Origin of the sequence: Butyricicoccus sp. Marseille-Q5471, assembly GCF_951230135.1 — a bacterium.
Classification (GTDB): domain Bacteria; phylum Bacillota; class Clostridia; order Oscillospirales; family Butyricicoccaceae; genus Agathobaculum.
Genome location: NZ_CATNVC010000002.1, coordinates 55,755 through 113,425, shown reverse-complemented (window position 1 = coordinate 113,425; position 57,671 = coordinate 55,755). Strand labels below are relative to the sequence as shown.

The following is a 57,671-nucleotide window of genomic DNA, read 5'->3' as shown; positions in this document are numbered from 1 at the left end:
AACAGTCATGGCGCTAAAAAGACAGAGTATGCCGATTGTGATGCTGAATAATGCATTAGACATAGAGGATCTGCTTTGCGTTACAACCGATCAATATGGTGGTGCGGTACTTGCGATGCGGCATCTTACGCAACGCGGCCATCGTAAAATCGGGTTAATTGCGGGCGCTTTTTCGCCGCATGTTTATATGGCGCGCTACAACGGGTATGTGGATGTGCTTCGTGAAATTGGCGAAGAGGTTGATATGCGCTTCGTGCAAACAATCGAACCTACAGTGGACGATGCTGTGCATCGCGTTTCCCAGATGCTTTCGCTGGAAGACCATCCGACGGCACTATTCTGCACCAACGACACGATTGCAATCGGTGCAATAAAAGCCGTATTGCGTGCGGGACTGCGGATTCCTGAAGATGTCGCGATTATCGGCTTTGATGATAGCGAAATCAGTCAGCTCATTGAACCGGAGCTTACCACCATTCATGTGGACAAAGAAAAAATGGGGCGCATTGCAGCAGAGGAATTGATTGCACAGATTGAGGGCAAAAAAACGTCGAAGCACATCATTCAAACTTCGGTATCATTGGTCAAAAGGCAAACGACCTGATGATAAAACGGCAGACAAATAGAATCTGCTAAAAGAATAAACAAGGGGGACATGCCTTGGAGATTAGCTTTATTAATGTAGGATATGGGGACGCAATTCTCGTACAAAAAGGCACATATACGATGCTTTTGGATGGCGGAAGTGCATGTGACGCTGAATTTGAAGGTTTTCCATATCGTATCCGTGCGGTGGATTATTTGCGTGATACGAAAGTGCAGGCAATTGATTTGCTCATCATATCACATATTCATGAAGATCACGTGTGTGGACTGGAACAGATTGTATATCAGATTCCGGTGCGGGAAATTGCAATTCCTTATGAGCCGTCTTTGTTTTGTCAGGAGCGAAGCTTCATTCCGCATGAAAATGCGCCGCGCAGTGCGCATCTGTTTGCACGGGCGCTTTCTGCGGTGACACGCATCATGCATTATGCGGAGCAAAACGGGATTCCGGTACATATGATAACGCCGCGCGTGCCGCCCGTCTTGTCTGCCGGGCTGGAGCTGCAGGTGCTCGCGCCTTCTGACACAAGACGTAAAAGCTTTGAGCAGCATTTAAAGCAGGCATTTACCGCAAAAGCCCCCACGGAAGAACTGGTGTTGCTGGACAGAATTTCAAACACCTACAGCTTGCTGTTAAAGTTGTGTGGCGATGGAGCGGAAATCTTACTTACAGCGGATAACTGTCCGAGCGAGTGGAGCGAAATTGATGATGTTGTATTCAAAAATGTAAACGTTCTCAAGCTGCCCCACCACGGACAAATCGACAGTATTGAAGAGAAAATTGCACAGATAATGCCGCTCGAATACGTAATAACTACTGCATCATCTGACCGGCGCTACCATAGCGCTTGCGCTTCGGTTTATCAGACACTGCAGAGATTGCATCCCGGCGTTCGATTTCTGTTTACAGATGAACGGGAATACCCACCGTTCTTTTGCAACCCTAATGGTGCACAGGCCATCAAAATTGTGGTTAATTCTGATAACATCATATCGGAATTTATCAAAATAGAAGCGTTAGAGAAAATGGAGGAATGAAAATGAAGAATTTGGTAAAACGAATCCTGAGTGCGGTCTTAGTATCCGGTATGCTTTTGTCCGTCACGGCTTGCGGACAGCCGGCACAGGGGGGAGCAAGTGCAGACGCTGGTAAATCTGAAGAAGCCTTTCCGACCAAGCAGATAACGATTATCATGCCTTGGAGCCTGGGCGGCGGGCCGGATACCATTGCGCGTCAGGTTGCGTCCTACGGCGAAAAATACTTGGGCGTTCCGGTTATCGTAGAGAATAAGAACGGCGGTGCGGGAACCATTGCGATGGCAGCTGCGCTGCAGGCGGCGGACGACGGATACAGCATGGTTGTTGCGAACGGCCCGCTTTTCTCCTTAACCCCCAGCTTCCAGAATGTTAACTATACGCTCGATGATATTACACCGCTGATCGGTATGCGCGAAGTAGAATTTGTTGTATTGACAAATGCTGAAAAGAGCGGCATCAAGACAATGGATGATTTGAAAGCATATGCGGCATCGGGAAAAACGATTAAGTATGCGACCACCGGTGGCCCGGGCAACGACAGCTATACAATGATTTCCGTGCTCTTTAAAAAGCTGGGTCTTGCGGCAGAGGCAGTTCCGTATGACGGCGGACAGGATGCCATCAACGCACTGGTTGGCGGACATGTGGACGTTGCCATCGGCTCGCCTCCGGTATACCGCGACTATGTGAAAAACGGCCAGCTGGCTTGCCTTGGTACTTTTATTCCGGAAGGAATCGATGTGGATGGCATTGGACATATCCCCTCGTTTAAGGAACAGGGCATCGACGCAGAGTTCATCGGTATGGACTATTTTGCAGTTCGCTCCTCTGTGGACGATGCAAAGAAAAAGGTGCTGACAGAGTTCATTCAGAAGGTATACGCTGACGCCGACTTCCAGAAGTTCATGGCTGAAATGGGCATGAAGGCATGGGAAGGTACTGAGGACGAAATCATCACCAAAATTGAAGAGCAGAAGGAATCCATGAAGGATTATATCGCACTGCTGAAATAAAATGTGTAGTCGAGTACGGCGTTTCATGTGAAGTGAAACGCCGTGTCGGCTGCCTAAGAGGGTGTGACTATGAAAATCAAATATAATTCGGAAATTATTTCCGGAATCGTATTTCTGGTGGCGGCAGCCATATTGTGGGTGCTTGTTCCAAGTCAGATTGATACGCTGGAAACCTCCGCAGTCAATGCTCAGACGATACCGCGTATTGCAATCGGCGGGATGTTCTTGTTTTCTTTGGGACTACTGCTGCAAGGTGTTTTTGCAAATGAAAAAAAGGTTGTTATACTCAATCGCAGCACATTCGCATCCGAGAGCTTTCGCAAGGAAATGCGCTCGGTACTCTATGCATTGATTCTTCTGGCCTATATCGTGCTGCTGACATTTGTAGGTTTCTTGATTTCCACTGCATTGCTTGTCGTTGCAATTTTACTGTTCTATGGCGTGCGAAAATGGTATTACTACGCGATTCCACTTGCAATGGTTGGCGTGGTTTACTTTGTCTTTAAAACCCTGTTGCATGTGTCGCTGCCGTAAGGAAAGGGGGAGATTTCGTGGAGATGTTTTTAAGCGGACTGCAGGTTCTGTTACAGTGGCAGAATTTTCTCATTATTCCGCTCGGATTGGCGCTTGGCATTGTTGTTGGTGCAATCCCCGGTCTTACTTCAGATTTAGGTATTATCCTGTGTATTCCGTTGACCTATGGCATGGAGCCTACCATGGCGATTCTCATGCTGCTGGCTATTTATTGCGGCGGCACATATGGCGGTTCGATTACGGCAATTCTCATCAATACACCGGGTACATCGGCAAATGCGGCTACGTTGTTTGACGGTTATCCGATGACAAAAAAAGGCATGGCATATAAGGCGTTGTCTATGGCACTGTTTGCGTCTACCATAGGCGGCCTTATCAGTGCGTTTGCACTTCTGTTTCTAGCACCGCAGATTGCGAAGGTAACGCTGCTGTTCGGGCCGGCTGAGTATCTGGCGCTTGCCGTATTTGGGCTGTCTGTTATCGCCGGTGTATCGAACAAAAGTATTTTCAAGGGTCTGATCGGTGCCTGTATCGGTGTGTTTATTTCTACAATCGGTATGGATGGCATCAGCGGTACGACTCGCTTCACATTCGGCAACCTTCAACTGATGAGCGGCATCAATTTGATTATTGCGCTCATTGGTCTGTTTGCGATTTCTGAAATCATGATGAAATCACAATATAATCCGCGCACAGACAAAAAGGTATTCGATGCTTCCAGCATTACGAAGTGCAAAATCACTAAAGAGGAGTACAAGCGGTGCCGAAAGCCAATTGGGATTGGTTCTCTGATCGGCTGTATTATTGGGGCAACGCCGGGAACCGGCGGCGGCCTGGCAGCGTTTATCGCATATAATCAGGTGAAAACATCCTCGAAGCATCCGGAAACCTTCGGAACAGGCGAAATCGAAGGGATTGCTGCATCGGAATCAGCCAACAATGGTGCGTGCGGCGCAACCATGATTCCGATGCTGACGCTTGGTGTGCCGGGTGACGGTGCAACTGCCATCCTGATGGGCGCTTTCATGATTCATGGCATGGTGCCGGGGCCGATGTTGTTTCGCGATCAGGGAAATGTTCTGTATGCAATCATGATTGGTCTAATCGTAATCAATGTATTCATGTACCTGATCGGCAGTGTTTTTACGCGCTTTTATGCACATATCACACGAATCCCTTACGAAATTTTGGGATGTATTGTATTGACCTTCTGCACTGCAGGTGCGTATTCGACGAGCAACAGTCTGTATGATGTTTACATCATCGTAATCGTGGGCATTGTGGCGTATTTCCTGCGCCGAATGGACTTTCAGCTGGTACCGATTTTGCTTGGCATCGTGTTGGGACCTTTGGCGGAAACGAATTTCCGCCGCGCACTGGTGCTGTCTGACGGCAGCTTGAGCATTTTTGTAACCCGTCCAATCAGCTTGGCATTTCTGCTGATTGCCGCCGGAACGGTGTTGCTCTTTGCCTGGAAAACAGCTCGTGCGAAAAAGATCTCACCCCGTCCGCGCTGACCACAGCAGGTAGCTCCGATAGCCAATCCCGGAAGCGCCGTGTCCTCCGCAGCGCAGAATGTGACGTTCGTCTCCGCAACGCAGGACGCCGTCATCACCTATACAACGAACGAATCGCTGGTTGCGATTACCGCCGCAGCGGGAGAAGGGGCTGCAATCTCGCCTTCTGGAACAACCAACGTAGTGAAGGGCGCTAACCAGACCTGCTATCTCTCCGTGTTGAGTGGCTATGTACTTAAAGATGTCACCGCGGACGGTGTAAATGTCGGGGCGGCAGCAAGCTATACCTTCCCGCACGTGACCGGCATCCATACCATCTCCGCAAGCTTTAAGGCAGAATCCGGGGCAACGCCGCCTGAAATTATAACAACCGCTCTGCGTACCGGAACGGTCAATGTGCCTTGCGAGGAAACGCTGAAAGCAACCGGGGACACGCCCGTAAACTGGTCTCTGGAAAGTACGCTTCCGGCGGGGCTTTCCCGGAATCGCTCCATGGACGTTCTTTCCGGCACACCCACAGAGAAAAATCATAACGTTTGCGGCATAGGCATCCAATGAGGCGGGCAGCAATTAAAACAGCTTTCTCTGACCCTAAACCCGGCAGGCGGCCCTGTGGCAGGGATTGGGATTCCGGTGAATTCGATGGCAAAGACCTGAAAACCGCTGTTATCGGTGTCGCCTTAACGAAGAACATGACCGTGTATGCGGAGTGGAGCAAAGAATCGGTTAGCGAGGTGCTGAATACTCACGATCATATTGCTTTTGGGCCTGCTAGGACATCGTGGAGGCCGCAAGCACCCACGAATATTTAAAGGATAGCAGCGGCACGGAAACCGGGAGTTCGTTGAACTAGTCTCCCTCGCTGACAATGGTGTCTACTGTGTAATTAAAGGAAATAGAGCCGGGGTGAATTCGCAAGAATTCACCCCGGCTTCTTTACGTCAAATTACACTTGCGAAAGCTGGTTGGAAAGCCTGGCAGCGTGCTTGCGTCGCCGTGTCCCGTCATGGGGAACCATCTACACGGTTTTCACATCCTCAAAATGGAATGGCTGCACACAGTTGAACAGCTTTGCTAAGGTCGTATATAATACACAGGAAGAAATGGAGAAGGGGCATGACATAAAGCGAGAAAGGTGAGAATTCACAGAAGAGCTCAAACGTCAATATGGGAATGATGTGTTAAAGCAAGCGGCGCTGATATTCGGACGAAAGTAATTGCGATACGGCAAAACGCGCACAAATACTCTATATCAACAATGTGTAAGGGCTTCAAAACCAGTAGAAGCAGTTGCTGTTATGAGGTCTCGTCCAAACTCGATGAAACGGCATTGGAACTAAGGTTTACACTGCTTTTCATGCCAATCGTGATGTCTGTGGCAGTCGTAAAATTAGGAAAGAACTTGCGAATATAATGAATTTGCAGCGAAAAATGAACTCGCCCGATGCTTTCACGGTCAAGAAAAGTATGCGGTCGTGGACAGTGATTTGACTGGTATGCGGGTCGCTTAAAAGTGGAATTCGAAGGCTATATTGGTTTAATCACCTGCGCATACGTGGTGCCTTGGACTATAGGTCGCCAGCGGAGTATAGACTACATACCTTATAAAAACTGTACGGAAAAGTGTTGACACTCCGTCCATCAGACAATGCAACAAGACGGTGGCAGATGCATTGTTCCATATTATCAAAAGCAGGCAATCCGTGGGGTGATGCCCGCCATTTCTCGTGAGAATTTGCTGTTGTATCTTGGTGCTTACAGATTAGCGTGAAAGGTGAAATATAATTAATGATGTGTTATTGCAATATGAGAGGGGCGCTGAGTGCTGCTCGGGTTGACAATGTTGAGTTTGTTTAGAGTATCAAAAGAGCCGCAGTCCTTTGGACTGCGGCTCCAGAACGTGATATTGTTTGCTAATCCAGTCGTTTTACCATGTTTTCCGGTATTTTAGCGGTGCCTTGTCCGTAATAGCTGAAAACATCGACCATTTGTTGAATCTGTGCATCGCTCATTTGCTTAAGTTGCCCGTTTGCAGAAGCGGCGCGCGCTGCCAGATAGCACTTCGCGGCCTCCTCAAGATACACAGCAGCATACAGCGCCTGATTCAAATCCTTGCCGCAGGTCATAACACCGTGCTGGGACAGAATGACCGCGTGACCGCTACCAATATATTTGACCGTATCAATACCCATGTCAATAGAACCGGCTGCTGAATACGGGGTAATTGGCACATTGCCGCCTGCAGCATTGGCCAGCGCTGTGATACAGACGCGAAATTCAGTAAGATCCGGCAGCAGCGAAATCGCAGTTGCATAAGGCTGATGGGTATGTATGACTGCATTAACATCGGGGCGCTCGCGCAGGATGTGCAGAATTGCAGGCGTGTCGGAGGACGGTTTGCGAGTGCCTTCGATTACGCTGCCGTCCAGATTCATGACGATCATATCATCCTCGACCATCTTTTCGTACATCATCCCGGACGGCGTCACGAGGATTTCACCGGTCGGCATGCGGACGCTCAGGTTGCCGCACGTCAGTGAAATCAGTTCATAGCGATCCAGAAGAATGCCAGCCTCGATTATCTCTTTTTTCGTGGTAGAAAACATAAGGTTTCCCTCCTAAAACAGTGAAATCAGTTCATGTGGGGTATGTACAACGAAATCCGGCTTGTAGCAGAGCAGCGTTTCAAGCGGCTGATACCCCCAGGCAACTGCTGCTGCGGCGACGCCTGTGTTGTGCGCGGTTTGCATATCCACATCGGTGTCACCTACGTATACGGCTTCGCTTCGACTGATGGAAAGCGTGTGCAACACGGCATCCAACGAGCGGGGGTCGGGTTTGGAGATGCTTTCCGGTGTCTGTCCTATACACACGTCAATCAAGTCGCTGAAAAACAGGTTGACCAGCGAGCAGGCGATTTGGTTAGGTTTGTTGGTAAGCACGGCGTTTTTAACGCCCATTTGCTTGAGCTCCGTAAGTGTTTCACGGATTCCGTCATACGGTTTGGTTAGATATGTGAAATCGGCAAGATAGCTTGCGCAGTCAAAATCCCGGATGCGCGGCGCGAGATGATTCATGTCCTCGGATGGGCAGCCGCCCAACTCCAGCAGCCGCTGATAAAACTGCGTGATGGACAGGCGGCACAGGTCTTGGCACTCCTCTACGGTGATTTCCCGCAGACCGAAGTGCGCAAGTGAGCGGTTGCAATAATAATGAATGGTGGGCAGTGTATAAAAGAGTGTGCCGTCCAAATCCCAGATGCAGGCACGAAAGCTCACATCAAACCTCCAGAAAATCGACGAAACGAACGTCGTCCAAATCCTTGTCCTCGATGCCGAGTACTTTTCCGGTCAAATCCTCAACCGCCGATACCAAATGCATGGCATCAATGCCGTACTTTTTCATCAGGTACATCTTCGAGGCGCCGTGCGGGTAGCTGTTCAGACCGATTTTAATCAGGCGCTTGCCGAGACCATTTTCCGCAATCACATCGGCAACTGCCGAACCGAGTCCGCCGATATTCAGATGGTTTTCGATAGTGACAACACCATATTTGCTCTTGGCAATCGCCTCAACGATGGTGGGGTCGGTGAAGGGCTTTAGCGTAGAGACGTGCATGTGCTGCACGGACACGCCTTTTTCCTTCAGAACAGCCGAAGCGCGCATCGCCTCCTCGGTGCAGATGGAGGAAGAGAGCAGCACAATATCATTGCCCTCGGACAGAACGCGAGCGCGGTTAAACTGCATCGGTTCGTTTGCCGGGAACAGGCGCGGCACCTCTTTGCGGAGCATGCGAATGTAAACAGGGCCGTTGCAGGCATAGGCCAGATCGAGCACGCCCTCGATTTCGGTTGCGTCGCCAATGTCGAAAATGGTCATGTTTGGCACAGTACGCAAAACGCCAACATCGTTGATAGACTGGTGGGTAACGCCGCCAGGCGTCGTGATACCGGGCACAAAGCCGACGAAAACAACCGGCAGATTGGGATAGGCAACGCTCATTTCGAGCTGATCCAGAATGCGGCGGTACAGAAACACGGCAAAGGTGTGCAGGAAGGGACGATACCCCTCGCGCGCCATGCCGGCGGCCCAGGAGCACATGTTCTGCTCAGCAATGCCCATGGTCAGATAGCGGTCGGGGTAGACGGCGCGAAATTTTTTGACCTCGCACGAAGAGCCGAGGTCGGCCGACATGACGACAACTTCCGGATGCTCCTTGGCAAAGCGAATCATGTTTTTTTCGTGTGTATTGACTTCGATTTTCATTCGGAACACCTCTTTCTCACATTGCGTCGTAAACGGCCTGAAATTCTGCGCGCTCCGCGTCGGGAATGCGGACAAAGTGCAGGAACGGCCAATGTTTTTCCAGCGGAGGCACGCCGGTCGTACCGCGGGTGCGGGCAATGACGACGAGCGGGCGACCTTCGTGATGCGTGTCAAACGCGGTTGCAAAAGCGTCAATATCGTGACCGTCAACGGAAACACAGGCCGCGCCAAAGGATTCAAAACGAGTAATCAGCGGCTCGATGGCCATCTGATCCTCAATTTTGCCTTCTACCTGTTGGCCGTTTGCATCAATAATGACAATGAAATTATCAAGGCCATAATAGCCGGCTGTCTGGATACATTCCCAGGTCTGGCCTTCCTGCAGCTCGCCGTCTCCCAATAGCGCAAAGACCCTACCGGTATCTCCACGGCGTTTGCGGGCATGAGCGGTGCCGGCTGCGATGGAGACGGTTTGTCCCAACGAGCCTGCGGTGTTTTCGAAACCGGGCGAGTGCTCGGCGCCAATCATCTCCATGTTCCAACCGTCGACGTTGAATTTATCCATGCAATCGGGGCTGATGCGTCCGGTTGCAGCCAGAGCGCAGTATATGACTGATGCATAATGGCAGCAGGAGACAAAAAAACGATCCTTATCGGCAGCGGGTGCACCGTTGTAGGCAGAACCCCGCTGGTAATCCATGTTATCGGGACCGGGAACACCGGGAAAAGGAATCGGCTCCCAGCAGCCAATCGAGGGTCCAAGATTCATCACGCGCGTGTACAGTGCGGCGATAATGTCCGCGGACGAGCAGGCCTGTGCCAAATAGCAGCCGCCTGTTTTGAGTGCAACACCGAGAATCTGCTTTCGGATGCTGGTGGCTACTTCCTGAATTTCTGCGGTGGAATAGTTTTTTTCCGCCATTGAGATTGCTCCTTTCCTGTAAGACCGGATGGTCGTGCAGACAGAATGATCGTAAGATTACTTGGCATGAATATTATTTCACATTAATGAACAAACGTCAACAAACAAATATCGTCAAAGATAGCCAAAAATTCGTTGAACGCCTTATGCAAACAGTAAAATAATACAATTAGAGCGAAGAATAGCCTTGACGAATTGGTAAAATACGCAATATAATGAGACGAACCAAAAGAACAGGTGTGAGAAATAATTAACAAATTCTCAATTACGAATCAAATTGAAGAGGAGGCGGATACCAGTGAAAGCTGTTGTGAAAACGGCGGTCGGCATGGATCAAATGGAATATCAAGAAATCCCCTTGCCCGAGGCAACGGGTGATTTGGTACAGATAAAAATTGCCTATTCCGGTATTTGCGGAACGGATCTGCATGCGTTTAAAGGATCCTACCCCAGTACCAAGCCGCCGGTCGTGCTGGGACACGAGTTTTCCGGCGTTGTCACCGCGGTAGGGCCGGAGGTCAAGCGCGTTAAGGTAGGGGATCGCGTGACGAGCGAAACCACCTTTCAAACCTGCGGGGTCTGTCCGATGTGCAAATCAAAGGATTATAACCTGTGCGGCAGCCGACGGGGACTGGGCACGCAAATCAACGGTTCAATGGCAGAGTATTTAGTAAGCCGCGAGGAAAGCGTACATATCCTGCCGGACAACGTCAGCCTGCTGTCAGCTGCGCTGACAGAGCCGCTGGCCTGCGGCGTGCATGCTGTTATCGAAAAAGGCAACATACAGCCGGGTGATTTTTGCGTGGTATTTGGCGCGGGCGCGATTGGTCAAATGGTGTCACAGGTTGCAAAAAGCCAAGGAGCTACCGTTGTTATGGCCGGCCTGACACAGGATGCCGAACGCTTTGAAATTGCCAAGTCCTGCGGCGTTGACCGCTGCGTCGACCAACTGAGCGAGGATCTCAAATCGATTGTAATGGGGTTGACCGATCAGGTCGGCGCGGACAAATGCTTTGAGTGCTCGGGTGCGGTGCCAGCGGCGAACAAGGCGCTGGAAATTGTCCGCCGCAAGGGCACGGTTGTGCAGATGGGCGTGTTCCCGGAATCACATGAGTGCATCTGGACGGATTTAATATTGCATAAAGAAATCGTTTATGTCGGTTCGCGCAGTCAAAAACCGAGCTCATGGGTCAAATCGCTTGAACTGCTTGCAGCAGGTACGGTGGTGCCAGAGAAAATCGTGACCTCATTTGACTCACTGGAAAATTGGCGCAATGGCTTTGACAAAATGATGCGCGGCGAGGGAGCCAAGGGTGTTATCACATGCGATGATACGCTGAAATAGAGCGCAAAAAAAGAGACCCCTGAGGGTCTCTTGCGGAGAATGAAACTATACGGGAACAGGCAGGCCGGATAGTCGAAGCATCTCGCGGGCAAGCGGTTCGTCCACCACTAACGTGTTGAGGTAGCGTCCTCGCACTGCGGCAAGCGTGCAGGCGGCCTTGTCGGCGCCCACGTTGATGCCGATGGACCAAGCCGGATGCCGCATCGCTTCGAGCGGTGCGGAGATGACAAAACGGTTGTCTAACGTTACCTCATGACCCTCGGCGTCGAACATCCGGCCGAGCAGACTGGATACTGCGCCGCGGCGCATCAACTCGGCGCGGTCTTCAGCCGTATAGCAGCCTGACTGATAGAGAGAGCCGTTCGGATCATCGAGCGAGCCGATGCCGCTGACAATAATATCAACGGAAAGCGCTTTTTTCAGCGTCATCTCAATTTGTGGTTCTGAGATAAGATAGTTGTGCACCAGCTCGCTGTCAACATACACTGGCGCATAAATGTTTGAATAGGTGCCGCCTAGTTTTTTGGAGATGCGCAGTGCAAGCTCCAAACCATCCACCCGGGGGTTTCCGGTACCGAGGCAACCGACCATCTGCACCACGTTTACATTATAGTATTCGGTAACCGGCATGGCATTGCACAGCGCTTCGAGCGCGCGCCCCCAGGAAATGCCAATTGACTGGTTGTTTTCCAAAACGGTGCATAGAAAATGAGCAGCTTCTTCGGCACATCGGCTAAGCGATTTGCCGTATTCATATTCACCCGCCAATACAAGCGCGTCGCGCAGTCCAAATGCGTTACGCAGGGCGCAGGAAAGCTGGGCATGCTTGTGAATCGGACTGTGTACGATGATTTCTACCACGCCGAGATCCTTGGCCTCGTCAAGCAGTCGAGAGATGGTGGGACGGGAAATCCCCATGATTTGGCTGATTTCCTGCTGGCTGAGCCCTTGCTGATAGTACAACTCGGACACGCGTACAAGTAAATCGGTTCGATTATCCATGCGATGTACTCCTTTTCAAATGCGGTGAACATATGTTCATTACATGAACACAGTATAGCGTGATTTTATGGGTCTGTCAACGAAAGTAAGCGAGTCTGAATCAAAAAAAACCAAAAGACAAAACGGAGGAAACATATGTTTAGTCAAAAGTTTACCATCAAAAACCCAACCGGTCTGCACGCGCGCCCTGCGGGACAGTTGGTGGCACTATGCAAAACGATACCGGATGCCCTTCGGCTCATTACTGATAAGGGTGTGGTAAATCCCAAAAATATTCTTGGGATTTTGACCGCAGGCTTGAAAAATGGTGCAGAGATTGTTGTGGAAGCGGAGGGAGGCAGCGAACAGCAGTCTGTTGAGAAAATCATTAAGTTCCTTGATGGATTGACCGAGTAAGGAGGCGATAAATATGGAACAGGAAACCTTCCGCGAGTTGATTTTACGAAATGTAGAGGCGAAGGATGCTGAGGATGCGATTCGGCAGGTCGGCCAACGTTTCTTAGAGGCGGGTTTCGTTCGGGATACTTATATCGATGCGGTGGTAGCGCGCGAAAAGATTTATCCGACGGGACTGCAGCTGGAGGAGATTGCGGTTGCCATGCCGCATACCGATCCACAGCACGTGGTGAAACCGGGCGTGTGTATCGCGCAGCTGAAATCTCCGGTGACTTTTGCACACATGGGTGAGCCGGAGGTTCAGGTGCAGGCAGAAATGCTGTTTATGATGGCGATTCAAAATCCGGATGAGCAGGTGGAACTGCTGCAAAAGGTACTCAGCGTATTTCAACAGCCGGCTGTGGTGGCGGCCTTCCGAGCGGCGGGCAGCGAAGAGGAATTATTTGAAACCGCGCAAAAGTACATAGGATGAATTTGGATTGGAATGAGGAGGAAATGACGATGAAAACGTGTAACATTTTGTGTGTCTGCGGTTCTGGCACGGTCAGTTCGGCAATGGTAGCCGGCAAGCTGAAGGAGAAACTCAAAGAGAAGGGCTGGGACGCGCATATGGTTGAAGCCAGTCCGAACAGCATTGGAACGGAAATTACAGGCAAGAAGTTTGATTTGATTGCGTGTGTCAGTCCGGTTTATGAGGAATTCGGCGTGCCCAAGGTCAAGGCTGTCGGCATGCTGACCGGGTTGTCGGAGGACAAAGTGGTCGCGGATTGCCTTGCGATTTTAGAGAAAGCATAAGAAGAATTGCCGTCAGCAATGGTTCGAGAGCATGGTTTGATACCAAAACAAAAATATGAAATGGTAAGGGGGAAATTTTTATGGCCAGTTTTTTTCAAGGATTAAGTAATGTGTTTTCAACATTCGGTGCGGCGGTTTTCGTGCCGGTCATCCTGTTTGTGATTGCAAAGTGCATGGGCGTATCTGGAAAGAAGGCATTTCAGACAGCACTGCTTTGCGCGGTCGGTCTGACAGGCTTTAACCTCGTCATCAACAGCTATTCCGGCATTATCGCACCGGTCGTCAACCAGATGGTTGAAAACGCCGGGGTCAACCTACCGGTGCTTGATACCGGCTGGCAGTCTACCTCGGTCATCGCCTATTCCACACAGGTAGGTCTGGTGTTTATCGGCGTAGCAATCGTGCTGCAGCTGCTGCTGTTTTTCCTAAAGTGGACCAATGTTTTTATGGCATCCGACTTATGGAATAACTACTCGTTTATGGTGTGGGGCTCCATGCTGTATGCATTGACCGGCAATATGCTGCTTGCGATGGCGCTGATGGTGATGCAGCTTCTGTACATCCTGCTGTTTTCAGAGGCTTGCGCAAAGCGCTGGTCGACCTATTATGATTACGAAAACTGCTGTATGACCGCACCACACCATCTGGAGAGTCTGCCGTTTGCAGTGCTAATGAACTGGCTACTGGGCAAAATAGGCTTTAACAAAATCAAGCTCAATGCACAGAATCTGCAGAAGAAGCTGGGCATTCTCGGCGAGCCTATGTTTATCGGCCTGATTGTGGGTGCGTTAATCGGCGTAATCGGCAATTTCAATTCCTTGTTCGGCGCAGGCGCGCTGACGGCTTGGGGCACGGTTTCCTCGGCAGCTGTTTCCACAGCGGCAATCATGGCGGTATTCCCCAAAGTGGCCGGCATTTTTGCAAGTGCCTTTACCACGCTTACCGACGCTTACAAATCCAAGGCGGCAAAATCAGGCGAAGGCCGCGAATGGTATCTTTCGGTCAATGATGCCTGCGGCTATGGTGAGCCGAATACGCTGGTTAGCGGTATCATTCTGATTCCGATTATGCTAGGTCTTGCGTTCATTCTTCCGGGCAACACCATTCTGCCCATGGCTGATTTGTGTGCGCTGCCGTACATGGTTGAAGTATTTGTTTGTATTTCCAACGGCAATATTGCCAAGAGCGTGCTTTCCGGCGCGATTTGGTTCTCACTAGGCATGATTGTCGCCTCGCAGCTTGCTCCGACCTTTACGCAGGTCGCGGTAGATGCGGGCTTCCAGCTCTCGCAGGCGGGCGTTTACGTTATCAGCTTCGGCATTATGTGCCACCCGCTCATCGCAGGCTTGTTCTATGCATTCTGGTCGCAGAATCCGGTGATTATTGGTGCAGTCGTTGTGCTTTACTTTGTACTGTACTTCCTGTTCAGGAAGAATCGCGGTCGCTTCATCGACTATTTGGAGCGCAGCGCAAGCGAATACGTCGCAGGCTAATCCGCTGAAGAATCGGCTGACGACAAAACATCCTTTGATGAGCCGCTGCTGCGCTATGCGGCAGCGGCTCATCCTGCTGAAAAGAGGAAATGCAGATGATGAACAATATGACAAAGACGCCGCAGCGAATCGTAGTCGTGGGCGATGCGTTCGTTCTGCCAGAAACGATGGAGCAGGCGCTGCGCGAGAGTGCAATCTGCTGCGGCGAAATCCTCAAGTGTTTTTGGGGTTCACCGGATAAACAGGAATTTACGGTGCGGCAGCTCAGGGTAGAGCGCGGCGGGCCGGAGGCTGTGCCGTATGCGGACGGCTTGGACGAAGCCATTGCGGCGGCGGATGTTCTGGTGACGCACTTCTGTCCCGTGCCGCGTTCGCTGATTGATAAGGCGCCGCGGCTCAAACTGATTTTGACCTGTCGCGGTGGTGTGGAACACATTGACCTTGCGGCTGCGAGTGCGCGTAATATTCCGGTTATCAACGTCATCCGGAATGCCGAGCCAGTGGCTGATTTTGCGTTGGGGCTGATGTTGTCCCTGACGCGTGATATTGCGCTGTCCTGTGCGTACCTGAAGGAGCGCGGCGAGTGGTCGAAGAGTTTTTATAACTCCCCGTTTTTGATGACGCTCAACAGCCATTTGGTCGGTCTGGCGGGGCTTGGGAATGTGGGCATCGCACTGGCGCGGCGGCTCAAGGCGCTTGGCGTGCCGATGATTGCGTTTGATGCCTATACCTCGCTGGAACGGCTGGAAAAATCGGGTCTGGGTGATATTGAACTGGTGGATTCGCTCGAAACTTTGTTTGAGCGTTCGGATATTGTATCGCTTCACCTTCGACTGACGCCGGAGACTGAGCACACCATTGGCGCAAACTATTTTTCTCGTATGAAAAAGACGGCATATTTCATTAATACGGCGCGCGGTGGCTTGGTTGATCAGCCGGCTTTGACGGCGGCGCTGCGGCGCGGAGATTTGGCGGGCGCGGCACTGGATGTATTCGATGCGGAGCCGCTTGCACCGGATGATCCGCTGCTTAGGATGGACAACGTGCTGGTCACACCGCATATTGCGGGGACGACGGTGGATGCCATCCCGCAGTCGCCCTTTATGCTTTTGCGCGAAGCGGATCGATTTTTGAAACAGGGTGTGTGCAACCGCGTGGTGAATGCTGCAGACATTACTTTGGAAGCGGAATAAAAGGAGGAGCCCCTATGCTGCTGCAACAGGAACGGGAGCAGGTTGTCGAATATGGCAGAAAAATGCTGGAACGCGGCCTGACAGTAGGCACGTTCGGTAATTTAAGCGTTTATAATGAAAAAGAGAATCTGTTCGCCATCAGCCCAAGCGGTACAGATTATTTTAAAACCGCCCCGTCGGATGTGGTTGTTATGACGCCGGACGGTGAAAAGGCGGACGGGGATTGCAAACCCTCGAGCGAGGTGGATATGCATCGCATTTTCTATCAGAAAAGGCCGGGCATTCGCTCGGTTGTACATACGCACTCGCGGTTTGCCACCACACTCGCCTGTTTGGGTTGGCCGATTCCACCGCTACACTATCTGATTGCCTATTCAGGTCGAGAGGTGCCCTGCACACCCTATGTCCAGTTCGGAACCTACGAGTTGGCGCAGTGCGTGTATGACACTATGGGTGAGAACTACGCCTGCCTGCTGGGCAACCACGGCCTGCTTGCCTGTGGGGGTAACATCAGCTATACTATGGATGTAGCGGAGCAAATTGAATTTTGCGCCGAGTTGTACTACCGCACCCGCGTTGCGGGAACGCCAAAGCTGCTCGCAGAGCATGAAATTGAAGTTGTGCTGGAGTCCTTTCAGCATTATCGGCAAAAGTAAGGAGAGTATGATGGAAAAATGCGTTTACTGCGGCAGAGATCTGCCGGAGAAGCCGGTTCAGGCCAAAGTCCATACACGTTCGTTCGAAGTCTGCAGCGAGCAATGCCGCACCCGAACCGAGCAATATGTGAAAAACGACAAGCGGTTTAAAACCGCGATGTACCTGTTGATTTTTGTGGGTGGAACAGGCTTTGTTATCAGCGCATTTTTCGGAGGGACCGATTCGCTGCATATGCTTGGCGCATATATTGGGCAGCTTGTGGCAGGACTGGCGTTTCTGCTGATGCCGTACCCGGTGTCCTCGTTTGAATCATTTCATTCAATGAGCATCAGCGGTGTGACCAGATTGACGCGCATAATTGGCACAGTATTGTCGGTATCTGCGGTTGTACTGTTGGCGCTGACCCTATGCGGTCAGTAAAAAAGCTGAAGGATCGCCTTGCAACGAGATGCTTGTTGTAAGGCGATTCTTTTGATTCATAGCGCATGATGGAAAACAAGTAAGAATCGCGCTTGTACCGTATGACACACCGTCCACGAGAAAAATACAGCACTAGAGGGTTAATGCTTTTATAACAACGAAGAAGTGTGACCGCGCAAGACTTAAACGGTGCGTTGTAGTGCGGAATACAATGTGGAATTGCAAATTTATTCGTGCTATACTGAAAACATTACCAATGCGAAACAGCGGATTGAGATTGCTGTGCGGCAATCGTGTGTATGGGGGCGGGGAGAAATGATTTCTGTGTTTTTGGTTGAGGATGAGCGGATTCCTCGAGAAAGCATCAAGAAGAACGTACAATGGAAAGAAAATGGGATTGAGTTTTTAGGCGACGCATCGGATGGTGAGATTGCGCTGCCGCAGATATTAGCGAAAAAGCCGGATATTCTACTGACCGATATCAAAATGCCATTTATGGATGGGTTGGAGCTGGCGCAGATTGTGCGAAATAAGCTGCCGGATACTAAAATTATTATCCTGAGTGGATATAATGAGTTTGATTATGCCCGCCAAGCGATTTCGCTGGGCATCAGTGACTATTTGCTTAAGCCAATTTCGTCCACAGATATTATATGCGCTGTAGATAAGGTGCGCGGGTCCATCGAAGATGCACGCGAGGAACGGCAGGAACGGAGCGGTCAGGCGCAGGTGCAGAGGGAAGTTTTCTTCAGCAGCCTATACAGCGGCTTTTTGTCCGGAACACGGCAGATTCTGAGCCGTGCTGAGCAGCTTTCCATTACGCTGGCCGCATCAGCTTACTGTGTGACCATGGCCGGACTGACTCCGTCAGCCGAGCCTGGGAATGAAGCCACACGGCGTATTCTGTATGACACGCCGGATGCGTTGGCATCGGGCTTTGACGGAACGAAAATCGTATATCTGCTGCAGGCGGAGGATGACGCTGCTCTGGAGCAAAAGCAAGAGCGGCTGAAGAAACGGGTGCAAGACGCAGCTGCACGGCAATCCCTGCAGCTGCAATGGACGCAGGGGGCGATCGTGCATCGCCTCAGTGATATTGCGGAATCCTATCAAACGGCAAATCTACGGTGTGGACGACAACACAGCGAATGCAAGACCGCGGGGCTGTCTGAGTCGGCGCCGTTTGAAAATGACGCTCTGCTTGATTTTCTCCGAACGGGTAAGGCATCCTCAGTAGAAGCGTTTTGGGAAAATTATCGTCCGGCAATCGAAGGTGCATTTGCTTCGTTTATTTATCGGTGCTATCTTTATACGGAGCTGTTTTTTGTAATCAGGCAGTTCGCGGGTGAGATACATATGGAGGTTCCGGCAGTGTTGACGGAAAACGATATCTTGGAAAAGCGAATCGCGGCAGATTCTTCTGCAGACGATTTTATTTCGTTTGGATGCAATCTGTGCAGGCAGGCGATGGCGGCACGCAGCCACACGGGTATGAGCCGCTACACCCCGGCCGTAGAGCAGGCGCGTCAGTACATTGAGCAACATTTTATGGATGCAGCGCTTTCGCTCACCACGGTGGCAGACGCAGTGCATCTCAGCCCAAACCACTTTAGCACTGTGTTTAAGGAGAAGACCGGCGTCGGTTTCAGTGAGTATTTAACCGATATTCGAATTCGTCAGGCCAAGCGGCTGCTCTGCACCACGAATCTCCGCGCTTCGGAGGTCGGGGAACATGTCGGCTATCTCAACATGAATTATTTCAGTATGTTGTTCAAGAAGGTAACTGGCATGTCGCCAGGACAATATCGGCGGGAGTGTGAAAAATGAACCTGATACACCGCTTGTCCGACCGAATACGTCAGCGCAGTATTCGATATAAAATGCTGTTTGGGTTTCTTGTTATGGTAATCGGTATGGCAGCTATCAACCTGACAACTGTCTTTTCAACGCAGAGCTTTCTGAGGGAATACCATGTGATAGCATCGCGTATTGCCACGGCAAACAGTCTTGTGCCGATTGCACGGGAACTGATCGGCACGGAAGCATATTATGTGGTCGCAGGGCGCGAAACTTTGCAGACAACCATGTTGTTTGACTATGTGACGGAAGTGAGCGACAGCTTGAGTCAACTGGAGCAGGGATCTACTATAGAAAAAAACCGGAAACAGCTGCGCATTGCAGCGCGGACGCTGGGCACTCTTGAAAAATACTGTAGCCAGCTGCGCCGGCAATCAATGATGGGGGTGTCGTTAGTTGAGCAGAATGCAACGCTTGAGCAGATTCGCGATGTATCAAGTTTGATTGGCGAGCAGATGAACGAGTATATCTATTTGGAATTAACCTATATGGATGAATTGGATCAGCAGATACAGCAGCGCGCCCGGCAGATTCTGATTGGTGACGCGGGAACAGCGGTGCTGATTTTGCTGACCATGGCATTGATACAGATTATGATCGACCAAAGTATCAGCGGGCCGATTGAGCAGTTGGTCGAGAATACCAAGCGTTTGTCAGAGGGCGACTTTGGCGTTCGCGTGGAAAGTGCAGATAAAAACGAAATTACGGTGCTCAATGAGAGCTTTAACCGCATGGTCGAAAAACTGCAGCGATTGATGACAAAGCTTCAGGAGGATACGCGGACGCGGGAACAACTGGAGCTGCGGCTGATGCAGGAACAGATTAATCCACACTTTCTATACAATACACTCGAAATTATTGTGTGGCTTGTAGAATCAAGCGATAAGGAGAAGGTAGTGGGCGTTGTACAGTCGCTGTCACGCTTTTACCGCGTGGCGCTCAGCCAAGGGCGTGCGGTTGTTACCATACGGGAAGAGCTGGATTGCATTCAAAGCTATCTGTATATTCAGCAGGTGCGGTATATGGATATCATGACTTATCGAGTGTGTGTGGATGAAGCGGTGCTGGATAATGAAATTCAAAAGTTGACACTGCAGCCCTTGGTTGAAAACGCGTTGTACCACGGAATAGAGCGCCAAAGAGGCGGCGGAACAATCTGGGTGGAAATACGGCGAAACGGAGAGACCATCGAGGTGGTGGTGTCCGATGACGGTTGCGGGATGGATGAGACAGCACTACTGCGTCTAAGGCGGGCGATTGCAGATAAAAATCCGATTGGCGGTGGCTTTGGTTTATCTAATGTACAAAAACGGGTACAGCTTGCCTATGGCCCGGAATACGGTATCGAAATTGAATCGGCGCAGGGGAGAGGGACTCGTGTTATACTGCGTATTCCTGCCAAACCGGAAGAAAACAGGGTTTTGCCGTAAAATATCAAAAGTTCCGCCAATTCGGCGGAACTTTTGATGTAAAAACCTGAAAAAATACAGTGCATTGTCAATTTCGCAAGATAGGGTTTCTTACTATAATAAAAACACTGGATGCGGTAATGGTTCATGACCGCAAAAAAGAGGAGGAGAATCATGATGAGAAAGAACAGAGTTTTGGCGGCGCTTCTAACGGGTGCGATGGCATTTTCCCTTACGGCCTGCGGTGGCGGTGGTGCGGACACAAACGCAGACACTGGAGCCGAGGGCGCGCAGAAGCAGGCTTCGGACATTACGGTAGGTTTTGCACAGGTTGGCTCTGAAAGTGAGTGGCGTACCGCTAACACGGAGAATATCAAAGCGGCTGCCGAAGCGGCGGGAGTAACGCTTCAGTTTTCCGATGCACAGCAGAAACAGGAAAATCAGATTAAGGCGATTCGCTCGTTTATTGCGTCGGACGTGGATGTCATTGCGTTCTGCCCGATTGTACAGACTGGCTGGGATACCGTGCTGCAAGAGGCAAAGGACGCGGAAATTCCGGTTGTACTGGTCGATCGCGGCGTCACGGCTGATCCCTCGCTGTATGTCACCCATATTTTTGCCGACGCACTGAAAGAAGGTCAAAATGCCTTCAATTGGATCGATGAATACATGAAAAAACAGAATAAGACGCCGCGTGGCGGCAGCGAGCAGTTCCAGATTGCCATTTTGGAGGGTACGGTCGGTTCCTCTGTTGCAGCGGACCGACTCAAGGGTTTCAATGATGCGATTGCATCTGCTGAGGATGGAAGCAAATACACGGTTCTGTGCTCGCAGACCGGCGAATATACCCGCGCAAAGGGCAAAGAAGTCATGGAATCTTTCCTCAAATCCGACGGGGATAAGATTGATATCCTATTCGCTGCAAATGATGATATGGCACTCGGCGCGATTCAGGCAATCGAGGCGGCCGGTCTGAAACCGGGCGAGGATATCGTCATTGTTTCTATTGACGCTGCCAAGGGTGCGTTCAATGCGATGATTGAAGGTAAGATGAACTGTGCGGTTGAGCACACGCCAAACTTCGGTGAACTGCTGATGGATACCGCTATGAAGATTGCAAACGGAGAGAGCGTGCCGGAAACCATTGAGGTGGAAGAAGGTATCTTCCCGGCGGATACTGCGGCGCAGGAGCTGCCGAACCGTACCTATTAATCGGCGAAATGACTTTTACCACCCCGCAGCGGGAATCGGGCGAGCATCGCCCATCCCGCTGTCGGAAGTGGTTTTCTTTTGCAAAATCATAGGAAAAGGGCGTGAAAATCGATGACAGGACAAGTTTTGCTAACCATGCGAGGGATTTCAAAGTACTTTCCCGGTGTGCGTGCGCTGGAAAACGTGGACTTTACATTGCGCGCGGGCGAAGTGCATGCGCTAATGGGTGAAAACGGGGCGGGGAAATCCACGCTGATTAAAGTTCTGACCGGCGTATATCCCAAAGATGGCGGAGAGATTTTAATGGATGGGAAATCCATCTCGCCGTCCAGTCCGCTGGAGGCGCAAAAGTGCAATATTTCCACAGTGTATCAGGAAGTGAACCTTTGCCCGAATCTTACAGTGGCAGAAAACATTTTTATCGGCCGCGAGCCGCGGAAAGCCGGACGTATTGACTGGAAAACAATTAACAGACGAGCAGCGGAGCTGCTGAAACAATTAAATCTTGAAATTGACGTTACGAAAACGCTTGATAATTACTCGGTTGCAGTACAGCAGATGATTGCAATCGCCCGTGCGGTAGATGTCGATGCAAAGGTGCTGATTTTAGATGAGCCGACCTCTTCGTTGGACGAGAACGAAACAAGCCGACTGTTTGATGTGGTGCGTGGATTGAAAAAGCAGGGGTTAGGGGTTGTCTTTGTTTCACATTTCTTAGACCAGATTTATGAACTGTGCGATCGCGTGACCGTGCTGCGAAACGGCGAATTGGTTGGTGCGTACGAAATTGAAAAGCTGCCGCGTGTGGAACTCATTTCAAAAATGATCGGCAAGGAGTTAGGCGATATCCAGAGCATGGGTAAAAACGATGCCGCAGAACGCGGCGAGGTGCTGATTGAGGCGAAAGGACTGACTGCGTTTGGACGCATCAAGGATTTCGATTTAACGGTTCATAAGGGCGAAGTCATTGGCTTCGCAGGACTGCTGGGATCAGGGCGTACAGAAACTGCGGAGCTGCTGTTCGGCGTGGCCAAGCCGGAAAAGGGCACGCTGAAATTAGGCGGCAGTGAGATCCGTTTTGCCACACCGCTAGACGCAATGCACCATAAAATCGCATTTTGTCCGGAGGACCGAAAGGTGCAGGGCATCATTGGTGACCTGACGGTACGGGAGAACATCATTATCGGTTTGCAGGCTAAAAACGGTATGTGGAGCCATATTCCGATGAAGGAACAGGAGCGTATCGCGGAGGAGTACATAAAATTGCTGCAAATCAAGGTATCTTCTCCGGAACAGCTGATTAAGAATCTATCAGGCGGCAACCAGCAAAAGGCAATCATCGCCAGATGGCTCGTGACCGAACCCAACCTGCTCATTCTCGATGAACCGACACGCGGCATTGATATTGGCACGAAAACAGAAATTCAAAAAATGGTCATCCGTTTGGCGCGAGAAAAACAAATGGCCATCATTTTCATATCGAGCGAAATCGATGAGATGACGCGTACCTGTACGCGGTTAGCGGTGTTGCGCGATCGGAAAAAAGTTACGGAGCTTTCCGGTGACGAGATCTATCCTGACCGTGTCATGGCGGCCATTGCAGGAGGTGTGTGACAATGAACCAAATTAAGAAAATGACTTCGCATCACCTGTTTCTGCCGGTGTTTGCACTGGTGCTGCTGTTGATTTTCAATGCGTTTGCCACACCGGGTTTCTTTTCTATCCAAATACAAAATGGACAGTTGTTTGGCCGCATCATTGATATTTTGAACCGTGCCTCCATTTTGGTCATTCTCTCCATGGGCATGACTTTCGTCATTGCAACGGGCGGTATTGATATTTCGCAGGGCTCGGTTATCGCGATTTCGGGTGCAGTGTGTTGCTCGTTGATTGGCGGTGCGGGAGATGGTACAACACAGATGCCACTGCTGCTTGCTTGCGTGATTGCAGTGATTGTGTGCGGGATATGCGGCGTGTGGAATGGGTTTCTGGTTTCCAAACTGAAGATACAGCCCATGGTAGCGACTCTGATTCTGATGACGGCGGGTCGTGGCATAGCAATGCTGATTACCAAGGGGCAGAATATCACGGTTTACTACAAACCATTTACTTATATCGGCAACACCATTCCCGGCAGTCCGCTTCCGACGACGATTTTTATCGCGGCAGCCATGGTAGTACTGGTTGTTTTGATCCAGAAAAAGACTTCGGTCGGTATGTTTGTACAGGCTGTCGGCATCAATGCGGAGGCTTCGCACCGCACCGGACTGAAGGTAACTTCAATTATCTTCATGGTGTATGTGTTCTCGGGCATGTGCGCGGGGATTGCGGGTCTGATGGAATCTTCGATGATTGCGGCAGCAGACCCGAATAACGCCGGTCTGAACATGGAGCTGGACGCGATTTTGGCAGTGGCGCTAGGCGGTACGCTGCTGACGGGCGGAAAATTCTACATTGGCGGCTCGATTATTGGCGCAATCACCATCCAAACGCTGACGACTACGCTGTATGCGCTTGGTGTTTCCTCGGAACAGCTTCCGGTATGCAAGGCGATTGTGGTGATTCTGATTTGCTTATTGCAGTCAGAGCAGTTTAAAAAGATGTTTGCCGGCAAAGCAGAGAAAAAGGCGGTGACACAGATATGAAAAACATGAAAAACCGAATCGTAGGTTCGCGGTACTTTTCTTTTGGAATCACGGCCCTGCTGTTTCTTGTACTGTATGTCATCGGTATGATGAGTTATAAGGGTTTCTTAAAACCGCAGGTATTCTGCAATTTATTCATTGACAATGCAGCGCTGATTATTGCGACCATCGGCATTACCTTTGTGCTTCTGATTGGCGGAATCGATATTTCGATTGGTTCGGTTGTTGCGCTGACTTGTATGACAACTGCGCAACTGCTTGCAAACACACAGTTGGGTGCAGGCATCGTCACGATTATTGCGCTGGCCATCGGCTTACTCTTTGGTCTGGTACAGGGCTGGTTGATTGCACAGTTTGATATGCAACCGTTTATTGTAACGTTAGCTGGGCAATTTTTTGCACGGGGTTTAACGGCAATTATCTCACGCGAAACAATTGATATTACCAACCCAACCTATACCGCAGTTGCTTCTGCACGCATTTATCTTGCTCCCAAGGCCTTTATTTCGGTCGGTGTGGTGATTGCGGTTATCGCGCTGATTGTAGCGACATTGGTACTCAAATATACACGTTTCGGACGTAATATCTATGCGCTTGGCGGCAGTGAATCATCGGCACAGTTAATGGGGCTGCCCACCAAAAAGACTAAAATTGCAACCTATATGGTGTCTGGCTTTTGCTCCGCGCTGGCAGGTGTCGTTTATTCACTGATTATGCTCTCGGGCTATCCGCTTCATGCGGTGGGCATGGAGATGGATGCAATCGCGTCATCTGTCATTGGAGGCACGCTGATGTCTGGCGGCGTCGCGTTCCTGCCCGGCACACTGTTCGGCGTGCTGATTCAGGGTATTATCCAAACCTTTATTACATTTCAAGGCACGTTGTCTGCTTGGTGGACAAGAATCATCATTGCGCTGCTGTTGTGTGCGTTCATCGTCATGCAGACGGTGATTGTACGCAGCCGCCACCGTATCAACTCTTCCGAAAAGTAACCTCTCTTTTTCTCTGTTTGGTACAGAAGCCCGGCGCAATCAAGTGAACCGGGCTTCTGGGGGATGGGAAGAAATGGAGTGGCGTAGATGGAAAATATGATTACTAAAATAGGCGGGCTGCTGTTAATTATCGTCTTAGGCTATATTCTCAAGCAATGTGGCGTATTCCGTTCGGAGGACGCGCGAATCCTATCAAAAATCATTGTTAATTTAACCCTTCCCGGAGCGCTGATTGCTAGCTTGGCTTCCTTTTCCATAGAGATGAACATGCTGTCGGTTATCGCAGTGGCGGCCATAGCAAATTGTGTGCTGTTACTGGTTGCGGCGCTGATTTCGCGAGGCAGGGATGGCGCGACGCGGGCATTGTACATGCTTAATATACCGAGTTATAACATTGGAACCTTCGTTTTGCCGTTTGTACAGAGTTTTCTACCCGCAGAAGGGTTGCTGGCGGTATCCATGTTTGATGCGGGGAATAATCCTATGAACAGCGGCGGAGCGTATGCGGTTACTTCGGCTCTCATTGGCGGAGAGCGGATGTGTGTGAAAACGATTGCAAGTAAAATGCTGCATTCTGTGCCGTTTGATACCTTCTTGCTTATGATGATCATGGGGGGCAGCGGCCTGCACTTTCCGCCTGCGGTTTATACGATTGCAGGCATGTTCGGGCAGGCAAATGCGTTTCTTGCGATGCTGATGATTGGCTTAATGTTTGAAATACAGCTCAGCCGGAACGCCCTGGGTGATGTAGTGCGGATTGTGGGAGTCCGGTATGCCTTTGGCGCTGTTGCGGCTGCACTGTGCTACTGCTTGTTGCCGCTCCCGGAATCTGTGAGGAGAGTGGTGACGCTTAGCTTGTTGGCGCCTATTCCCTCGGTTACACTGGCATACTGCGACAAATGCGGCTGTAAACCGTCAATTGTGGGCGTAATTCATTCTATGTGTATTGCGATCAGCTTAGTGAGCACGCTTATACTGATGTTAGTGTGGAAGTAAACCGCCAAATGCTGTGGATACTATTCAAGAGCACAATATCACAGAGCAGACGTTTTATCGTTGGAAAAGCAAATATGGCGGAATGAAAGCCAATGATGTGAAGGGCTTAAAGCAGCTCGAAAACGAGAATCGTCGTCTGAAAGAGCTGGTCGCGGAATTGACTCTGGATAATCATTTTCTAAAGGATGTCCTCTTAAAACGGACGATGACCTTAATTGATGACACAACACTCGGGAATACCTTGCGCTGGCAGTAGATTGTTTTATCAATGGAAAGGAGGTTTAAACGGTACGAAATCGCGTGGCCTTGTTTCGAGGTCTTCCGAAAGAAATTCTGACGGGTAATGGCGCTGAGTTTACAAGGAAGGTAATGAATAATGAAGTCATGACCGCCGGGTTGCGCATATCTTTACTTTTTCAGGGTGCCCTACCCAGAATGGATATATTGGAGTTTAAATGGAAAGCTGCGGGTTGAGTGCTTGAATCAAAAACGGGCTTCTACTTCTCAGAAGTAACGAAAGCTGTTAAGTTGTAGCGTCAAGAGTACAATCATGAGCGGCCTCATTCTGCATTGGAGAATACGCACTGAAGGTTTCAGTAAAACAATTCGCTTTTAAGGTGGACGAATTTAGGGGGCATGTCAAGACGGTGAACATTGAACAGAAAGGAAAAGTCGAAGAGATAGAAAAACAGCCTCCAGTAGTCTGAATGACACTGGGGGCTGTTTTTGAGATATATCCGTGGCAATTCGTGGCGGGGTGTCCGGCAGGAACAGTTAGGGAAAACGTTCTGTCAGCACCTCGCGGACAAAGCAGATGGACGATACGATGCCGGGATCAGTCACGACAGGCATACCCTTGCGCTCGTTCATCAGTCAAATACCGCTAGCGCGGTGTGCAGCGGATTCAAACAGGTACATACCTGAATCGATCAACCGTTTCGTGATTCTTCAAGGATACGCCACGCGCGTGCTCAAACGGTGGTCTGGTCCTCCATGACGAGATGCTGCGGACGTTCTGCATTGACATAGGGTACTACAAGGGTACCTTTTGCGTGCGAATGGATGCCATATCGGAAAACCCATCCGCATAAAGTGCGTGTTTCACCGATTTGTCCGGTGATTTTGTCGATTACCATCCAGGGAAACGTGATTTGTGACTTGAGCCAAAGGTACTCGGTGTCAGTCAGGTAGTCGTGCAGGGCATAACGCGCAGCGGGGTTCGTCATCCGTTGATTTGCAGGCAATCACACCGCGGCGGGTGTGCCCATTTTTGAGCAGTCACTGCACGGTTACCGCGAGAAATGCACGAAAAATGTTGCCGCCGCCGAAGTGTAGCCAAGTCGGAACACCCTTGGTGCATTCTACCATTTGCGCTATATCATAAGCCGGGAATTGCCTAGCCGGTTTGTGAATACGTTAGGCCGGTTCGGTCAAACTTCGTTCTGTGACCTCCAATTTGTCCAACATTCCTGATGATTGTCAATCTGCTTCTATTGGTTGTAGGCATGTTCTTTGCCGGCGGCACAGGCACTGGGCATCGATCTGATTCATTTCGGTATCGTTTTGGCCGTGAACCTCACCGTTGCAGGTATGACTCCTCCGTTTGGCGCGATGATGTTCGTGTCTACGTCCATCACCGGAACCAAGATTGAGGATTATACCAGAGATGCACTGCCGTACATTGGACAGTTGATTATTTGCTTGTTGTTAATCACCTATATTCCTCAAATCGTAACCTTCCTGCCTAATTTGCCGTCCGGATAACCTTTCAACTACCGTTTTCTAATCTCTCACATTTCGGCCCCTCGGTATTGCCCGACGGGCCGAATCTGTTTTATGGAGGAAACTGATTTTATGAAAGCACTCGTTAAAACGGGCTTGGGCCCAGATACGCTGAGGCTGATGGATATCCCTGTACCGGAATATGGTCCGGATAATTTACTGGTTAAAGTCTACGCCTGTGGTATTTGTGCATCTGATTTGCATATTGAGAACTTCCTGATCCACCCTCCTTTCGTATTGGGACATGAGTTCAGCGGTACGGTTGTAGCGGTGGGCGCACGGGTAACGGATTTTCGTGTTGATGATTCGGTGGTATCTATCACTACAGTCGAAACCTATGAAACCTGCGAATATTGCCGGCAGGGACTGCGTATGCACTGCGATCATCGGTTTAACATCGGAACCGGACGCGACGGCAGCTTTGCAGAATACCTTGTTATTCCGGCAAAACAGGCGTTTCATGTGCCTACAGGCGTATCTTTGGATGCGGCTGCCTTGTGTGAACCGCTTACTTGTGTAGTGCGCGGCGTAATTGAGCGTACACATGTCCGCGTGGGGGATTATGTTTTGGTTGCAGGCGCGGGCATCATTGGGCAGCTTACCGCTCTGGTTGCACGCCTTTCAGGCGGCATTGTATTTATGACCGGTATGAAGAGTGATCAAAAGCGTCTGGAAAAGGCACTTGCATTGGGCTGCACCGCGGTGATGGTCGTGGATGAAACAGATGCGGTTGCAGAATTAATGCAGTGGACTAGGAACAGGGGAGTGGACTATGCGTTTGAGTGCGCGGGTGCAGCAGAGTCAGTCAATCTGTGTTTGCGCGCTTTGCGTAAAATGGGGAATTTCACTCAAATCAGACTGTATACCAAGTCAATCGTGTTTGATATGGATTATGCGGTGAAAAAGGAACCGAATCTATCTAATTCAATTGCCTCTGAACGCACTTCGTGGCTGATTGCGCTGCGTTTGCTGCAATACGGCTTGGTCGATCCGTCGCCATTGGTAGGAGCACCGCGGTCGCTGACCGCGTGGGAGGAGGCATGGCGTCGCATGATAGACCGAGAGGATTTTAAAATTTTACTGATGCCCAATTGAAGCAATCAACAAATATCAGTAGCCCATGTAATGGCTCATGTGGTCATCAAAGTAATCTGTGTGGGGAAAACTATAAGTTTACACTAAAAATTAAAACAATTGCTATTATATTTAGCGCTAATGATATACCTCAATCTGCGGTCAACAGCTTGTTCAATCGGTTATTCTGTTTCTCAAGCGCCTTGAGTAACCTGGCCTGACCGGGACACAGATCAGCGTAGCCTTTCTTCCGACGATAATAGACTGCCCTTATCCCAGCAGCAATTCACTGGATTTTATCCTTTCCCATACAGGATTTCAAATTCTCTCAAAGTTTCAACGATTTCTTCTGCACGATATGTTTTTCATGGCAGGCTCATCATTTCGTTGTGGTATTTTACCACCACTTTTTTCTGTGAGTAATTGGCATAAGCTTTGGGTGCAGGTCACTTTGATTTTTTGGAGAAATTCTCAGGTATCAGGCAAGGCGAATAAACGTCAGGCTATTGTCCCCCTGTTTTTATCGTTTCAGGATAGAGCATCGCTCGCTTTGTAGGCATCCGGTTCGCCTGCGGATGGAAAGGTACGCCGTCCGGGATGCTGCACCCGGAATTCCGAAATCGTCATACCTTCAATTTCCTTGAATAATTGGTAGAGCATCTTAGGCGAGGATAGGCCAACCAGACCGGAAATCTTTTCTGTTGAAAAGTCGGTATCAAGCAGGTAGTTTTTCGCATAGTTGAGTCGGTAAATATTGAGGGTTCGCTTGAAACTCTGTCCGAAATAATCCTCAAACACGCGGTTGACATGGCGCGGGGAAATGTAAAATGTGTCCGAAATATCCTGAATGGAGATGTTCTTGTGGTAATTTGCGTGCATGTACTTGGTAATCGCCACTGCCAGATTGATGTTGGACGGTGCGGGCTGCGGCTGTTGCTGCTGTGGATCCTCAGCCATCAGGCAGCGCAGAATCGAAATCAGGTACTGCTGATACAGGGCGCTTACCATCAGGCTTGTGCCGGAATAACTGTTGGTGATTTCGTCGTGCAGGCGGTCGAGCACGGCGCGGCTGTGGAAGCGGTCGCAACCGGAAAAGTGAGTGCGTTCATCGAAATAATGGAGCGCACTGATGACAAAATCGCTCTCGTGCGGGGCGCTGCGGCTTTTGCTTCTGGCAGTGCTGACGGTTGGCGGTGTAAATACGAAAACCACATAGTGTTTGGGTGTATGCGGCTCATAAATCGTATAATGATGCACGCCTGGCCGGATGACAACAAAGCTGCCGCCGGTCAGCGTGCAGCATTCGTCTGCGACCATGAGATTCTGGGTGCCATCCAGACAGTAGTAAATCTCATAACAATCCTCATGAGTGTGCAGAAACTCCACACAGGTCTGATCGAGCATGTCCGCATAGTTGACAATAAAGTCGCTTGTTCCCATCGACATACGAATCAGCGTTGGGTTATAAAACGGATACTGCTTTTGATGATATTGCATGGTTCTTCTCCTTCCGCCTAATTTTGTTACGAAAGCAACCATTTTCTATAATAGTATCACAGATTAACTCGTAGCAAAACTGCTTTTACACCAAATGTCTCGTCAAAACCGGACATGTTCATCAGCAATAACGTCCTTTTTGAGAAATATATTATAATTTCGAGTATTTTAAATTCGATTTTCAGAGGTTATATACAATTTTCTATTTTGCTTTTTGACGAATTATCTAAAAATTATTTTCAATGAGACATCTTTTTTGATAATTGTGTCTGTTTGCGGGATTGTCGGGGCATACACGACCGATTACAATAGACACACAGAAGAGAAAACCAGTGGGAAGGGGGATTAGGAACCGCAGTACACACGGAAATAAAGAGGAGGAACGATCATGCAACAGGATCCGAAGAACCCGACAAGTTGGGTAAAAACCTCACCGCAATATGGGTATTATAAAATTCCGCGCAAGGAAGTGCTGGGATATGGATCGATTGACTTTGCCATGAATCTGGTGTTCCAGTGCATTGCCCTCTACATCAGCTTTTTCTACACCGATATCTTTGGCTTACAGCCCGGCCATGTGGCTATCATCTTTGCGGTGTCTCGTTTGTGGGATGCGATTAATGACCCCATGATGGGAACGATCTGTGAACGCTTGCAGCCTCGGCAGGGGAAATACTGGGTGTACATTCGTTGGGGCGCCATTCCATTCGGCTTAGCCGCGGTCATGACCTATACCACACCAAACCTTAGCTATGGACTCAAGGTTGCATGGGCGCTGATCGGTTATAATCTGCTCAATATGCTGTACACCTTCATTATTCAGCCGTACATTTCGGTCGCAACTCTCATGACCAATGACCAAAGCGAGCGCACACGGCTGCAATCCTTCCGTATGACGCTTGCACAGGCTGGCGGCGTGGTCTGTGCGATCATGTTGCCCGAACTATCCGCTGTGCTGTCCAACTATATGACACTTGCACAGGGATACATGGTCACCACCATCATCATGGCGGTCATTATGGTCATCATTCTGCTGTGGGGCTCAAGCCAGATCATCGAGCGTATCCCGCCGCAGCCGGTTGTCAACGGCGAAAAGGCCGGTATCCGCGATGTGTTTCATCTGCTGTTCCGCGTCGGGCCGGTGTTTGTCACTTTTGTTCTGTTCCTCGGTGTTTACACCATGAGTCAGGTGCAGTCCACCATGGGTGCGTACTATATCAATTACTATGCGGGCCGCGGTGATATGCTTTCATGGTTTTCGATGATTATGATGCTGTTTTCGGTCATCGGCGTGCCATGTGTCCCGTTTTTGACCAAGTATCTACATAAAAAAGGCACGGTCATGTTCGGCCTGGCGGTTGCGGGACTGGGCTGCCTGCTCCTTTACCTCATGCCTACTTCTGCAATGACCGGTATGATGATCTCGCGTGCGATTACGGGTCTGGGCTACGGCGTACTGATGGGCATCGTCTGGTCGGTTATCACCGACCCGGTCGAATATGCTGACTGGAAGACCGGCAAGCGCTATACCGCGATTGTAATGACGTTGGTCGGTCTTGGTATTAAATTTTCGATGATCGTGGGCGGCTCGCTGCCGACCGCTGTGCTGCAGGCCACAGGGTATGTTGCCGGTCAGACGCAGAACGATGCAACGATGGCCGCCATCCGTGTGATGACTACGCTGCTGCCGCTGGCCGCTGTTGTCGTCGCCATGCTGGTTTACGGACTGTTCTACCACCTCGATGAGGACAAGGTTCGCCAGATTCAAGCCGAGATTGCAGTGCGCAACGAAAAACGTGCACAGAGCGCGGTTCGCTCCTGATTTCAATATGTAGTATGCAGTCAATCGTTTCAAAGGAGGAAGGACAACAGAATGAAACAGATTAATGTCATAAAAACCGGCAGCCTCAAGGCCAAGGAAATCACAAAAAAGGGTGCAGTTGCAACAATGGACGTGCCGGAGTATGAAATGGGTCCCGAGGATGTAAAAATCAAGGTTGCTTACTGCTCAGTCTGCGGCTCCGATCCCCATCTGGTTGAGGGTATCTTTGGCTGGAAACCGCCGTTCGGTATCGGACATGAGGTTTCGGGTGTCGTCGTCGAGCTGGGCGAAAAGGCCATGCAGAAGGGTCTGAAAGTCGGCGACCGCGTTGCAGGTAACTTCCTTAAATTCTGCGGTACGTGCTATTACTGCCAAAATGGTCAACAGCAGTTCTGTGAGCATGCCGGCGATTACAACCGAGCTGGTATGAGTGAAACCATCATTTGGCACGAGTCGCAGGTCTATAAGCTCCCCGATGATGTATCGCTGAAAAAAGGCTGCCTACTCGAGCCGGTGTCCATCGCGGTGCGCATGATGGATAAGGTGCAGCCGAAGCTGGGACAGCGCATTGCCATCAACGGCGGCGGGCCAATTGGTCTGTTGGGCTTGCAGGCATTTAAAATGATGGGGGCGACCGATCTAACGCTCATCGAGCCGCTGGCAGATCGCCGTGCGCTGGCGGTTAAGTATGGTGCGGATCATGTCATCAATCCGGCTGATGAAGATCTTGCGGCGCGTACAGCCGAAATTACTGGCGGGTTGGGGTTCGATGTGCTGGTGGATTGCTCAGGCTTTGTGGGTGCAGTCGGAAATCTGCCTCCGCTTGTTGCCCGCGGCGGGATGCTGCTCTACGGTGCAATGTATCCCAATGATTTTGAGATGCCGCTGAATTTATATCAGTATTGCTACTTTAACGAGTTAACCATTTCGGGCTACTATGTCGCGCCATATTGCTATCCGCGTGCGGCGCAGATTCTGTCCCGTTTTGAGCTAGATGACTTTACACAGACGGTATTCGATATTGATGATTCGGTCGCCGCGTTTGAGGCACAAGTTTCGGGTAAATACCCTAAAATCTTGATTCGCTGCAACCAGATTGAGGGCGAATAAGCAACTTCAGAAAGGATGAGTCAACATGAGTGAAAAATTGCAGACCGTAGCACAGCTGGAAGACAAGTGCGCTGATATCCGGTCGAATCTTCTGACCTTTATTCACCGTATCGGTATGGGTCATTTGGGCGGGGAGCTGTCCATCGTGGAGATGGCAGTCGCTATGTACTATAAATATATGAATTACGATGTGATGGATCCGCACAGAGAGGGGCGTGACCGCTTCATCCTGTCCAAGGGTCACTGCTCGGAGACGCTGTATACTATTTTCTCCGATTTGGGTGCGTACAGCCAGGATTACATGGTTGAGCACTTCGAAAACCTCGACCAATACAAGTTCGGCATGCACTCGAACCGAAAAAAATGTCCGCAGATTGAGGTCTCGGCCGGATCGCTCGGACATGGTTTGCCCATCGCGGTCGGCTATGCGCTAGGTGCGCGATACCGCAAGGAAGACTACCGTGTAACCGTGCTGATCGGCGACGGTGAGTTCGACGAAGGTACCAACTGGGAAGCGCTGATGGCGGGCGGCCATTATCAGCTGAACAATCTGGTCTGTATTCTGGATAAAAACGGTCTGCAAATGACCGGCACCACCGATCAGGTGCTGGATTTGGGTGATGTAGCAGCCAAGGTCAGCGCGTTTGGTTGGAACGTGATTGAGATCGAGGATGGTAATGACATGGCACAGGTTTGCGCGGCGCTCGACCGTCTGCCCGAGCGGGATTGTGAAAAGCGTGCAAAACCCACCTTTATCATCTCAAATACCGTTAAGGGCAAGGGCGTTTCCTTCATGGAGGGTAATTACAAGTGGCACGGCGGCGGCATTGGAGACGACGACCTTAAGACCGCGCTGGCGGATGTGGCAAAAATGAGAAAGGCGTGAGCGGTTATGGCAAAGACAACTTATGATTTTGATATGATGCTCTCCAACGCCCGCGAGGCGTACGGTGAGGAACTGTATAAGATGGCCTGTGAGGGCAAGGATTTTGTGTTTACCTATTCAGATAACGTTGCGCCCTCGTCTTCGGCGGGTAAGCTGCTGCGCGAGTTTCCTGAGCGCTGTTTTAACTTTGGCATCGCAGAACCTGATCAGGTCGGTGCATCGGCCGGTTTGGCGCTGTCGGGCTGCACAGTTTTTTCGCAGGTGTTCGGGCCGTTTTTACCATTGCGTGCGGCCGACCAAATTCACACCGATATCGCATATAACGACGTTAAGGTGCGCTTGATTGGGACGCATTCGGGCGTGACTGCTGGCGGCGGTCCAACCCACAATGATATCGCCGACCTTGCACTTTACCGTGCGATTCCTAATTTGACCGTTGTTGTGCCGGCCGATGCAGGTCAGTGCTGCAAATTCATCCGACAGTCGATGGATTTTGACGGTCCGATGATTATCCGCATTGACCGTGCCGGCTCGCCCAACGTATATGCGGACGACTACGAGCTTACGATTGGCAAGGCGATTGAAACACTGGAAGGCAGCGATGCCTACCTGATTTCCTGCGGCTCGAATATCTACGAATGCCTGATGGCGGCCAAAATATTGCGCGAGACATCCGGCGCATCGGTTGGCGTGCTTGATATGCATACGGTCAAGCCGCTCGACACCGATGCCGTACTGCGTGTCGCGCAAAAGGCCGGCAACATCGTCACGGTCGAGGATCACTCAGTCAATGGCGGTCTGGGCGGCGCGGTTGCCGAGGTATTGTGTGAAGCCGGCTACAGGGGAAGTTTCAAACGTGTGGGCATGCCCGATGAATTCTCCGTGCTCGGCGCTCCGGACGAAATCTATCATTATTACGGTATGGATCGTGACGGCATTGCCGAAACGCTGAAAAATATGCTTGGTCTGGGCAGATAATAGCCCACCCTCTCTCTTAGCATTCGGTGCATGCTCTTGCTGTTCGCGCCGTGCGCTCCATTATAGATTAGAAAGAAGGCTTTGATAATGTCCAATCCGCTCGATCGCTTCAGTATGGACTGGTTTAGTCTCGCAGGCAAAGTGGCCATGGTTACCGGCGCCAACCAGGGACTTGGAATGGCCTATGCGGTCGCGTTTGCCAAGGCAGGCGCAGACCTGTTTATTCCGCATTTCACCGAGGATGTATCCGAAATCACAGCGCTTATTGAAAAGGAAGGTCGACAGGTACATTTTCTGCGTGGAGACTTGACACAGCGCGACTATCAAAAGGCCTGTGTTGCAGAATGTCTCAAGCAGTATGGCCGAATCGATATTCTGGTCAATAACGCGGGTGCAAGCGCTTTCCACGATTTTGACGATTACCCCGATCGGTATTGGAATCTATGTATCGATCTGGATTTTAACGCGGTTTACTTCCTGTCCAAGGAGGTTGCACACGTGATGAAGGAGCAGGGCGGCGGCAAAATCATCAATATCGGCTCGGCGCTCAGCTACACCTCGGACGGCAAGTGTCCGCCCTATACTGCGGCCAAGCACGGCGTCATCGGCATCACCCGCAACTTTTCCAACGAACTGGGACGTTATAACATTCAGACCAACGCTGTTTGTCCCGGCTTCCTTGCCACCGAGGTCAATGCCGAACTGCGCAAGGATCCCGCGTTCTATAACAAAATCACGAGCCGGATTGCAGCGGGACGCTGGGGTGAGCTGGACGACTTGATGGGCACGATGGTATTCCTCGGATCGCGTGCATCGGATTACCTAAACGGCGTTGACATTAATGTAGATGGTGGGTTCTTCACCGTCTTGTAAGTGGAAAACTGATGACTTTGGAAACGGCGGTTTTGCGGCATTAGCTGTCATGACCGCCGTTTTGCACCAAGTTTTGTATTGCAAAGGAGAAAATTACGATGAATGTCAAATTCCCACACGTCTTTCAGCCGTTGCAGGCTGGCAGGCTGACGCTGAAAAACCGTATGGAATTCACACCGATGGTTTCTTGCCACGCCTCCTCGCGCACGGGCGAGGTGACGGATTCGCTTATCGAGTTTATGGGTGGGCAAGCGCGTAACGGCTGTGCGGTTGTCACGATTGGTGCAACTACAGTGGACGAGGACACCGGCGCGGATTTCTACGGTGAGCTGTCTATCTGCCACGACAGCGATATTGCCGGACTAACCCTACTGGCTGACGAGGTGCATCGCTACGGCGCGAAGATATCGGTCGAGTGCCTGCATGCCGGACGTGGAGTGGCACCCTATCTGCTGAAGGAGGGCTGCAACGCGGTCGGTCCGTCCTCCATTCCTACGCCGACTGGTGTGCGCTATGTCGAGGAACTCAAGCAGCCGCAGATAGATGAAATCATTCAAAAATTTGCTGACTGTGCCGAACGTCTGGTGAAAGCGGAATTTGATATCATGATGATTCACGGCGCACACGGAAATTTGCTTGGCGCGTTTCTGTCCCCGCTGACCAATCACCGCACCGACTGGTACGGCGGCAGCCTGGAAAACCGGATGCGTTTTCCTATGCAGGTTTTACAGGCCATCCGCGCACGTGTGGGCGACAAAATCGCACTGGAATACCGGATTTCGGCCGATGAGATTGCACCGGGCGGCATGCGTCTGGACGATTGTCTGGCCTTTTTGCAACAGGCCGAGCCGTACATTGACATTGCACATATTTCACAGGGCTTAATTGTGGATGTCAACTGGATGCCGCAGACCATTCCGCCCTACTATATGCCGCATTGTCACAATGTTAAATATGCGGAAGCGGCGAAACAGGTGCTGCATATTCCGGTAGCGACGGTAGGCTCGATAGCAACTATCGAGGAGGCCGAACAGATTCTTGCCGAGGGCAAGGCTGACATCATCGGCATGGCGCGTCCGCACATGGCTGACGGCGCGCTTGAGCGCAAGGCCTGGATGGGCAAGCCCGAAACAATCCGACCGTGTCTGCGTTGCTTAGAGGGCTGCGGCAATATTTTTTACGGCAAGCATATCACTTGCTCGGTTAATCCCGTTATCGGCAGGGAAGGACGCTACAAGGAAATTCTGCATGCGCCGATTGCAAAGAAGGTGCTTGTGGTTGGCGGTGGCCCTGCCGGCATGATGGCGGTGCAAACCCTGCGTCAGCGCGGGCATGAAGTAATATTGTGTGAAAAAAGTGATCGTCTGGGCGGACTAATGGCAGACGCGGGTGCAGTGCCCTACAAGCAGGACATGCGCCGGTATCTCGAATGGGATATTCAAACGACCATGGACTGCGGTGCAGAAATCCGTCTGAACACCGAGGTAACACCTGCGATGATTGCGGAAATTCAACCGGATGCGCTGGTTGTTGCGGTTGGTTCGGAACTAAAACGCCCGCCAATTACGGGCATTAACGGGAAAAATGTCATCACCGTTACTGAGGCTGACAGCGGTGCAAAGCCAATCGGGCGGCGCGTAATCGTCTGCGGCGGCGGCCTGTCGGGAATGGAGTGTGCCCTCGCGCTCGCACAGGAAGGCAAGCAGGTAACGGTAGTTGACCAGATTCCGGCTGAGGACATGTGCAGCAAGCAGTTTTTCATTGCACGCACTCAGCTCATGCAGCTGTGTGAGCAGAACGGCGTGCGCAAGCTCGGAAATGTCAAGGTGGAAGAGATTACCGAACACGGTGTGGAACTCATCGATCGCAGTTGGAACCGGCAGTCGCTCGAGGCGGACACCGTAGTGATTGCGTTTGGCGTGCAGTCGCGTGATGCGCTGGCTGACGAGCTGCTGTTGCAAGTGCCTGAGGCATACAAGGTTGGTGACGTAAACCACGATGTGGCTTCGCGCGCGTATACCATTCACAATGCCAATCACAGCGCGTTTAACATCTGTGTTGAGATATAAGGAGGAAGCGATATGAAAATCAAGGCTGCCATCACCCGTGCCCCCGGTGCACCCTTTGTGTTGGAGCAAGTTGAACTAGCGCCGCCCGGCAAGCATGAAATCCTCGTAAAGATTACGGCCTGCGGCGTTTGTCATACCGACGATGCGGCGCGAGCGCAGATGATTCCCGTGCCGCTGCCTGCGGTGCTCGGTCATGAGGGGTGCGGCGTAGTCGAGGCCATTGGCGCTGAGGTAACTGAGTTTACACCCGGCGACAAGGTCGGTTTATCCTTTGGATACTGCGGCCGGTGCCAGAACTGCATGACTGCTCATCCGCACGCCTGCGAAAACTTTAATGCCATCAACTTTGGCGGTGTACAGGCTGACGGTACCACACGCCTGTCTGACGCAGCGGGCAAGCCGTTGGCTACCTTCTTTGGACAATCCTCGTTTGCCACCCATGTGGTGGTCAACGAATCCAGCGCGATTAAGGTGACGCACGATGACATCGAACTTGCGCTTGTCGGTCCGATGGGCTGCGGCATTCAGACTGGCGCGGGCGCGGTACTCAATCGGCTGCGTCCTGTGTTTGGATCATCGATCGCGGTGTTTGGCTGCGGCACGGTAGGGATGAGCGCTATCATGGCTGCTAAAATCGCCGGCTGTGAAACGATTATCGCAGTTGGCGGCAACGCTGAGAGCTTGGAGTTGGCCCGCGAGCTGGGAGCAACCCAAACGATTAACCGCAAGGAAGAGGCCGACATTGTCGGTAAAATCAAGAATGATATCGTACCCGGCGGCGTCAACTATGCCATCGACACTTCGGGCGTAGCTGATTTTGTCAAGAAAGCGCTAGCCGCCTGCCGCTTTATGGGCACTGCTGTTGTGCTGGGCGCAACCGGCGATGTCACCTTCAATATCCAGGCCGAGCTGATGGGTGATGCCAAGAGCTTGATTGGCATTGTTGAGGGTGATGCGATTCCGAAACTGTTTATCCCGAAGCTGCTCGGCTATTATAAGAAGGGGATGTTCCCGTTTGATAAGCTCATCCGGTTTTATCCCTTTGAGCAGATTAACGAGGCTTTCGCAGACTCAAGCGAGGGAAAATGTATCAAGGCCATCCTGCGTATGGATGGCTGAGCCTCACTATAGAAAGAGTGCAATTGCGTGCGCACTTTAGCAGATTTGCTGATTCTCCGCCATTCAAGGTATCCCGTGAAACCGAAACGAAATTCCGTCGAGAAATCGACGGAATTTTTGTTGTGAAAAAGAGAAATTTTATGTGAGGGAAGTCGTAGATTTGTCAACATATAAACCGAAAAATGCTCTTTTCTCCTGCTGTGAAAAACCGGAGAGCCTTATCGGGCAAGAGAACCATCGGATTTTCATCTGCGGTTTTGACTTGTTCGATATGAATTGTTTTGGAAGGTTCAATTATCGGATTAGGTGAAGTTGAATACAGACAGATTAGATGAGCGCTGTAGGCGGCGTTGCATGTGCTGTCAATGATAACACGTGAAATGTATGGATTCGACTGGTTCGGGTGTGGGAACATGCAATATTAGGAAAGCGTATAAATTTGAACATTGACCTGTGATTTATAAGGGATTTTATTCGGTGGTCAGAAATTTAAACATTGCGCGAACTTATTTTAATAGCTTGGGGCCATCCTCATATGTTAAGATTTTTACAGGTAAAGCAGAGATAACAGGCTGGAAAACGAAAGGGGAAACAAAATGAAGAAAAGAATACTTGCAATGATTCTGACGGCTGCAATGTCGCTGTCTATGGTCGGATGTGGAGGAAACAACAAGCAAACGCAGAATGCAACCCCCACGGCTGAAGGCGGAAATAACCCATATGTACTCAAAATGAACCTTGCAAAGGGGCCGAATTCGCCCTACTACGCAATTTGGGATCAATTCTGCAAGGAAGTGGAGGATCGTTCCGAGGGCACGCTGAAAATGGAGCTTTATGCTTCCGAGGCGCTGGGCAATACAGTTGACATGGTAGAAGCTGCAGCCAAGGGCGCAGCGGTTTTACAGGATTGCGATCCTTCGCATTTGGCGGACTATGTGCCCGATTTTTCGGTGTTTATGCATCCGTACCTGTTCAGCAAGCCGGAAGATATTGAAACACTATGGAAATCGGAGCTGGGCGGCAATATGATGGAAGAGCTGGAGGCGCAAGGCCTGCACGTAGTTACCATGGTGTACTTTGGTACGCGCCACCTAATTTCCGACAAGAAAATTGAAACGCGGGATGACACAAAGGGCATGAAACTGCGCTGTGCCCCCACAAAGATGTGGAATGAAGTGATTAACGTTCTGGGCGGCGAAGCAACCAATACCGCGTGGAGTGAAGTGTATACGGCACTGTCACAGGGGGTTGCGGATGGTGCAGAATCCCCTGTCGGCATCCTGTATGACTCCAAGCTGCAAGAGTGCGTCAAGCATCTTTCCCTCACCGGACACCTGATTGCGACCTCCAGCATCGTTATGAGCGAAGATGTGTATCAGTCTCTACCGGATGCCGCCAAAAAGGCAATCGATGAAGTTGGCAGCGAGTGGCCGGCCATCAACATGGATCTGGTAAAGGATATTGAAGCGGAGTACACGGAAAAAATGTTGGCAGAGGGCGTTGAAGTCAACGAAATCACGGATCGTGATTCGTTTGTAGAGGCTTCCAAGAGCGTCAGCAATGCATTCCCGGAATGGACACCGGGCCTGTATGACAGCGTTATGGAAGTGATTGCTTCTTAATCCCGAAATAGAGTAACAAGCAGACGGCGTGGGTAGGACACGACGCCGTCTGTTTTTATGCCCAAAATCTCCCGAAAGGATGTGCTATTAAATGAAAAAGGCGAGATGGTTGCTCGCTCACCTGGAAGAAACGATTGCATGCGCCATGTTTGCGCTCATGGTTGTGATGGTCAGTTTGAATGTTATTGCGCGGTTTATCTTCTCAAAATCCTTTAGCTTTACGGAAGAAATCGCGTATTTGGGGTTTGCCTATTCCGTTTTCTTCGGCGTGTGCGTCGTATTTAAAAACAACGCGATGATTGCAGTGGACTTTATTGTTGATAAAATGCCGCAGCAGGTTCAACGGTGCATTAATGTACTGAACTATTTGCTGCTGACGGTATTTAATATGGTCATGGTGTATTACAGTGTGATTTTGGCTAGTCAGGCATGGATTCGCCCGACTGCGTCGCTGCGAATTCCGTATACATTTATGGATTTGCCTGCCGTGTGCTGCTTTGGTCTGATGACCTTTCACTCTTTGCGTTTCCTCATCAAATCGATTCGGGGTGAGGATATCAAGAGCGTGGCCATTGAAGAGCGTGCATAATGTATAAAAATCCAAAGAAAGGGTGAGAAAAGTTGGAATTCTCTGTTGTTTTTCCGATTATTTTATTGTTTGTTCTATTTTTTCTGAAAGTGCCAATTGCGTATTCCATGTTAATTGCGACGGTTACCTACTTTCTGACCAATGCTACCTCGATGCCGACCGATATCGTCGTGCAGCGTATGGTATCCTCCTGCGAGTCGTTTACATACCTTGCCATTCCGTTTTTCACGTGCGCCGGTGTTGTATTTAACTATGCAGGTATTACCAAACGGCTATTGGGACTGGCGGACTTAATCGTCGGCCATATGCGCGGAGGTTTAGGACAGGTCAATGTCGTGCTGAGTGCCCTAATGGGCGGTTTGTCCGGTTCTGCAAACGCAGATGCGGCGATGCAGGCAAAGATTCTGGTGCCTGAAATGACCCGCCTGGGCTATGACAAGGCATTTTCCACCGTGGTTACCGCAACTTCTTCGTGTATCACGCCGATTATTCCTCCCGGCATCATTTTGATTCTGTATGCGACTGCATCCAATGTCTCGATTCAGAAGATGTTCTTTGCAGGTTATCTGCCCGGACTGCTCATCATGGCGGGACTGATGGTGCTGGTTGGCGTGATTGCGCGCAAGCGCAACTATAAGCCCTCGCGCACGGCAAAGCCAACTGCGGGAGAGGTGCTTCACAGCCTGAAAGATTCCATCTGGGCGCTGTTTCTGCCGTTTGGCCTGCTGATGGGTCTGCGTTTCGGCATTTTCACCCCGACCGAAGCGGGTGCAATGTGTGTCGTTTACTCGGTTATCATCGGCAAGTTTGTCTACAAAGAACTCAAGCTTAGTCAGATTCCGGCCATTCTCAAGGAATCCGTCACGGCGACCGCCGGTATTATGTTTATCATCGGTGCAGCAAATGCGTTCGGCAGCTTCTTGACATGGGAGCGCATTCCGATCATTTTCTCCGAGTTTCTGATCAACAGTGTCAGTGAGCCATGGATGCTGCTGCTTGTGGTCAATATCCTGCTGCTAATTGTAGGCTTCTTCTTTGAAGGCGGCGCTGCAATGATTCTGCTTGCACCTCTCCTGGTACCGGCCGCTTCGGCAATGGGCATTGATTTGATTCACTTTGGTATCGTTATGTCGATTAACTTAACCATCGCGGGTGTAACACCGCCGTTTGGTGCGATGATGTTTACTACATTAGCCATTACAGAGGTACCCATGATCGACTATATCAAGGAGGTTATTCCATTCTTGATTTTGCTGATTGGACTACTGCTGCTATTCACCTTTGTTCCGCAGATTATTCTTTGCGTTCCCAATTTACTGGCATAAAAAAACGGAGTCCGGAAAACCGGACTCCGTTTTCTATTTGTCAGGGGAAGAATCGGTCAGTTGACAAGGCAGAGTAAGACGAGCAGTGGTGCCCTCACCGTATGTCGAGGTGAGCGATAAGCCATAACGTGAACCATAGCGAAGACGAATGCGGCGATGGACATTACACAGGCCAAAGCCGCCCTTTTTATCGGACAAGTCGTCCACAGTATCGGCGCCTCCGGCAATCGCACTGCGCAGTGACTCTAACCGTTCGGTCGGTATACCTGCGCCGGTATCCGAAACGCTGAGCACCAGCTGCGCCTCCTCAAGACGGACGGAAACATCAAGTCGACCGCCGCCGCGGCGGTTTTTAAGCCCATGATAAAGCGCATTTTCCACCAGTGGCTGCAGGCTGAGCTTGGGCAGCAGGTATGAATCTGCGTTGGAATCAACTTCTATATGATACTCCAGAATGTCCTGATAACGAACCTTTTGCAGGAATAGATAGTTTTGTATGCAGGCGATTTCTTGCTGGACGGTAATCAATTCTTGGCCGCCCGACAGCACCGTGTGGAAAAAGCGGGACATTGACTGGACGATGGCAATGATTTTCTGATAGTCAGCAGATTCGGCCATCCATATAATCATTTCCAGTGTATTGTATAAAAAGTGTGGTTTAATCTGCTCCTGCATCAGGCGAAGTTCGAGCCGCTCTTGCGCCCGCGTGGTTTGATGCACACGTTCCATCAGCTGCTGCAGCCGGATTGTCATGGAATTAAAGCTGTCCTGCAGCACAACCAGTTCGCTCACACTCTCGTCAGGTGCGGCGAGGCTGAAGTTGCCGTCGCCCAGTTGTTGGGTGCGTATAACAAGCGTATGAATGGGCCGGATAAACTTTATGAAAATATGCCGAAATAAGTATGCAGCGGTCATAAGCATAAACAGTATGAGCATGAACTGCTGCCCCAGCATTTGTCGATTCCGCATATAGAGGTTATAGTTGACGACTTCATAACATTCAATTTCCGCATAAATATAGTCGTTCAGCAGCGCGGTCATCGATTCGCAGGCGTTGTAGATTTGACGGTAGGAGGCAATGCGCTGATCGCGCTCATCGTGCTGAAGCATCTCGACGGTGTATTTCTGCAGACGGTCAAAAGCGCGCGACACATAGCGCAGTTGTAGTTGGGGTGCATCGTCATTGGTATCTTCGGCAAGCCGCAGCAGGCGGTCGTGAAGGGCCTGAGTAGAGTCTGCTGCCATAGCGGCTGTATAATCGACATTGCCTGAGGCGAAGAAATACGAGGTGGAAGAGTGCTCGTCAACCAGGTTAGAAAGCTGCTTGGCCTGCACCACACAGTCATCGATGCGTTGCAGTTGGGTACTGATGTGCATAGAACTGAGCACAATACCGCTTGTGAAGAGCAGCATTACGGAAATCAGGGCTAAAAGAGTAATGGACAATTGGAAACTGATGCTTTTGATATTAATTTTAATCCAGTGCACAGCTATGTGACCCTCCCTTTTTCGTGCGGAATTGCGAAGGGGTCATGCCGGTTGTTTTTTTTGAAAATGACGCTGAAGTAATTAATATTGGAGCACCCTACCTGCCTTGCAATCTCGCCGGTACGCAGTTCGGTGCAGAAGAGTAAATGCTTAGCATGCTCCATACGAACCTCCGAAAGGTACTGAGAAAAACTTTTGCCGGTTTTCTCTTTGAATGCCGTGCTTAAGTAATTGGGAGATACCGCGACTCCCTCTGCCACATCACGTACAGAAAGCTGAGGGTCTTGGAAGTGCTTTTCGATGTAATTGCGTGCTCGTACATCGACCGGTGCATAGCGACCTGAATCCTGACTGTCCCGTGCACGAATCAGTTCATGGCAAATACGGCAAGTGAGCTGAATGATGTTCTCGGGTGTATCAAGATAAATTGACGAAATATTGTAAGGCGGTCCTTGCGGGATGCTTTTTGGAAGAGGTACATTAATTTCCTCGGCAAACTGTGAGGCGGTGAAAAAGATTTCCGCATAAAAATAGTTGCGATATATGGTAGATTGAAGTGCCTGTTGGATTTGACTGGGATGCATCAGCCAGAAATCTTCTATTTTTTCCACCGTTCCGGTGCGTAGAAAGTTGAGCAGATCTTCACGCCGAAAGACCCACTGTGGTGCCAGTGGACAGTCGGAAGATTCCACCCTTTCGTGCAAGCGAAGAACGGCATGAATGTAGGATTTTGAGATATTAGTCAGACGATGGACAATCGGGCCGGAGACTAAAACATAACCGCCGTCGGAGGCTCCGTATTGCGTTTGGCAGTAATCCCGAACGGTCTGCTCCTGCTCGTGCAGCACAGTTTCATCATTGGCTTGCAGGATGAAAACAACCTTGTTTTCTGTGATGGGATAAACGAGAATCGGATGCAGTGAAGGACAAGCCGGCAGCGGTTCAATCGCACCCTCAGGCGGACGGAGTACAAGCACTCGATACTGCGCGGCAGATAAATCAAAGTTTAGCTTCCTCGCCTGCTCAATGATATCCCCTGTGCTGGATAAATAGCCTCCGCATAAATCAATAAAGAACATGCGCTGTCGGTTGTTTTCATCCTGCTGAGAGCAGGACAGCTGTTGTTCACGTGCAGCTCGTTCGGCTTGAATCAGCTGCTGCACCTTTTGCACAGTGCAGAGCACTTCCACGGATGAAACCGGTTTGAGTAAGTACTCGCTGATTCCCAGCGAAATCGCTTGGCGCGCGTAATCAAATTCGCTGTGCCCACTAAGCAGAATGATTTTTATTTGAGGCAGCTGCTCCTTGACCAACCGGGATAGCTCGAGTCCATCCATGAACGGCATTTTAATATCGCAGAGCAGGATATCCGGCTTCTTTTCTAGAATTTGCGGCAGAGCCAGTTCACCGTCTGGCGCGTCCCCTAGGTAGTGAATGCCGTTGGCCGCCCAGTCAATGTTGTTACAGATGCTGTCGCGTGTGATTTTTTCATCTTCGACGAGAAATAAACGAATCATGTGAAAGCCCCCTTTGTAGAAAACTGAGAGAATCCTTATAAGATGATTTTGCAAACGCAAAATATAAAACAACGCGGAATAACACCCGACCTCCAACCAAGTTGGAAACGGGTGTTATTCTGCGCTGCGGAATCGTGCCGCAACTGGAAAAGAGAGAAGAATAGAGTGAGGTATGAGGGGTATTAAAATAGATATTTGTACAAGGTAGTGCGCACTGCGCCGGGACCGATCATCATTTCGCTCCAGTAGGTCACGACGAGATCTGCCAAACCGCATTCATATAGGTCGCAGCCGAAAATCGCAGTATCCGCCAATAACTCACAAATCGCGTTAGTGGGTAAGGTCTCCATGCCAAGTGAAAGTCCGGTCAATTTTTGCTGCAGCACGGTGAGCATCGGATCGGGACTACAGGAAAAGGCATCACCATTATCATCCACTCCGATTAAGTAGCGCAGCCAACCGGCAAGTACAAGCGGAATGATGCGCAGCTGATAGGCCTGTCCCTTGGACTGATATTCGTTGATTGTGCGTCCGAAGCGGATGGCAAGTTTTTGCGAGGTGTCGGTTGCGATGCGCTGAGGGGTATCCGGAATAAAGGGATTTATCAGGCGGTCGGTCAGCACCTCGTTTACGAACTCCTCAGCAGAGATGATGCCGGAATCGATGACGACAGGCATGCCTTCCGTCAGACAGATTTCATGCACCATGCGGTAGAGTGCCTCGTCCTTCATTTCATCCGAAATGAAGTGATAACCGAGCAGACATCCGAAAATTGCAAGAGCTGTCTGCGGAGGATTCAGGCAAGTGCAGACCTTCATCTGTTCGACCTTGTCCACATGTGTGCGGTCGGTATAAACAACGCCGACTTGCTCAAGCGGCGGCCGCCCATTTGGAAACTGATCTTCAATGACCAGATATTGTGGTTTTTCCGCATTGACAAACGGAGCGATATAGGTTTTTTTACTGGTAATGATGGGTGACATGTTTTCTAATCCGCAGGCCTCCAGATCTTTGCCGATGCGTGGATCAGGCCGCGGAGTGATTTTGTCGATCATGCTGCATGGGAAGGTGATGTTGCTGACAAAACGGGATAACTCTGCTTCGTTAAGAAAGCCTTGCTGACGCCATGCATACAAAATCTCCATGACCGCTTTTTTTAGCTTTTCACCATTGGGGGCGCAGTTGTCCAAACTGGAAAGCGCAAGCGGAACGCCGCAGACTTCCAAACGGGTCAGGCAAAGCGCAGCAAGTTTCGCCATAAAGGTGGTGCAGTGTGCAGGCCCTGCATGCATATCCTGCACCACAGCGGGATAAAGCGCATTGTCGGCATTGCGAAGCGCATAGCCCTTCTCAGTGATGGTAAAGGTCACCATTTGAAGGGAGGGTCTGTTGAAAATCTGCTGCACACGACTGAAGTCGTGCTGTAGCGTCAGGGTCTCGGTTACCGAGGCGATGACTTCCTTACCCATGTGTCCGTCGGGATGCAGTGTTACAGCTATGGTTAAATTATCGGTTGGGTGAAAGCATTTTGTAACGATTTCATCATCGTAGCTTTCGCAGGTAATCACGCCTGTTTCCATTGCCCCGGCCTCAATCAGGCGCTGCGCGAGCACGGCGGGAAAGGCGCGGAAAAGGTTTCCGGCACCGAAGTGAATCCAGGTTGGCCGGTCAAAGGTTTTGGATGCAACAGCTGCGGGGTCAAAAGTGGGCAGCTTAAAGTCTTTCCAGGTTTCTTGTTGGGTCAAAGATTGAAGACTGAGTTTCATTTTACTATCCCCTTGATTAGACTAAGATCTTGAGTACGGTATAATCTTAGCGTTTTTTAAAGAGGATTCACAGAAAGCGCAGCTTGGATAATGGTTTGAATATATTAGCCGCGTCGGACGATGACACAGAAAATTATAAAATTCAATGGCAGAGGTTTGTAAATATACGGTTTTGAAGATACTGCCCGAAAAATGGCATCATCCTGCGGCCGGGAATTAGACAATGAGTTCTTATATAGTATAGCATACGGACAAGACGGGCACCACTGGAAAGGTCTTTGGGTCGCTAATAGTGGCTTGTCCACGACAGAATCGTCAAATATGCGTTGCTCAATATCAACTCAAATGGCCGAGTATAAGCTGCATGAAGTAATTCACTCGAGATACGCTATAGACTTCTCGGCTCTGTCCTACAGGTGCTTTAATACCGATAATCATGAAAATGATATTGATGGAATATAGAAGACTGCAAATCGTCCTTTGATGAGATCACAAGCCCAATAAGGCAACGGAAATGATAGCTATAATGCACACGGATGATGGCATCTCACTTTTCTTGAAGAGAAAGCGTACATCGTCCGGTATACCATCAATGCAGTCGCTCACGGGCGAGAATGGACACTTTTAATAGCAAATAGAAACTTAATAATGTCGATTGTCTGCTACCCAGTTGTCTGATTTGTGCAGATGTCATGCTATAGAAGAAGATCTGCTTGGATAGCCGAGTAATTGATGTGGCGGTTAAATTCTATTCGGTATGAATTATCTCGGAAGAGTCCATTCCCTGGTTAAAGCGGATTTCAATGCTGTCACGATTAATCAACGTGTTGTCTGCCAAGTGTACAAGATGCTCGCGAGAGTGCTCATGCCACAATCTTCCAAACATGATACATGTAATATAGATCATATCACGACATTTTTCTGCGTTCACCGTCTGCGGTGTGGTTAGAAAGTAAGTGTGCTTTTCCGGCACAATATTCAGGCTTGTTTCGCTGCTTATACAGAGGAGGGGGAGCAGCTGGGAACACCAATCCCTGTGGCGCGCGACGAGTCCGCGCCATCCTACGGCGGCGTGCAGATGAATCTTTACCGCCAGACATTGGAGGGAATGAAGCCCGGCACCAAGTATCAGTATGAAGTAACGCTGGCAGACGGTGAAACCTGCTCGGCCACCTTCTCGACGCTGGCGGAGCAGCCGGACAAAGTGGAATTCATGTCAATCAGCGACACGCACAAGTTTGAAACCAAGGATGCTTTCAACGATGCAGTATTTGCGTATAATCCGGCGTTTTTGCTGCATGCGGGTGATATGGTAGAGGGTACCGGCACGCAGAAGGAGCAGTTTAATTTCTGGTTCGGCAGCGGAGACTTTATTCATTCATATCCCGTGGTATACGCCTGCGGCAACCATGATTTCAGCGATTACTTCGATGCATATGTGCTGCAGGCGCAAGTTGATGCGGTATCTGGAAATGAGAAAGCGATAAACTAACTATCATTAAAACTATGCTTGGAAGGCTCGGGTTTTCCGTAGGAGAATCCGGGTCTTCTGTATGTTAACAGGGTCAGCAATTCTCGTTCGTATGATGCACTGCCCGATTTTAAGTGGACGGAATTCATCTGTAGATATCCTTCGTGTCGCAGCAGCAGGCAAGAATCTGATAGACGGCATTGCAGACAAGTACACGGTTGACGAAGGCGTCAACAAGATTCGTATTCCATATCAGGTTTATATGGGCGAATAATCCTCAGCACTTTGGAGGGACCGCTGCTGCGGCGCGGCAAGAGCACCGAGGTACTCGTCAGCTACGAACCGCAGTTCGCTATGTTCGGTGAGTGGTTCAAGCAGCTGTTCGCTGAAAGCGAAGGCAAGGACGGCAAGGGTATATTCCCGGTCTCTGCCGGGTTTACGACAGACCTGCATTCGGTTGGACAGTTCATTCAGGACGGCGCACGCAATATGTTTGAAACTGTGCTCTGGGTACAGGAGCCGCAGCACGAATACGTGGTGGACGCACTGCCGGAGGACATCGACGGACTGAATTTCCTCGTCGGAAACAGCATGCAGCACATTAATCGCAAGGCCTTTGAAGGCACGCTCATAGGGCGGCACGCCGAATATCGTGATTGAGTTTGAGCGCGCGTGCGGCATTTCGGGATATCTGCTGGGTGTTAACCCGTTTGATCAGCCGGGCGTTGAGGCATATAAGAAAAACATGTTCCATCTTTGGCGGCAGCCGGCAAACAGTCGGCTGCCGTTTTTTATGAATTGTCCGGTCAAGCATATTGGTAATACCACTGTCTAATTTAGTCTAACAAATTTTGTGCTTTTAGCAGTGCTGGATAGATGTTATACGAGATTCCTGTAATACGGCAAAAGCTTGGTTTGGATAAAGGCCTACTTTTTTTGCCATCAAAGTACATAAGCAAGAGCAATGCCAATAAAGAGGTGCGTCGAAAATGAAAAGAAGTTGGACTGTCAACACTCCTCCTTGCGGTTTCTATAGGGTCTGCAGTCGGCACTCCACTGACGATAAGCAGCCAAGGCATCGTTTGTTGGGCATTCTTCCTGCTATGCATGTGGCCAATTGGAAACGGTTGCTTTGAATACGCTGCATGGCAGCACTTCCTTCCCAACAGACACGATATCTATTAGGCGGTGACATTACAAATTTACTATACCAGAAGCCCCCGACCGTTTGGTCGGGGGCTTCTGCATTGCCGGATGTGACGGTACTTGAAACAAAATTGGGAACGCCGCCTGCTACAGCTCATTATATATGTTCTGACTTGAGGTGATGCGTTTCTGTTTTATTGCTAATTACCAAAATATCGTCCGCTTCGATTTGTGTGTCTCCGTTTGGAACTATGGTTTGTTCTCCACGCAGAATCATTACAACCAGTTCTTCCTTACGTGGCGAAAACATAGCAATTGATTTTCCAATCCATGAACTGTTTTTTTCAATATGCTGTTCCTGAAGTTCCAATCCCATATCTTCCTGATATGCCGGAGCGCTTAAAATAACTGAATCATTGGAACAAAATAATGTGTCTCCGCCTTGCAAAACATTTTCTCCGCCCCGCAGCAGCATCACCACTAGCATATTAGGTGGCAAGCTGACGTCACGCAAGGCCTTCCCCTGCCAAGGATGCCCTTCATAAATATGTAGATCAATAAAATAGAGCTTTACTTGATCGGTATAGTCGCTGAAGCTTTTTGCGTCGTCTATACTTTGATCACACATTCCAAGCCAACGTGCCACTGGCGCCAAGAGAGAGCCTTGAAATGTGATGGATAGTAAAACAATACAAAAAACGGTATGAAATAAATCATTGGAGGTCTGTGCCCCTTGGACTGTTGCCATAATTGCAAATACAATTGATGCTGCGCCGCGCAGTCCGGCAAAGGAGACTAATAGCTGCTGACGGAAGCTACACCTCAAGGGAGTAAGGCAAACGAATACCGCCAACGGACGGACCACAAAGGTAAGCAGCAGGGCAATGATGCTGGAGGAGATAAGAATTTTAGGAATATGGGAGGGCGTCGCCAGAAGCCCCAAAAGAAAGAATATCAGCATCTGCATTAAACTTGTGAATCCGTCGAAAAAGTGTACCAGAGATTTTTTCTTCCGTAAGGGGCTATTGCCTAATACGATTCCGACGATATAGGCACTTAAATATCCATTTCCACCGATCGCTGTAGGGAGTGCATAAGAGAGAAGGGCAACTCCTATAAAAAAAGCCATGTCAAAACCAGGGATGGGGAAAGAATAGCGTTTTAGAAGCTTTCGAATCAATAATGCGATAACAACACTGCATATGGCACCAACCAGCAGCTGCTTCACAGCCATCCACGCCAACATGGCGCCGCTTGCCTGACCGCCCGCTACCGAGAGCAAAATAACGGTGAGCATATAGGCAAATGGATCGTTGCTTCCGCTTTCTACTTCTAGTAGAGATGCTGTATTCTCCCGAAGTCCCAACTTTTTTGAACGTAGCACCGAAAATACTGAAGCTGCATCGGTAGAGCTGAGAATTGCACCCAAAAGCAGTGAATCCATTACCGGCATTTTTAAAAATAAAATGCATACGGCTCCTGTCAGCCCTGCAGTTAAAACAACTCCGAACGAAGCGAGTATGGACGCTTGAACTGCCACAGGTTTTGCCTGCGTCCAATTCGTTCCAAAACCGCCATAAAACATGATGAAAATAAGCGCAATAGTACAAATTTGCTCCGACAAGAAATAGTTATCAAATGCAATATGAAAGATGCCGTTTTCCCCAAAAAGCATTCCGAGTACAATGAATGCAAGAAGTACCGGCACTCCTATTTTGTGCGTCAGCCCGCTAACCAGCACACAGAGAAAAATGACAATTGTACATACTAACAAATAGGACATGTTGCCTCCTTTACCTCATGTTGTGTATTCATTCATCAAGGTGGTTAATGCTTTGACTTTTGCTATTATGTGAGAAATGCCCCCAAATTCACAAAATTAGCTTTACCTTGAAGTCCCCGTTGTTGTTACAAAATCTGTTGCTTATCTACTTTCAATTCAACTAGATGATGATATAATGATACCAAAATCAACTAAGATGGTCAATCTAATATATTGGTGCTACCGTCGGGATGACGCCTTAGAGTGCCTGGTCCCCATGCTGAAAAAGTCACAGAGAAATCGCGCATCAAATTTTGAAGTCGGTGCAATTTCGGTGCAATCGATCGAAAATGCTCAATCTTCGATAAATAATTAACATAACAATATTGACGTATAACAAAGAAAAAGTGCCAGAATCAAAAGATTCCAGCACTTAATGGCGGAGAGTCAGGGATTTGAACCCTGGGTACGGGATTACCGCACACACGATTTCCAATCGTGCGCCTTCGACCACTCAGCCAACTCTCCATCATTGACTGTCTGCGCTCGCAGAGGACAAGATTTATTATATCTTGTCGAAGGCGTTTCGTCAAGCATTTTTTTAAAATAATTAATCGTTTTTTTCTGTGACCTTTGGTATGCGGACTCGGTCGGGTTCCCAACCCTTGAGCGGATACCGCTGCATCGCGCCAAAAATCCGCTCGCGCAGGCCGGGCATGTCCTGTTCCAGCTTCTTCAGCAGATCCTTGACCTCCTGACGCTTGGTATTTCCGTCGGCAGGGCAGGGGTTATGTACAATGGGCAGTTCATGTCGTGCAGCGAACGAACGCACATAATACTCCGGTGTATAAAGCAGCGGGCGAATCAGTGTGACCCCTACGCGGTCCAGAAAGGTGACAGGTTGGAAGCAGGAAATGCGTCCCTCATAAAAAAGAGACAGCAAATAAGTTTCCACCACATCGTCAAAATGATGACCGAGCGCTACTTTTTTACATCCTGCGGCGAGTGCGGCTTCATGCAGCGCCCCGCGGCGCATTTTGGCGCAGAGGGAACACGGATTTTCCTCTTTACGGATATCAAAAATGATTTGCTTAATCTGAGTCGGAATACGGATATACTCGACGCCCAGACGGTCACACAATTGCTGCACTGCACTGAAATCCATATCCTCGTAACCCATTTCCAATGTTATGGCGACGATATCAAACTTTTTAGGGTAAAAACGGCGCAGTTCGGCAAGCGCAACCAACAGCGTCAGCGAGTCCTTGCCGCCCGACACACCGATTGCGATTCGATCGCCTTCTTCTATCATATGATAATGATCCACCGCGCGGCGGACATAGGACAGCATCTTTTGCATTTGCATTTCCCCGATTCTCGTAATCATTCCCTATTATTTATATCAGAAATACGTTCGCAAAGCAAATTAAAATTTTGAAATAGAATGTGAGAAAACGAGAGATATAAAGTGATTGATAGAGAATAGAAGAGATATAAATAAGTTTGCAAGAAAAATCAGAAAATGTGGTTGACTTCATGCTTTTGATGTGTTTTAATAAATATGCTCGTTTGGAGCGTTAGATTTGTTATCAATTTAATTTGATCATATAAAAACGGAGGAAGAAAACATGTCTACTTTTATGGCTAAGGCAGAGACTGTCGAGCGTAAGTGGTATGTGCTGGATGCTGCGGGCAAGCCGCTGGGCCGTACCGCTGCTACCGCTGCTATGCTGCTGCGCGGCAAGCACAAGGCAGAGTTCACCCCCCACGTTGACGGCGGCGATTTCGTTATCGTCATCAACGCGGACAAGGCTGTGCTCACCGGCAAGAAGCTCGAGCAGAAGTACTACCGCTATCACACCGGCTGGGTTGGCGGCCTGAAGGAAGTCCAGTACAAGACCATGATGGCTGATAAGCCGGAAATGGCAATGGAGCTGGCTGTCAAGGGTATGCTGCCGAAGAACACCATCGGCCGCAAGTCGGCAACCCGCCTGAAGGTCTACACGGGCGAGAATCACAACCACCAGGCTCAGCAGCCCGAAGCCTGGGTTAAGTAATAAGGAGGATATGACTGATGTATACACCTAAGAAAGCATATTTCTATGGCACCGGCAGAAGAAAGTCCTCCGTTGCCCGCGTTCGTCTGCTTCCCGGCGGAACCGGCGAAATCAAGATCAACAACCGCGAGATCGATAACTACTTCGGCCTCGAGACCCTGAAGCTGATCGTTCGTCAGCCGCTCGAGACCACTGCCACTACCGGCAAGTTCGATATCGAGTGCACCGTAACCGGCGGCGGTTTCACCGGCCAGGCTGGTGCGATCCGTCACGGCATCGCTCGCGCACTGCTGCAGGCTGATTCCGAGCAGTACCGTCCCGCTCTCAAGGCGGCCGGCTTCCTGACTCGTGATCCGCGCATGAAGGAGCGTAAGAAGTACGGCCTGAAGGCTGCACGTCGTGCTCCCCAGTTCTCCAAGCGCTAAATTGCAAAGAATACCGCCAAACTGCTGTTTGGCGGTACTTTTTTGCATTTTTTAAGAATTCGGTGAACGGTGCAAAACGGAAACAGCTCGAAAGCAACCGCTTTCGAGCTGTTTTGTTCGGTATCCTCTCAAGCGTTTTCGGCTTGTTCGTCGTCCTGCGGCAAACCTGCGAGAAAACGGTCAATATCAATGCCTTTTTCGCGGAAAAAGGCAGTAACCTTGGAACGCGCGGCGTTGACAGTGTTGAAGCGCTGCAGCGCCTGCTTGCGTTCGGCCTTGGGATGGGACTTGTCCTGTGAGGCTTCGGAAAGATCCTCTAGCGCACCTGTGACTGCAACATAGAGCATTTTGGTCTCATCCTCGTTGAAGGTGGCGGCGTTGTCAGCCAGCTTGGCCTTTGCATCGTCGGTAAAGACAAGATTTTTTTCAAAGTTCGCCTTGCCTTCGTCATTCAGTTCGGGCAGCATGGCTTCCAGTTCACGGCGCAAATCGCCCAGAGCCAGCTGAATCGCTTCAGACTCAGGAACGGTGAACGGGCTTTCAAAAAACGGTTCAGACATTCTTGTAACACCTCTTTCCGACTGATTATAGCAGAAAAATGCACGCTGCACAAGCGTCAATCACAAGCCTTTTCCATTTGTCAAAACAGCCGGGGTGTACTATAATAGAAATATAAAGTACAGAGGTGAAGATATGGAACTCAAAAGTTTTTTAGGGATGAGCGATGTGGGTAATATGGATACCGAGCAATTCGTCGAAAGCGCGCTCCAGCTGCAGCAGCTGATGATGCTGTACGAGGCCGGTATTCAGGAGATTAAGACTAAGCTGGAAATTCTCAGCTCGGAATCGAATATCACAGGAAAACCCAACCCGATTGATGCGATTAAGACTCGCATCAAGGATCCGCGCAGCATCCTACGCAAGCTGAGACGCCGCGGCTTCCCGATTTCACTGCAGTCCATGCGGGATAATTTGAATGATATTGCAGGCATTCGTGTTGTTTGCCCGTTCATTGAAGATATTTACACTGTGGCCGATATGCTGATGCGGCAGGACGACATAGAACTGATTGAGCAGAAGGATTACATCAAACACCCGAAACCCAACGGCTACCGCAGCTTGCATTTGATTCTGGAGGTGCCGATTTTCCTATCGGAAAGCACGCATGCGGTGCGCGTTGAACTGCAGTTGCGTACGATTGCAATGGACTTTTGGGCAAGTTTGGAGCATCAGCTGCGGTATAAGAATGACACCGAGATTCCACCGCATATTTCAAAGGATCTCAAGGAGTGTGCCGATGTGATTTCCGCAACGGACGAAAAAATGCAGGAAATTGCGATGAAGCTGCACACATTATAAGCACGAAAGGAAATGATATGGAATTACTCACATTGCTGTTGACTGTAATCGTGTTGGTACTGGTTGTGATACTGGTGCTGCGCAAGCCGGTACAGGGACAGCCCGGTACGGATGCGAACGGCTCCATCGCGGCGCTCGGCTCGCTTGTAACCGAAAACATTAAGACGGGCAGCGCGGCACAGATCAGCCAGCTGACCGTGATGGATAAAAATCTGACCGATAAGCTGGGCGCGATGACCGATCAGTTCAGTCAGGTAGAGCGCCGTCTGCACGGCTTTACGGCAGAAACCACGCAGAATCTGGAGAACATCCGCACGACGGTCGACAAAAACCTGCATGCCATGCAGACGGACAACAATAAAAAACTGGATGACATGCGTCAGATTGTCGATGAAAAGCTGCAAAAGACACTCAATGAGCGCATGAACGAGTCGTTTAAGCTGGTCAATGAACGCCTAGAGCAGGTGTACAAGGGCCTCGGAGAGATGCAGACGCTTGCACAGGGCGTCGGCGACCTGAAAAAGGTGCTGACCAATGTCAAAACGCGCGGCATCGTAGGTGAGATTCAGTTGGGTGCGATTCTGGAAGAGATTCTCGCCCCGGAGCAGTATGACGTAAACGTCGCAACCAAGGCGGGCAGCCGCAATGTGGTTGAGTATGCAGTCAAGCTGCCGGTGGAGGACGGCGGGTTTGTTTACCTGCCGATTGACTCGAAATTCCCCGGCGATACCTATGGAAATCTGCGTGACGCTTATGACAACGGCTCGCGGGAAGAAATTGATGCGTGTGTCAAGCTGCTGCTTTCCACCATTAAGGCGGAGGCAAAGGACATCCGTGATAAGTATCTGGATCCCCCGAATACAACGGACTTCGGCCTGATGTTCCTGCCGTTTGAAGGTCTGTATGCCGAGGTGGTCAACCGCGGTATGGTGGAGGTGCTGCAGCGGGAATATCATGTGAACATCGCAGGGCCGTCCACCATGGCAGCTATGCTAAATAGCTTGCAGATGAGCTTCCGCGCGGTTGCCATTCAGAAGCGGAGCGGCGAGGTGTGGAGTGTGCTTGGCGCGGTCAAGACGGAGTTTGATAAATTTGAAACTGCTCTGACCGCAACGCAGACGAGACTAAATCAGGCAAGCACCGAACTGGACAAGCTGGTCGGTGTTCGCACCCGCCAGATTCAGCGCAGGCTGCGCGGCGTGACACAGCTGGAGGAAACAGTCAGCCGAGAGGTGCTGGGACTGGATGCGCCCGACCTCGGGGCGGATGAATAATAGGGACAATCGAATCGTTACGAAAAAGACCGGCCGAATAGGCTGGTCTTTTTTGAAATGAGAGAGATTTTTAAGAAATCTTAATCTTTTCTGTCACAAATCCGAAAGAAAACGCTGTTATAATAGAGATAGATTCAAGGGAAAGGACAGCGCACCCATCGGGTGCCGGGACAACTTATGAAACAGATTTTCTTTTTAGCCACCTCTCTCTGGGCACGGCTGTGTGCGTGGATTTGCTTTTGGGACGGGTCGATTGAACAAAGGAAAAATGCAGTATATCAATGGAACAAATAAAAGAACCGCCGGTTGATACCGGCGGTTCTTTTATTTGTTCGGGCAGTCGAGAAAATAC

General features: G+C 50.1%; 54 protein-coding genes, 1 tRNA gene and 2 pseudogenes (2 of these 57 cut by a window edge). 42 read left to right on the top strand and 15 right to left on the bottom strand.

Annotated features, from left to right (window positions below; all coding sequences use genetic code 11):
* From QOX26_RS03070 to QOX26_RS14365, 7 genes are all read left to right on the top strand, one after another.
* Positions 1-604 carry the 3' portion of a LacI family DNA-binding transcriptional regulator gene (locus QOX26_RS03070; RefSeq protein ID WP_283673421.1) on the top strand. 392 nt of this gene lie to the left of the window's left edge, so 604 of the gene's 996 nt are visible here — the last part of the coding sequence; the start codon falls outside the window, past its left edge; it ends in the stop codon at positions 602-604.
* 56 nt (positions 605-660) lie between these two features.
* A complete protein-coding gene (locus tag QOX26_RS03065; protein WP_283673420.1) occupies positions 661-1,644 on the top strand; it encodes a ComEC/Rec2 family competence protein in 984 nt (327 codons plus the stop codon).
* Between the two features lie 2 nt (positions 1,645-1,646).
* Positions 1,647-2,657, top strand: coding sequence for a tripartite tricarboxylate transporter substrate binding protein (locus QOX26_RS03060; RefSeq protein WP_283673419.1), 1,011 nt, complete (start codon positions 1,647-1,649; stop codon positions 2,655-2,657).
* 69 nt (positions 2,658-2,726) lie between these two features.
* The gene (locus tag QOX26_RS03055) at positions 2,727-3,191 is read left to right on the top strand and encodes a tripartite tricarboxylate transporter TctB family protein (protein ID WP_283673418.1); all 465 of its coding nucleotides are present in this window, start codon (positions 2,727-2,729) and stop codon (positions 3,189-3,191) included.
* Between the two features lie 23 nt (positions 3,192-3,214).
* Complete coding sequence (locus tag QOX26_RS03050; RefSeq protein ID WP_283673706.1) at positions 3,215-4,708, top strand: tripartite tricarboxylate transporter permease; 1,494 nt, start codon at positions 3,215-3,217, stop codon at positions 4,706-4,708.
* Positions 4,709-4,768: 60 nt separating this feature from the next.
* Positions 4,769-5,266, top strand: coding sequence for a hypothetical protein (locus QOX26_RS03045; RefSeq protein WP_283673417.1), 498 nt, complete (start codon positions 4,769-4,771; stop codon positions 5,264-5,266).
* Positions 5,267-6,199: 933 nt separating this feature from the next.
* Positions 6,200-6,316 carry an IS3 family transposase gene (locus QOX26_RS14365; RefSeq protein ID WP_442870205.1) on the top strand — a complete coding sequence of 39 codons (117 nt, stop codon included), beginning with the start codon at positions 6,200-6,202 and terminating at the stop codon, positions 6,314-6,316.
* Between the two features lie 305 nt (positions 6,317-6,621).
* Here the strand turns inward: QOX26_RS14365 and QOX26_RS03040 are convergent, their stop codons facing one another.
* The 4 genes from QOX26_RS03040 to QOX26_RS03025 are packed head-to-tail and all read right to left on the bottom strand — an operon-like array spanning position 6,622 to position 9,896.
* Positions 6,622-7,314 carry a class II aldolase/adducin family protein gene (locus QOX26_RS03040; RefSeq protein ID WP_283673416.1) on the bottom strand — a complete coding sequence of 231 codons (693 nt, stop codon included), beginning with the start codon at positions 7,312-7,314 and terminating at the stop codon, positions 6,622-6,624.
* A 12-nt stretch (positions 7,315-7,326) separates the two neighbouring features.
* Entirely contained in the window at positions 7,327-7,986 is a 660-nt protein-coding gene (locus QOX26_RS03035; protein WP_283673415.1) for an HAD family hydrolase, read from the bottom strand.
* Between the two features lies 1 nt (position 7,987).
* Positions 7,988-8,974: a transketolase family protein gene (locus QOX26_RS03030; RefSeq protein WP_283673414.1), complete on the bottom strand. Its 987-nt coding sequence runs from the start codon at positions 8,972-8,974 to the stop codon at positions 7,988-7,990.
* A 16-nt stretch (positions 8,975-8,990) separates the two neighbouring features.
* Positions 8,991-9,896, bottom strand: coding sequence for a 1-deoxy-D-xylulose-5-phosphate synthase N-terminal domain-containing protein (locus QOX26_RS03025; RefSeq protein WP_283673413.1), 906 nt, complete (start codon positions 9,894-9,896; stop codon positions 8,991-8,993).
* 298 nt (positions 9,897-10,194) lie between these two features.
* Between QOX26_RS03025 and QOX26_RS03020 the strand changes: the two genes are divergently transcribed.
* Positions 10,195-11,241: a zinc-binding dehydrogenase gene (locus QOX26_RS03020; RefSeq protein ID WP_283673412.1), complete on the top strand. Its 1,047-nt coding sequence runs from the start codon at positions 10,195-10,197 to the stop codon at positions 11,239-11,241.
* Positions 11,242-11,286: 45 nt separating this feature from the next.
* Here the strand turns inward: QOX26_RS03020 and QOX26_RS03015 are convergent, their stop codons facing one another.
* Positions 11,287-12,243 (bottom strand): sugar-binding transcriptional regulator, encoded by a 957-nt coding sequence (locus QOX26_RS03015; RefSeq protein ID WP_283673411.1) that lies wholly within the window; start codon positions 12,241-12,243, stop codon positions 11,287-11,289.
* Positions 12,244-12,378: 135 nt separating this feature from the next.
* On the opposite strand from QOX26_RS03015, the gene QOX26_RS03010 reads away from it, so the two are divergent.
* The 15 genes and pseudogenes from QOX26_RS03010 to QOX26_RS02940 all read left to right on the top strand — a co-directional run.
* Positions 12,379-12,639 (top strand): HPr family phosphocarrier protein, encoded by a 261-nt coding sequence (locus tag QOX26_RS03010; RefSeq protein WP_283673410.1) that lies wholly within the window; start codon positions 12,379-12,381, stop codon positions 12,637-12,639.
* A gap of 13 nt (positions 12,640-12,652) precedes the next feature.
* On the top strand, positions 12,653-13,111 hold the full coding sequence (locus tag QOX26_RS03005; RefSeq protein ID WP_283673409.1) for a PTS sugar transporter subunit IIA: 459 nt from the start codon (positions 12,653-12,655) through the stop codon (positions 13,109-13,111).
* Between the two features lie 29 nt (positions 13,112-13,140).
* Positions 13,141-13,434 (top strand): PTS fructose transporter subunit IIB, encoded by a 294-nt coding sequence (locus tag QOX26_RS03000; protein WP_283673408.1) that lies wholly within the window; start codon positions 13,141-13,143, stop codon positions 13,432-13,434.
* Positions 13,435-13,514: 80 nt separating this feature from the next.
* Positions 13,515-14,927 carry a PTS galactitol transporter subunit IIC gene (locus tag QOX26_RS02995; RefSeq protein ID WP_283673407.1) on the top strand — a complete coding sequence of 471 codons (1,413 nt, stop codon included), beginning with the start codon at positions 13,515-13,517 and terminating at the stop codon, positions 14,925-14,927.
* Between the two features lie 95 nt (positions 14,928-15,022).
* Complete coding sequence (locus QOX26_RS02990; protein ID WP_283673406.1) at positions 15,023-16,120, top strand: 2-hydroxyacid dehydrogenase; 1,098 nt, start codon at positions 15,023-15,025, stop codon at positions 16,118-16,120.
* Between the two features lie 14 nt (positions 16,121-16,134).
* A complete protein-coding gene (locus tag QOX26_RS02985; RefSeq protein ID WP_283673405.1) occupies positions 16,135-16,776 on the top strand; it encodes an L-fuculose-phosphate aldolase in 642 nt (213 codons plus the stop codon).
* 10 nt (positions 16,777-16,786) lie between these two features.
* Positions 16,787-17,197 carry a hypothetical protein gene (locus tag QOX26_RS02980; RefSeq protein WP_283673404.1) on the top strand — a complete coding sequence of 137 codons (411 nt, stop codon included), beginning with the start codon at positions 16,787-16,789 and terminating at the stop codon, positions 17,195-17,197.
* A gap of 315 nt (positions 17,198-17,512) precedes the next feature.
* Positions 17,513-19,024: a response regulator gene (locus QOX26_RS02975; RefSeq protein ID WP_283673403.1), complete on the top strand. Its 1,512-nt coding sequence runs from the start codon at positions 17,513-17,515 to the stop codon at positions 19,022-19,024.
* Complete coding sequence (locus tag QOX26_RS02970; protein WP_283673402.1) at positions 19,021-20,484, top strand: sensor histidine kinase; 1,464 nt, start codon at positions 19,021-19,023, stop codon at positions 20,482-20,484. The genes QOX26_RS02975 and QOX26_RS02970 overlap by 4 nt, the downstream gene beginning before the upstream one ends.
* A gap of 153 nt (positions 20,485-20,637) precedes the next feature.
* Positions 20,638-21,675, top strand: coding sequence for an ABC transporter substrate-binding protein (locus tag QOX26_RS02965; RefSeq protein ID WP_283673401.1), 1,038 nt, complete (start codon positions 20,638-20,640; stop codon positions 21,673-21,675).
* A 111-nt stretch (positions 21,676-21,786) separates the two neighbouring features.
* Entirely contained in the window at positions 21,787-23,289 is a 1,503-nt protein-coding gene (locus QOX26_RS02960; RefSeq protein WP_283673400.1) for a sugar ABC transporter ATP-binding protein, read from the top strand.
* A 2-nt stretch (positions 23,290-23,291) separates the two neighbouring features.
* Positions 23,292-24,320 carry an ABC transporter permease gene (locus QOX26_RS02955; RefSeq protein ID WP_283673399.1) on the top strand — a complete coding sequence of 343 codons (1,029 nt, stop codon included), beginning with the start codon at positions 23,292-23,294 and terminating at the stop codon, positions 24,318-24,320.
* On the top strand, positions 24,317-25,312 hold the full coding sequence (gene yjfF, locus QOX26_RS02950) for a galactofuranose ABC transporter, permease protein YjfF (protein WP_283673398.1): 996 nt from the start codon (positions 24,317-24,319) through the stop codon (positions 25,310-25,312). The genes QOX26_RS02955 and yjfF overlap by 4 nt, the downstream gene beginning before the upstream one ends.
* Before the next feature lie 87 nt (positions 25,313-25,399).
* A complete protein-coding gene (locus QOX26_RS02945; RefSeq protein WP_283673397.1) occupies positions 25,400-26,308 on the top strand; it encodes an AEC family transporter in 909 nt (302 codons plus the stop codon).
* Between the two features lie 37 nt (positions 26,309-26,345).
* A pseudogene (locus QOX26_RS02940) lies at positions 26,346-26,519 on the top strand (transposase); the annotation flags it as partial.
* A gap of 760 nt (positions 26,520-27,279) precedes the next feature.
* Here the strand turns inward: QOX26_RS02940 and QOX26_RS02935 are convergent.
* Positions 27,280-27,534, bottom strand: coding sequence for a hypothetical protein (locus QOX26_RS02935; protein ID WP_283673395.1), 255 nt, complete (start codon positions 27,532-27,534; stop codon positions 27,280-27,282).
* Between the two features lie 286 nt (positions 27,535-27,820).
* Between QOX26_RS02935 and QOX26_RS02930 the strand changes: the two genes are divergently transcribed.
* A complete protein-coding gene (locus QOX26_RS02930; protein WP_283673394.1) occupies positions 27,821-28,072 on the top strand; it encodes a TRAP transporter large permease subunit in 252 nt (83 codons plus the stop codon).
* Between the two features lie 90 nt (positions 28,073-28,162).
* Positions 28,163-29,185: a zinc-dependent alcohol dehydrogenase gene (locus tag QOX26_RS02925; RefSeq protein ID WP_283673393.1), complete on the top strand. Its 1,023-nt coding sequence runs from the start codon at positions 28,163-28,165 to the stop codon at positions 29,183-29,185.
* A gap of 507 nt (positions 29,186-29,692) precedes the next feature.
* On the opposite strand, the gene QOX26_RS02920 is transcribed toward QOX26_RS02925, so the two are convergent.
* Positions 29,693-30,661, bottom strand: coding sequence for an AraC family transcriptional regulator (locus QOX26_RS02920; protein WP_283673392.1), 969 nt, complete (start codon positions 30,659-30,661; stop codon positions 29,693-29,695).
* A 388-nt stretch (positions 30,662-31,049) separates the two neighbouring features.
* On the opposite strand from QOX26_RS02920, the gene QOX26_RS02915 reads away from it, so the two are divergent.
* The 10 genes from QOX26_RS02915 to QOX26_RS02870 all read left to right on the top strand — a co-directional run bounded on the left by QOX26_RS02915 (position 31,050) and on the right by QOX26_RS02870 (position 43,054).
* Positions 31,050-32,483, top strand: a complete 1,434-nt coding sequence (locus QOX26_RS02915; RefSeq protein WP_283673391.1) for an MFS transporter — start codon at positions 31,050-31,052, stop codon at positions 32,481-32,483.
* 51 nt (positions 32,484-32,534) lie between these two features.
* Complete coding sequence (locus QOX26_RS02910) at positions 32,535-33,593, top strand: alcohol dehydrogenase catalytic domain-containing protein (RefSeq protein WP_283673390.1); 1,059 nt, start codon at positions 32,535-32,537, stop codon at positions 33,591-33,593.
* A gap of 25 nt (positions 33,594-33,618) precedes the next feature.
* Positions 33,619-34,479, top strand: a complete 861-nt coding sequence (locus QOX26_RS02905) for a transketolase (RefSeq protein WP_283673389.1) — start codon at positions 33,619-33,621, stop codon at positions 34,477-34,479.
* A gap of 6 nt (positions 34,480-34,485) precedes the next feature.
* Positions 34,486-35,457 (top strand): transketolase family protein, encoded by a 972-nt coding sequence (locus QOX26_RS02900; RefSeq protein ID WP_283673388.1) that lies wholly within the window; start codon positions 34,486-34,488, stop codon positions 35,455-35,457.
* A gap of 87 nt (positions 35,458-35,544) precedes the next feature.
* Entirely contained in the window at positions 35,545-36,330 is a 786-nt protein-coding gene (locus QOX26_RS02895) for an SDR family NAD(P)-dependent oxidoreductase (RefSeq protein WP_283673387.1), read from the top strand.
* A 98-nt stretch (positions 36,331-36,428) separates the two neighbouring features.
* Entirely contained in the window at positions 36,429-38,399 is a 1,971-nt protein-coding gene (locus QOX26_RS02890; protein WP_283673386.1) for an oxidoreductase, read from the top strand.
* Positions 38,400-38,411: 12 nt separating this feature from the next.
* A complete protein-coding gene (locus QOX26_RS02885) occupies positions 38,412-39,518 on the top strand; it encodes an NAD(P)-dependent alcohol dehydrogenase (protein WP_283673385.1) in 1,107 nt (368 codons plus the stop codon).
* Between the two features lie 596 nt (positions 39,519-40,114).
* A complete protein-coding gene (gene dctP / locus QOX26_RS02880) occupies positions 40,115-41,140 on the top strand; it encodes a TRAP transporter substrate-binding protein DctP (protein ID WP_283673384.1) in 1,026 nt (341 codons plus the stop codon).
* Between the two features lie 91 nt (positions 41,141-41,231).
* Entirely contained in the window at positions 41,232-41,729 is a 498-nt protein-coding gene (locus QOX26_RS02875; protein WP_283673383.1) for a TRAP transporter small permease, read from the top strand.
* Between the two features lie 32 nt (positions 41,730-41,761).
* Positions 41,762-43,054, top strand: coding sequence for a TRAP transporter large permease (locus QOX26_RS02870; RefSeq protein ID WP_283673382.1), 1,293 nt, complete (start codon positions 41,762-41,764; stop codon positions 43,052-43,054).
* 33 nt (positions 43,055-43,087) lie between these two features.
* Here the strand turns inward: QOX26_RS02870 and QOX26_RS02865 are convergent, their stop codons facing one another.
* From QOX26_RS02865 to QOX26_RS02855, 3 genes are all read right to left on the bottom strand, one after another.
* On the bottom strand, positions 43,088-44,431 hold the full coding sequence (locus QOX26_RS02865; protein ID WP_283673381.1) for a sensor histidine kinase: 1,344 nt from the start codon (positions 44,429-44,431) through the stop codon (positions 43,088-43,090).
* 113 nt (positions 44,432-44,544) lie between these two features.
* Complete coding sequence (locus tag QOX26_RS02860; RefSeq protein WP_283673380.1) at positions 44,545-46,059, bottom strand: response regulator; 1,515 nt, start codon at positions 46,057-46,059, stop codon at positions 44,545-44,547.
* Positions 46,060-46,241: 182 nt separating this feature from the next.
* Complete coding sequence (locus QOX26_RS02855; RefSeq protein ID WP_283673379.1) at positions 46,242-47,825, bottom strand: mannitol dehydrogenase family protein; 1,584 nt, start codon at positions 47,823-47,825, stop codon at positions 46,242-46,244.
* A 1,036-nt stretch (positions 47,826-48,861) separates the two neighbouring features.
* On the opposite strand from QOX26_RS02855, the gene QOX26_RS02850 reads away from it, so the two are divergent.
* The 3 genes and pseudogenes from QOX26_RS02850 to QOX26_RS02840 all read left to right on the top strand — a co-directional run.
* Entirely contained in the window at positions 48,862-49,317 is a 456-nt protein-coding gene (locus QOX26_RS02850; protein ID WP_283673378.1) for a metallophosphoesterase, read from the top strand.
* 61 nt (positions 49,318-49,378) lie between these two features.
* Positions 49,379-49,570 (top strand): hypothetical protein, encoded by a 192-nt coding sequence (locus QOX26_RS02845; protein WP_283673377.1) that lies wholly within the window; start codon positions 49,379-49,381, stop codon positions 49,568-49,570.
* Between the two features lie 23 nt (positions 49,571-49,593).
* A pseudogene (locus QOX26_RS02840) lies at positions 49,594-50,131 on the top strand (hypothetical protein); the annotation flags it as partial.
* A gap of 468 nt (positions 50,132-50,599) precedes the next feature.
* On the opposite strand, the gene QOX26_RS02835 reads toward QOX26_RS02840, so the two are convergent.
* The 3 genes from QOX26_RS02835 to QOX26_RS02825 form a co-directional block, all read right to left on the bottom strand.
* Positions 50,600-52,225: a potassium/proton antiporter gene (locus QOX26_RS02835; protein WP_283673376.1), complete on the bottom strand. Its 1,626-nt coding sequence runs from the start codon at positions 52,223-52,225 to the stop codon at positions 50,600-50,602.
* A 416-nt stretch (positions 52,226-52,641) separates the two neighbouring features.
* Positions 52,642-52,732: transfer RNA gene (locus QOX26_RS02830), tRNA-Ser, on the bottom strand.
* A gap of 82 nt (positions 52,733-52,814) precedes the next feature.
* A complete protein-coding gene (locus tag QOX26_RS02825) occupies positions 52,815-53,564 on the bottom strand; it encodes a tRNA 2-thiocytidine biosynthesis TtcA family protein (protein ID WP_442870203.1) in 750 nt (249 codons plus the stop codon).
* 268 nt (positions 53,565-53,832) lie between these two features.
* On the opposite strand from QOX26_RS02825, the gene rplM reads away from it, so the two are divergent.
* The gene (rplM, locus tag QOX26_RS02820) at positions 53,833-54,261 is read left to right on the top strand and encodes a 50S ribosomal protein L13 (RefSeq protein WP_283673374.1); all 429 of its coding nucleotides are present in this window, start codon (positions 53,833-53,835) and stop codon (positions 54,259-54,261) included.
* A gap of 17 nt (positions 54,262-54,278) precedes the next feature.
* Entirely contained in the window at positions 54,279-54,686 is a 408-nt protein-coding gene (gene rpsI / locus QOX26_RS02815) for a 30S ribosomal protein S9 (RefSeq protein WP_283673373.1), read from the top strand.
* Between the two features lie 128 nt (positions 54,687-54,814).
* Here the strand turns inward: rpsI and QOX26_RS02810 are convergent, their stop codons facing one another.
* Positions 54,815-55,246 (bottom strand): hypothetical protein, encoded by a 432-nt coding sequence (locus tag QOX26_RS02810; RefSeq protein ID WP_283673372.1) that lies wholly within the window; start codon positions 55,244-55,246, stop codon positions 54,815-54,817.
* 133 nt (positions 55,247-55,379) lie between these two features.
* Here QOX26_RS02810 and QOX26_RS02805 point away from each other — a divergent pair, with 133 nt between their 5' ends.
* On the top strand, positions 55,380-56,045 hold the full coding sequence (locus QOX26_RS02805; RefSeq protein ID WP_283673371.1) for a GTP pyrophosphokinase: 666 nt from the start codon (positions 55,380-55,382) through the stop codon (positions 56,043-56,045).
* A 17-nt stretch (positions 56,046-56,062) separates the two neighbouring features.
* Positions 56,063-57,319, top strand: a complete 1,257-nt coding sequence (locus tag QOX26_RS02800; RefSeq protein WP_283673370.1) for a DNA recombination protein RmuC — start codon at positions 56,063-56,065, stop codon at positions 57,317-57,319.
* A gap of 324 nt (positions 57,320-57,643) precedes the next feature.
* Here QOX26_RS02800 and QOX26_RS02795 read toward each other — a convergent pair whose 3' ends face one another.
* A protein-coding gene (locus QOX26_RS02795) for a response regulator transcription factor (RefSeq protein WP_283673369.1) crosses the window boundary here: on the bottom strand, positions 57,644-57,671 show its final stretch. Its footprint extends 638 nt past the window's final position; the window shows 28 of its 666 coding nt (coding positions 639-666); its start codon lies off the right edge, out of view; it ends in the stop codon at positions 57,644-57,646.

What these genes read in the sequence shown, in the direction of transcription:
- QOX26_RS03060 (WP_283673419.1), top strand. Translation starts at nt 1,647, where the DNA reads ATGAAGAATTTGGTAAAACGAATCCTGAGTGCGGTCTTAGTATCCGGT.
- QOX26_RS03055 (WP_283673418.1), top strand. Translation starts at nt 2,727, where the DNA reads ATGAAAATCAAATATAATTCGGAAATTATTTCCGGAATCGTATTTCTG.
- QOX26_RS03050 (WP_283673706.1), top strand. Translation starts at nt 3,215, where the DNA reads ATGTTTTTAAGCGGACTGCAGGTTCTGTTACAGTGGCAGAATTTTCTC.
- QOX26_RS03040 (WP_283673416.1), bottom strand. Translation starts at nt 7,314, where the DNA reads ATGTTTTCTACCACGAAAAAAGAGATAATCGAGGCTGGCATTCTTCTG.
- QOX26_RS03030 (WP_283673414.1), bottom strand. Translation starts at nt 8,974, where the DNA reads ATGAAAATCGAAGTCAATACACACGAAAAAAACATGATTCGCTTTGCC.
- QOX26_RS03025 (WP_283673413.1), bottom strand. Translation starts at nt 9,896, where the DNA reads ATGGCGGAAAAAAACTATTCCACCGCAGAAATTCAGGAAGTAGCCACC.
- QOX26_RS03015 (WP_283673411.1), bottom strand. Translation starts at nt 12,243, where the DNA reads ATGGATAATCGAACCGATTTACTTGTACGCGTGTCCGAGTTGTACTAT.
- QOX26_RS03010 (WP_283673410.1), top strand. Translation starts at nt 12,379, where the DNA reads ATGTTTAGTCAAAAGTTTACCATCAAAAACCCAACCGGTCTGCACGCG.
- QOX26_RS03005 (WP_283673409.1), top strand. Translation starts at nt 12,653, where the DNA reads ATGGAACAGGAAACCTTCCGCGAGTTGATTTTACGAAATGTAGAGGCG.
- QOX26_RS03000 (WP_283673408.1), top strand. Translation starts at nt 13,141, where the DNA reads ATGAAAACGTGTAACATTTTGTGTGTCTGCGGTTCTGGCACGGTCAGT.
- QOX26_RS02995 (WP_283673407.1), top strand. Translation starts at nt 13,515, where the DNA reads ATGGCCAGTTTTTTTCAAGGATTAAGTAATGTGTTTTCAACATTCGGT.
- QOX26_RS02990 (WP_283673406.1), top strand. Translation starts at nt 15,023, where the DNA reads ATGATGAACAATATGACAAAGACGCCGCAGCGAATCGTAGTCGTGGGC.
- QOX26_RS02985 (WP_283673405.1), top strand. Translation starts at nt 16,135, where the DNA reads ATGCTGCTGCAACAGGAACGGGAGCAGGTTGTCGAATATGGCAGAAAA.
- QOX26_RS02980 (WP_283673404.1), top strand. Translation starts at nt 16,787, where the DNA reads ATGGAAAAATGCGTTTACTGCGGCAGAGATCTGCCGGAGAAGCCGGTT.
- QOX26_RS02975 (WP_283673403.1), top strand. Translation starts at nt 17,513, where the DNA reads ATGATTTCTGTGTTTTTGGTTGAGGATGAGCGGATTCCTCGAGAAAGC.
- QOX26_RS02970 (WP_283673402.1), top strand. Translation starts at nt 19,021, where the DNA reads ATGAACCTGATACACCGCTTGTCCGACCGAATACGTCAGCGCAGTATT.
- QOX26_RS02965 (WP_283673401.1), top strand. Translation starts at nt 20,638, where the DNA reads ATGATGAGAAAGAACAGAGTTTTGGCGGCGCTTCTAACGGGTGCGATG.
- QOX26_RS02960 (WP_283673400.1), top strand. Translation starts at nt 21,787, where the DNA reads ATGACAGGACAAGTTTTGCTAACCATGCGAGGGATTTCAAAGTACTTT.
- QOX26_RS02955 (WP_283673399.1), top strand. Translation starts at nt 23,292, where the DNA reads ATGAACCAAATTAAGAAAATGACTTCGCATCACCTGTTTCTGCCGGTG.
- yjfF (WP_283673398.1), top strand. Translation starts at nt 24,317, where the DNA reads ATGAAAAACATGAAAAACCGAATCGTAGGTTCGCGGTACTTTTCTTTT.
- QOX26_RS02945 (WP_283673397.1), top strand. Translation starts at nt 25,400, where the DNA reads ATGGAAAATATGATTACTAAAATAGGCGGGCTGCTGTTAATTATCGTC.
- QOX26_RS02935 (WP_283673395.1), bottom strand. Translation starts at nt 27,534, where the DNA reads ATGACGAACCCCGCTGCGCGTTATGCCCTGCACGACTACCTGACTGAC.
- QOX26_RS02925 (WP_283673393.1), top strand. Translation starts at nt 28,163, where the DNA reads ATGAAAGCACTCGTTAAAACGGGCTTGGGCCCAGATACGCTGAGGCTG.
- QOX26_RS02920 (WP_283673392.1), bottom strand. Translation starts at nt 30,661, where the DNA reads ATGCAATATCATCAAAAGCAGTATCCGTTTTATAACCCAACGCTGATT.
- QOX26_RS02915 (WP_283673391.1), top strand. Translation starts at nt 31,050, where the DNA reads ATGCAACAGGATCCGAAGAACCCGACAAGTTGGGTAAAAACCTCACCG.
- QOX26_RS02910 (WP_283673390.1), top strand. Translation starts at nt 32,535, where the DNA reads ATGAAACAGATTAATGTCATAAAAACCGGCAGCCTCAAGGCCAAGGAA.
- QOX26_RS02905 (WP_283673389.1), top strand. Translation starts at nt 33,619, where the DNA reads ATGAGTGAAAAATTGCAGACCGTAGCACAGCTGGAAGACAAGTGCGCT.
- QOX26_RS02900 (WP_283673388.1), top strand. Translation starts at nt 34,486, where the DNA reads ATGGCAAAGACAACTTATGATTTTGATATGATGCTCTCCAACGCCCGC.
- QOX26_RS02895 (WP_283673387.1), top strand. Translation starts at nt 35,545, where the DNA reads ATGTCCAATCCGCTCGATCGCTTCAGTATGGACTGGTTTAGTCTCGCA.
- QOX26_RS02890 (WP_283673386.1), top strand. Translation starts at nt 36,429, where the DNA reads ATGAATGTCAAATTCCCACACGTCTTTCAGCCGTTGCAGGCTGGCAGG.
- QOX26_RS02885 (WP_283673385.1), top strand. Translation starts at nt 38,412, where the DNA reads ATGAAAATCAAGGCTGCCATCACCCGTGCCCCCGGTGCACCCTTTGTG.
- dctP (WP_283673384.1), top strand. Translation starts at nt 40,115, where the DNA reads ATGAAGAAAAGAATACTTGCAATGATTCTGACGGCTGCAATGTCGCTG.
- QOX26_RS02875 (WP_283673383.1), top strand. Translation starts at nt 41,232, where the DNA reads ATGAAAAAGGCGAGATGGTTGCTCGCTCACCTGGAAGAAACGATTGCA.
- QOX26_RS02865 (WP_283673381.1), bottom strand. Translation starts at nt 44,431, where the DNA reads ATGCACATCAGTACCCAACTGCAACGCATCGATGACTGTGTGGTGCAG.
- QOX26_RS02860 (WP_283673380.1), bottom strand. Translation starts at nt 46,059, where the DNA reads ATGATTCGTTTATTTCTCGTCGAAGATGAAAAAATCACACGCGACAGC.
- QOX26_RS02855 (WP_283673379.1), bottom strand. Translation starts at nt 47,825, where the DNA reads ATGAAACTCAGTCTTCAATCTTTGACCCAACAAGAAACCTGGAAAGAC.
- QOX26_RS02845 (WP_283673377.1), top strand. Translation starts at nt 49,379, where the DNA reads ATGTTAACAGGGTCAGCAATTCTCGTTCGTATGATGCACTGCCCGATT.
- QOX26_RS02835 (WP_283673376.1), bottom strand. Translation starts at nt 52,225, where the DNA reads ATGTCCTATTTGTTAGTATGTACAATTGTCATTTTTCTCTGTGTGCTG.
- QOX26_RS02825 (WP_442870203.1), bottom strand. Translation starts at nt 53,564, where the DNA reads ATGCAAAAGATGCTGTCCTATGTCCGCCGCGCGGTGGATCATTATCAT.
- rplM (WP_283673374.1), top strand. Translation starts at nt 53,833, where the DNA reads ATGTCTACTTTTATGGCTAAGGCAGAGACTGTCGAGCGTAAGTGGTAT.
- rpsI (WP_283673373.1), top strand. Translation starts at nt 54,279, where the DNA reads ATGTATACACCTAAGAAAGCATATTTCTATGGCACCGGCAGAAGAAAG.
- QOX26_RS02810 (WP_283673372.1), bottom strand. Translation starts at nt 55,246, where the DNA reads ATGTCTGAACCGTTTTTTGAAAGCCCGTTCACCGTTCCTGAGTCTGAA.
- QOX26_RS02805 (WP_283673371.1), top strand. Translation starts at nt 55,380, where the DNA reads ATGGAACTCAAAAGTTTTTTAGGGATGAGCGATGTGGGTAATATGGAT.
- QOX26_RS02800 (WP_283673370.1), top strand. Translation starts at nt 56,063, where the DNA reads ATGGAATTACTCACATTGCTGTTGACTGTAATCGTGTTGGTACTGGTT.